Genomic DNA, 57,671 nt, shown 5'->3' with positions numbered 1-57,671 from the left:
ACTGGTAAAAGAATTAAGCCTAATAAGAAATTAAAAGCTGAATTGACGGCAATTTCTAACACTGTGACAACGCAGCTTTCTTTATCAGATCGTGTAATTAACGGTAATTTATTACGGTTTTATCGTCCTAAGTGGTTTACTAAGGTTAAGCCAAAAGACTACGATTATAATAAGGAACCATCGTTAAAACGTTTATTTAATGATCCAAGTAAAACGTCTCTATGGTATCAAAATCATAAAAAGACGACGCAAAAAGATTTTAAAACTGATGCGCCTGAGTTGAAAAAATAACTGCAAGAATTGACAATATGTGATAAAATTGATTAGTAAATCGTATGTGTGTATTGGAGGCAGCGCATTGTATAATTTAGTTATGACGCTACTAATCATTGTTTCAATCTTAATTATTATTGCAACAATGATGCAGCCACAAAAACAACAAGATGCATTAAACGCCTTATCTGGCGGTGCCGTTTTTAGTGCTCAAACCAAAAAACGTGGTTTTGAAGCATTTATGGAAAAAGTAACCTCAGTTTTATTGGTTCTCTTTTTTGCCTTTGCTATTATCTTAGCTTATATGTCTTCAAAATAAATTTTGTACCTCCCGATCAAATATGATGGGGAGGTTTTTTTATATTATTTAAAGATCGGAGATTAATTACATGGCACAAAACGAAAAAATTTTGGCCGGTGTTTTAGAAATTTTTCGCCATAATCCACAAAAACAATATCGTGTAGATCAAATTGAACGTGAAGCACGTCGTGAAAGATTAGGTAATTTCACAGAATTGATTAAAGCTCTTTCTTTTTTAGAGCATGAAAAAAAGATTATTACTGATGGAAAAGGACAATATCAATTAGCAAAAGAAAACACTATCGTTGAAGGAATTTTTAAGGCTAATGATAAAGGGTTCGGCTTTGTTAAATTAGATGATGAAGAAGCAGATGATGTTTTTGTAGCAGCTGATTATACAAAGTATGCTATTGATGGTGACCGCGTAAAAGTCAAGATTACTGCGGGCGGTAATCCATGGAATGGAAAAGGACCAGAAGGCCAAGTTGAAGAAATTCTAGAACGTGGAATTGATAGTTTAGTCGGAGAATTCCATCCATTAACTGATGAACAGAAAAAAGTTAGTCATTTCATTGGTTATGCATTGAGTAACAACAAAAAATTACATAAATATCGTGTATACCTTTCAGAAAATGGTTTGATCCCTCAAATGGGCGATATGGTTAAGGTATCAATTAAGGATTATCCAGAAGAAGATTATCCTGAATCAATGACCGGTGCAGTTATTAATATCATTGGTAATAAGAATGATCCTGGCGTAGATATTATGTCTATTGTTTCAGCTCATGATGTTAGAACTGAATGGCCAGAAGATGCTATGAAACAAGCTAATGCAATTCCTGACCATGTTACTGAAGGTGATAAAAAAGGTCGAGTAGATATTACGGATCAACCAGCAGTTACTATTGATGGGGATGATTCTAAAGACTTTGATGACGCAGTGGTTGTATGGAAATTGCCTAATGGTAACTATCATTTAGGTGTTCATATTGCGGATGTTTCTCATTATGTAACAGAAAATACACCTTTGAATGATGAGGCTTTTGCACGTGGAAATAGTACATACTTAGTAGATCGCGTTATTCCAATGCTCCCATTCAGACTTTCAAATGGTATTTGTTCATTAAATGAGGGAGTAGAACGTCTTGTTTTATCTTGTGATATGGAAATTACCCCAGAAGGTAAAAGAGTAGGCTACAAGATTTATCCATCTGTTATGCGCTCACATGGCCGTATGACATATAATAAAGTTAACCAAACACTTAAGGGTGATATGGATGGCTTAGAAGATAAATATGTAAAATTGCGACCAATGCTTGAAGATATGGCAGATTTACATACTGCTTTGTATAAACAACGCCATAAGCGTGGTGCAATTGACTTTGAAGAGCCAGAAGCAAAGATAGTTGTTGATGATCAAGGCAAACCAACAGATATTGTGTTGCATGAACGCGGTACTGCTGAAAAGATGATTGAATCATTCATGTTAATGGCTAATGAGACGGTAGCAGAAGATTTCTATAAGAAGCAGGTTCCATTTTTATACCGTGTTCACGAAACGCCTGATGCTGAAAGAATTAAGACTTTCTTTGAATTTTGTAGTGCGTTTGGTTTGAATGTTCATGCAGATCCCAATGATATTAAGCCACTTGATTTGCAAAAAGTAGTCTCTAAGACAACTGGTACTCCAGAAGAAGCCGTTGTCCAAATGATGATGCTTCGTAGTTTAAAGCAAGCTCGTTATTCAGAAGATGCATTGGGCCACTTTGGTTTGGCAGCAGAGTATTATACTCACTTTACCTCCCCAATTAGACGTTACTCAGATTTAATGGTTCACAGAATGATTCATGCATATCAAGAAAAAGGGATGAGTGAAGAAACTCAAAAGCACTTTGAAAGTTACTTACCAGATGTTGCAGAGCAAACCTCAACTCAAGAAAGACGTTCAATTGATACGGAACGTGAAGTAAATGATTTGAAGATGACTGAATATATGGCAGATCAAGTGGGTCAACATTTTGATGCTGTTGTTGCTTCAGTCACTAGTTTTGGTATGTTCATTCAATTGCCAAATACTGTTGAAGGTTTAATTCATATTTCTAATTTAACTGACGATTTCTATAGTTTTAATGAGAAATCAATGACTTTAACGGGTCGGGGAACTCATAAACAATACAAGGTAGGGATGCCAATTAAGGTTACCCTAATTAATGCTAATGTTGAACAGCATCAACTTGATTTCGAAGTTTATGATCCGAATGCTCCTAAGAAAAAGCATAATGATCGTGGAATGAATAATCGTAAACGAGGTAATCGAGGATTTCATAATGATCATGGTCACCGTGGTGGTGGAAATTATAATAGCCGTGGCAATCGTCGTGGACATGAACATGTTACTAGTAAAAACAGAAAAGGTCATAGAAGTTTTAAACATTAGGGATTAGTCTAATGAAAGAAAAAGAAGAGAATTTAATCGCGCAAAATAAGAAAGCGCGGCATGATTATTTCATAAAAGAAACTTTAGAGGCTGGAATTGCTTTAACTGGAACCGAAATTAAATCTGTTCGTGCCAGAAGAATAAATTTACGTGATGGGTATGTGCAGATTATTAATGGGTCAGCTTACTTGGAGAATGTTCATATAAGTGAGTATAAGCAAGGAAATCGTTATAATCATGATCCTCTAAGAAGTAGAAGACTCCTTTTACATAAAAAAGAAATTAATCGTTTGGCAAAAGTCCAAGCAGAACGAGGAATAGCTATAATTCCGTTGAAAGTTTATTTAAAGCACGGTTTTGCCAAAGTATTGATTGGTGTTGGTCAAGGTAAGAAAGAATATGACAAACGTCAAACAATCAAGGAACGAGACCAAAAGCGTGAAATTAGACGCAAATATGGTATTTAAAAAAGGTATTGTAATTGAAAGATTACAATACCTTTTTTATCTTTTTGAATAAAAAAAGCAAATTTTTACAAAAAAAATCTAGGCAAAAAAAGGCAAAAAAGGGGCAAATCACGAACGAGTAAAAAGCAGAAAGAACAGAATGTAAAGAATATAGTTAACAAAAAGAGAAGAGAGGAGAAGAAACAATTACAACTAAACCAAGCGTTTCATAAATGAAGCGAACGAAAACAAAGATTTGCCAAAAGGAAGAAAATAAGGTAAATTAATAAAGTCGCTTCGAGAGAAGAGACGAAGACAGCAGAATAAAAAGCCAAGCAAAGAAAAAATAAAAAAGTACTTGCAAAGCGAAAGAAAAGCTGGTAACATATTTAAATGTCGTCAAGCGAAAGCGAAAGCGACAAAAAACAAATTCGAAAAAGTTCTTGACAAGAGCTTGAGGGTTTGATAAAATATAAAAGCTGTCTGGTTTAACCGGACAGAGGTAGTACTTTGAAAACTGAACAAAGTTTCGCTAAAAGTGTGCGGGTGTAAAAACCCAAACAAGAAGCGAAGTCAATTCGCAAGCAATAAATTTGAGACAAAGATCTTAAATAATCGAATGAGCAATCATTCAAACTTTTTAAAAACGAGAGTTTGATCCTGGCTCAGGACGAACGCTGGCGGCGTGCCTAATACATGCAAGTCGAGCGAGCTGAACCAACAGATTCACTTCGGTGATGACGTTGGGAACGCGAGCGGCGGATGGGTGAGTAACACGTGGGGAACCTGCCCCATAGTCTGGGATACCACTTGGAAACAGGTGCTAATACCGGATAAGAAAGCAGATCGCATGATCAGCTTATAAAAGGCGGCGTAAGCTGTCGCTATGGGATGGCCCCGCGGTGCATTAGCTAGTTGGTAGGGTAACGGCCTACCAAGGCAATGATGCATAGCCGAGTTGAGAGACTGATCGGCCACATTGGGACTGAGACACGGCCCAAACTCCTACGGGAGGCAGCAGTAGGGAATCTTCCACAATGGACGAAAGTCTGATGGAGCAACGCCGCGTGAGTGAAGAAGGTTTTCGGATCGTAAAGCTCTGTTGTTGGTGAAGAAGGATAGAGGTAGTAACTGGCCTTTATTTGACGGTAATCAACCAGAAAGTCACGGCTAACTACGTGCCAGCAGCCGCGGTAATACGTAGGTGGCAAGCGTTGTCCGGATTTATTGGGCGTAAAGCGAGCGCAGGCGGAAGAATAAGTCTGATGTGAAAGCCCTCGGCTTAACCGAGGAACTGCATCGGAAACTGTTTTTCTTGAGTGCAGAAGAGGAGAGTGGAACTCCATGTGTAGCGGTGGAATGCGTAGATATATGGAAGAACACCAGTGGCGAAGGCGGCTCTCTGGTCTGCAACTGACGCTGAGGCTCGAAAGCATGGGTAGCGAACAGGATTAGATACCCTGGTAGTCCATGCCGTAAACGATGAGTGCTAAGTGTTGGGAGGTTTCCGCCTCTCAGTGCTGCAGCTAACGCATTAAGCACTCCGCCTGGGGAGTACGACCGCAAGGTTGAAACTCAAAGGAATTGACGGGGGCCCGCACAAGCGGTGGAGCATGTGGTTTAATTCGAAGCAACGCGAAGAACCTTACCAGGTCTTGACATCTAGTGCAATCCGTAGAGATACGGAGTTCCCTTCGGGGACACTAAGACAGGTGGTGCATGGCTGTCGTCAGCTCGTGTCGTGAGATGTTGGGTTAAGTCCCGCAACGAGCGCAACCCTTGTCATTAGTTGCCAGCATTAAGTTGGGCACTCTAATGAGACTGCCGGTGACAAACCGGAGGAAGGTGGGGATGACGTCAAGTCATCATGCCCCTTATGACCTGGGCTACACACGTGCTACAATGGACAGTACAACGAGGAGCAAGCCTGCGAAGGCAAGCGAATCTCTTAAAGCTGTTCTCAGTTCGGACTGCAGTCTGCAACTCGACTGCACGAAGCTGGAATCGCTAGTAATCGCGGATCAGCACGCCGCGGTGAATACGTTCCCGGGCCTTGTACACACCGCCCGTCACACCATGGGAGTCTGCAATGCCCAAAGCCGGTGGCCTAACCTTCGGGAAGGAGCCGTCTAAGGCAGGGCAGATGACTGGGGTGAAGTCGTAACAAGGTAGCCGTAGGAGAACCTGCGGCTGGATCACCTCCTTTCTAAGGAAGCGAAGGATATGGAGAGTAGAAATACTAAGAGAAGTATCCAGAGCAAGCGGAAGCACACTAAGAAACTTTGTTTAGTTTTGAGGGTAGTACCTCAAAAGAGTTAGTACATTGAAAACTGAATATAATCCAAGCAAAAAACCGAGACAATCAAAGAGAACAGATTGTAGAGCGACCGAGAAGAGAATTCTTGGGTAAGGTCAAGTAGAAAAGGGCGCACGGTGAATGCCTAGGCACTAACAGCCGATGAAGGACGTGACGAACTACGAAAAGCTTCGGGGAGCGGTAAGTACGCAGTGATCCGGAGATGTCCGAATGGGGGAACCCAATGCAGCGATGCATTATTGGTTGATGAATAGATAGTCAATCAAAGGAAGACGCAGTGAACTGAAACATCTAAGTAGCTGCAGGAAGAGAAAGAAAAATCGATTTCCTTAGTAGCGGCGAGCGAAGAGGAAAGAGCCCAAACCAAGTGATTTATCATTTGGGGTTGTAGGACTGCAAAGTGGTAGCGTAAGCGATAGTTGAATTATCTGGGAAGGTAAGCCAGAGAGGGTGAGAGCCCCGTAAGCGAAATTGCGAGCGCGCCTAGCAGAATCCTGAGTAGGCCGGGACACGAGGAATCCCGGTTGAAGCCGCGAGGACCATCTCGCAAGGCTAAATACTAGTTAGTGACCGATAGTGAACCAGTACCGTGAGGGAAAGGTGAAAAGAACCCCGGAAGGGGAGTGAAAGAGAACCTGAAACCGTGTGTCTACAAGTAGTCAAAGCACATTAAAGTGCGATGGCGTGCCTTTTGTAGAATGAACCGGCGAGTTACGTTATCTAGCGAGGTTAAGTCAGAAAAGACGGAGCCGGAGCGAAAGCGAGTCTGAATAGGGCGAAGAGTTAGGTGACGTAGACCCGAAACCAAGTGACCTACCCATGGCCAGGCTGAAGGTGTGGTAAAACGCACTGGAGGGCCGAACCCACGTAAGTTAAAAATTGCGGGGATGAGCTGTGGGTAGCGGTGAAATTCCAAACGAACTTGGAGATAGCTGGTTCTCTCCGAAATAGCTTTAGGGCTAGCCTCGTGGAGAGGATAATGGAGGTAGAGCTCTGTTTGGACTAGGGGCCCGTCAGGGGTTACTGAATCCAGATAAACTGCGAATTCCATATATCCATACACGGGAGTCAGACTGCGAGTGATAAGATCCGTAGTCGAAAGGGAAACAGCCCAGATCACCAGTTAAGGTCCCCAAATCTATGCTAAGTGGAAAAGGATGTGGAGTTGCGTAGACAACTAGGACGTTGGCTCAGAAGCAGCCATCATTCAAAGAGTGCGTAATAGCTCACTAGTCGAGTGGCGCTGCGCCGAAAATTTACCGGGGCTAAGCATAGTACCGAAACTGTGGATGCATCGAAAGATGCGTGGTAGGAGAGCGTTCTAAGTGCGGCGAAGGTTAACCGAGAGGATAATTGGAGCGCTTAGAAGTGAGAATGCCGGTATGAGTAGCGAAAGACAGGTGAGAATCCTGTCCGCCGAAAGACTAAGGTTTCCTGGGGCAGGCTCGTCCGCCCAGGGTAAGTCGGGACCTAAGGCAAGGCCGAGAGGCGTAGTCGATGGATAACAGGTAGAAATTCCTGTACTGTGTTTAATCGTTATGAGCGATGGAGGGACGCAGGAGGTGAAACACGCATCGAGCTGGATCGATGTTCAAGCAACAAGTGCGGTTAAGAGTCAAATGCTTCTAACCAGCAACACGAGTTGTGATGAGTAGCGAAGTAATAGTAGCGAAGGTGATGTAATCACACTGCCAAGAAAAGCTTCTAGCCAGAGAGGACACACCCGTACCGCAAACCGACACAGGTAGTCGAGTGGAGAACACTAAGGTGAGCGAGAGAACTCTCGTTAAGGAACTCGGCAAAATGACCCCGTAACTTCGGAAGAAGGGGTGCTGGCCACGAGAGTGGTTAGCCGCAGTGAATAGGCCCAAACAACTGTTTATCAAAAACACAGGTCTCTGCAAAATCGTAAGATGACGTATAGAGGCTGACACCTGCCCGGTGCTGGAAGGTTAAGAGGAGAGCTTAGCGAAAGCGAAGGTTCGAATTGAAGCCCCAGTAAACGGCGGCCGTAACTATAACGGTCCTAAGGTAGCGAAATTCCTTGTCGGGTAAGTTCCGACCTGCACGAAAGGTGTAATGATTTGGGCACTGTCTCAACGAGAGACTCGGTGAAATTATAATACCCGTGAAGATGCGGGTTACCCGCGACAGGACGGAAAGACCCCATGGAGCTTCACTGTAGCTTGATATTGAGTATCTTTTAAACATGTACAGGATAGGTAGGAGCCAAGGAAGGCAGGACGCTAGTTTTGCTGGAGGCAATGTTGGGATACTACCCTTGTTTGAAGGATGCTCTAACCTCGACCTGTAAGCCAGGTCAGGGACAGTGTCAGGTGGGCAGTTTGACTGGGGCGGTCGCCTCCTAAAGTGTAACGGAGGCGCTCAAAGGTTCCCTCAGAATGGTTGGAAATCATTCGCAGAGTGTAAAGGTATAAGGGAGCTTGACTGCGAGAGAAACAGCTCGAGCAGGGACGAAAGTCGGACTTAGTGATCTGGTGGTACCGTATGGAAGGGCCATCACTCAACGGATAAAAGCTACCCTGGGGATAACAGGCTTATCTCCCCCAAGAGTTCACATCGACGGGGAGGTTTGGCACCTCGATGTCGGCTCGTCGCATCCTGGGGCTGAAGTCGGTCCCAAGGGTTGGGCTGTTCGCCCATTAAAGCGGCACGCGAGCTGGGTTCAGAACGTCGTGAGACAGTTCGGTCCCTATCCGTCGTGGGCGTAGGAAATTTGAGAGGAGCTGTCCTTAGTACGAGAGGACCGGGATGGACGCACCGCTGGTGTACCAGTTGTTCCGCCAGGAGCATCGCTGGGTAGCTATGTGCGGAAGGGATAAGCGCTGAAAGCATCTAAGTGCGAAGCCCCCCTCAAGATGAGATTTCCTTTGCAATAGCAGTAAGACACCTCAAAGACGATGAGGTAGATAGGCTGGGAGTGGAAGTTCTGTGAAGAATGGAGCGGACCAGTACTAATCAGTCGAGGACTTGACCAAAAGCGAAGCAAACTGTAAGGTTTTTTGCGAGAGATTATGTTTAGTTTTGAGCGTAGTAGCTCAAAAGAGTACGGTGGCGAAAGCAAGAAGGATACACCTGTTCCCATGCCGAACACAGAAGTTAAGCTTCTTAACGCCGAAAGTAGTTGGTGGGCAACTGCCTGCGAGGATAGGAAGCTGCCGTGCTCTTTTTTAATATTCCGGCTTAGCTCAGTTGGTAGAGCGCTTGACTGTTAATCAAGATGTCGTCAGTTCGAGTCTGACAGCCGGAGTAAAGCAGAGGAGAAGGCAATGCCCTTCTCCTTTTTTTGGTTAATTTAGTACTACTTTGTCTTTAACGTCTTACAATATAATAAGGAAGCCTAATATAAAAAAATCCCTTTTTATGACAAAATAAAAGGGATTTTTTTATTAGACTAATTTGAGCATTTGGCTTGAACCGCAAGGCTTTTCGTCTTATTTGAAATTTATTTATATTGTATGAAATTATTTCCAAAAAGTACTTTGTAAAAGTGTGTATTTATCGTATAATAAAAGCGGATTCATTTTTTTGATCTAGAGGAGGAAATTACATGGTAGGAATTGTTTTAGCCAGCCATGGTGGCTTCGCTGATGGGATTGCGCAATCTGCACAAATGCTTTTCGGTGAACAGGATAATTTTGCACATGTTATCTTAAAGCCTAATGAAGGTCCAGATGATATTCGTGGCAAAATGGAAAAAGCAATTGCTTCATTTGATAACCAAGATGAAGTTTTATTCTTGGTAGACTTATGGGGTGGTACACCTTTCAACCAGGCAAATGGTCTTGCTGAAAAACATGATAAATGGGCAATTGTAGCCGGTATGAATTTACCAATGGTTGTACAAGCATTAACTGAAAGAATGATGAATGCTAATGCAACTGCACATGAAATTGCTACTGCAGTTGTTGAACCTGGTAAAGATGGTATCAAGACAAAGCCAGCAGATTTGATGCCTAAATCAGCTGCTGCACCAGCAGCTAAGGACGCTGGCGAAGCTAAGGGTAATAAGAAGACTATTCCAGAAGGCACTGTTATTGGTGATGGCCATATTAAATATGTTTTAGCAAGAATTGATTCACGTTTACTTCATGGTCAAGTTGCTACTGGATGGATTCCAGCAATGAAACCAGATCGCGTTATCGTTGTTTCTGATAGCGTAGCTAAGGATGATTTGCGTAAGAGTATGATTCGTGAAGCTGCACCTGCAGGCGTAAAGGCTCATACTGTTCCGCTTAAGAAGATGGCAGAAATTGCTAAAGATCCAAGATTTGGTGATACTCATGCACTTCTTTTATTCGAAAATCCAGAAGACGTTTTAAGAGCTATCAAAGATGGTATTGATATTAAAGAAGTTAACGTTGGTTCAATGTCATACAAGGAAGGCGATGTTAACGCCAATAATGTATTATCAATGGACCAAAAGGATGTTGATACATTCCGTGAACTTGAAAAGATGGGTGTTAAGTTTGACGTTCGAAAAGTTCCTTCAGACGCACCAGGCAATATGGATGCTATCTTAAATAAAGCTCAGCACTTACTTGATGAACAAAAGAAATAAATTAATAGGAGTAAATAAATGAACGCTATACAAATGATTTTGGTAGTGGCCGTTGCCTTTCTTGCAGGTACAGAAGGTATCTTGGATGAATGGCAATTCCACCAACCATTAGTTGCATGTACATTAATTGGTTTAGTAACAGGCCATTTGGACTTAGGTGTTATCTTAGGTGGTCAATTACAAATGATCGCTTTAGGTTGGGCAAATATTGGTGCCGCTGTTGCACCAGATGCCGCTTTAGCATCAGTTGCTTCAGCTATTATCTTGGTTGAAGGTGGTCAAGGTGTTAAGGGTATCGGTACTGCTACTGGTATTGCTATTCCTTTAGCTGTTGCTGGTTTGTTCTTAACTATGATTGTACGTACTATTTCAACTGCTATCGTTCACGTTATGGACGCAGAAGCTAAGAAGGGTAACTGGCGTATGATCAACTTGTGGCAATGGATTGCTGTATGTTTGCAAGGTTTGAGAATCGCTATCCCAGCTGCTCTTCTTTTGGCAATTCCTTCAGAAACTGTTAAAGGTTGGCTTGCAATGATGCCACAATGGTTATCAGAAGGTATGACCATCGGTGGTGGTATGGTTGTTGCTGTAGGTTATGCTATGGTTATTAACATGATGGCAAGTAAAGAAGTATGGCCATTCTTCGCAATCGGTTTTGCTTTAGCTGCTATCAAGGACTTAACTTTGATCGCTCTTGGTGCTATCGGTCTTTCAATGGCTTTGATGTACTTAGCTCTTGAATCAAAAGGTGGCAACGGCGGTTCAAACAACTCTGGTTCTGCTGGTACCGGCGATCCACTCGGCGATATCATTGATGATTATTAAAATGAACGCGTAGAGGAGGATTTATAAAATGGCTGATAAAAAGAAAATTGAATTAACCAAGCGTGACCGTTTTAACGTTATGTGGCACTCACAATTCCTTCAGGGTTCATGGAACTATGAAAGAATGCAGAATGGTGGTTTCGCTTACTCAATGATTCCTGCTTTGAGAAAGTTATACCCAGACAAGAAAGATTTGTCTGCTGCTATGCAAAGACACTTAGTATTCTTTAACACCCACCCATACTTGGCATCTCCTGTACTTGGTGTTACTTTGGCTTTGGAACAAGATAAAGCTAACGGTACACCAGTTACTGATGATGCTATCCAAGATGTTAAGGTTGGTATGATGGGACCTTTGGCTGGTGTTGGTGACCCTGTATTCTGGTACACTGTTCGTCCGATTGTTGGTGCTTTAGGTGCATCAATGGCCATCGCAGGTAACGTTATGGGACCTATCTTATTCTTCGTTATCTGGAATGTAATCAGACTTGCATTCTTATGGTATACACAAGAATTTGGTTACAAGGCTGGTTCAGCTATCACTAACGACATGTCCGGTGGTATGCTTCAAAAAGTTACCCGTGGTGCTTCAATGATGGGTATGTTCGTCTTGGGTGCCTTGATTGAACGTTGGGTAAACATTAAGTTTACACCAATAGTTTCACAAACACCTATCCAAAAAGGTGGATATATTGAATGGGACAAGCTTCCATCAGGTGCTAAAGGTATTCAATCTGCCCTTGAACAATGGAACATGGGTAATGGTAAGGCTTTAACTAGTACTAAGGTTACTACTTTACAAGACAACTTGGATCAATTGATTCCTGGTATTGCTGGTCTTCTTTTAACATTCTTCTGTATGTGGTTGTTAAAGAAGAAGGTTTCACCAATCTGGATTATTATTGGTATCTTCGTTGTTGGTGTATTGTTCCACGTATGGCACATTCTTTAATAAAAAATGGCTAAATCAATTAATACGAAAGTCGATCTGACAGTAGATGGTACCTGGTTTAGAGGTATTGCATCTTACGGAAAAATCATGATCGGTGATAAAGCTTTTGAATTTTATAACGAAAGAAATGTTGAAGATTATGTTCAAATTCCGTGGGAAGAGGTAACTTATGTAGTTGCTGACGTTCATTTCCATGGACGTTATATTCCTCGGTTTGAAATTAGAACGAAATTTAATGGTAAATTTATTTTTGCTGCTCGTGATCCCAAGAAAGTATTACGTGCAATTAGAAAATATGTACCGGCTGATCATATGCGAAAAGCATTGAGTATATGGCAACAAATTAAGCAACGTTTTACTCGTACAAAGAAATAAAAAGTTAAAGCAAAAAAACTAGGTCGTTTTGACCTAGTTTTTTTGTTATTCATCAGAAATCGAAGCCTGAAGACGATTCAAAAACAGTTCTGCTACAGGTGACATATTTGTTTCATTTTTCCAAATGACTGTAATTGGTTCCTTCATGGCTGGAGTTATTGGTTTAAAGATTAAACCAAATTCATCAGAAGTGTTGGCAATTTTATCTAGTGTCAACATTAACGCTGCTTTATTTTTTACCAAAAGCGTACCGTTAAAACTTAAATTTACCGTACCAATAAAGTTAATTTGATCTTTGTAGTTACCAAACCAATTATCAAAATAATGCATAGTATCGGCTTGTTGTGAATTCAGAATAGTTCTTCCTATCAAATCTTCAGGCGTAATTGTATCTTTTTTAGCCAATGGATCATCTTTAGTCATTAATAAACCCCATACGTCTTTTTCTGGCATTTGAATAGAGGCATAGTTAGAAAGATTTAAATTACCAATAATTACTGCAAAATCTACCGTACCAATATTTAATTTCTTTTCCGCAAATTCGTAATCACCACTTAAAATATGAATTTTAACTGTAGGATAATCTTGAACAATATTACTAATAATATTCATGATTCGTTGCATAGCAATGCTCTCACCAGCCGCAATAGTTAAATCCCCACTAATTACAGCTGAAGATTGTAGATTGCTTTTTGTTTTAGTAGTTAAAGCCAAGATCTCTTTAGCTTGTTCGAACAAATATTGTCCAGCAGGAGTAAGTGATAGATGTCGCGGCTGTCGATTGAACAGTTTAACTCCTAATTCGTCTTCTAAGTCAGCAATTTGTCGTGATAAAGCAGGTTGCGAAACTAATAGTTTTTGAGCTGCTCTAGTCATATTTAATTCTTGTGCAGTAGCTACAAAATAATTTAAAACTCGTAATTCCATAATCTTTTTACCATAAAAAATAGTTATCATATTTAATACTTAATAAGTTTTTTACATTGCATAGCTTACCTTTTAAACTGTAATTGATCAAGAGAAAAAGGAACAGGTGATAAAAAATGAATGCAGAAGATCAATAACTTATTAAGAAAATTATTTCTCAAAACCAACGACTTTTACAAAATTTGAATACACAACGTCATTGCAAATGTGAAATTAATCAATTGGTTAGTGAAATTACTGGGGAAAAAATACCAGCAAGTACACAAATAAGATTACCATTTTATTCAGATTATGGACATAATATCAAAATTGGTGAACGAGTTTTTATCAATGCAAATGTAATGATGGTAGATCTAGGTGGGATTACTATTGAAGATGATGCCCTAATTGGTCCAGGCGTATATTTGATTTCAGTAAATTATTATTTAGATCCTAAAAAAAGAAGAAAATTGGAATTAAAACCAGTTTTAATTAGGAAAAATGCCTGGATAGGGGCTAAAGCAACAATTTTGCCAGGTGTAATAATAGGAGAGAACGCCGTTGTTGCAGCAGGAGCAGTCGTTACAAGCGATGTACCTAAAAATTCTGTTGTAGCAGGTGTACCAGCAAAAGTTATCAAAAAAATTGAGCACTAAAAAACCGCGAATTTTTCGCGGCTTTTTTTAAACTGTTTTTTCGTTGCTCCAGATTTTAGAAATTATATATAAAATAATAAAAGTCACAATTGCCGCAATCATAGGGATACGGTAGCTTGGTAGAATCAAAAGCAAAATAATCATTAATCCAAAGAACAAAAGGATTAAGTAATCTACATAAGGGAAACCAGGCATCTTAAAGTCACTGTATACACTTTCTGGTGTTTTCTTTCGGAATGAAATATGGGTTAAAACCATTAAGCACCAAATGATCAAAAACATACTAGTTGAGGTAGAAGAAATAAAATTAAAAGCTTGGTCACCAATAACCATAGTAATTAACGGTGCACAGGCCATTAATAAAGCAGATAGTATGAGTGAATTTTGTGGAAGTTGTCGTTTAGAAAGATGACCAAAGGTTTGATTCCATTTACCTTTACCGTTATAAGTAACTGAGAATAATAAACGTCCAGCACTATATAAGAAACTGTTTGTTGAAGAAACAGCGGCTGATATAACGACAAAGTTAATAATAGAGCTGGCATTTCTAATACCGGTTGCTCCAAGAGCTTGAACAAATGGACTGGAATTTGTTGATACTTTTGACCAAGGAATAACTAATAAAATCCCTAAAATTGCCATAACATAGAATAAAATAATTCTTACTGGCAATTGATTGATTGCACGTTTTAAAGTAACTTTAGGATTTTGAGCTTCAGCAGCGGTTAAGCCAATCAATTCAACTCCGATAAAACTGAAGATAACCATTTGGAATCCTTGCAAGAATCCTTTAGTTCCACGTGCAAAGAAACCACCATGATCGTCTAGGTTTTCAAAGCTAACAGGACCAAAGGTGGTTTTACCACCTGTAATTAATAAATAGAAGATTAATATTACAAAGGCCACAATTGTTACAATTTTAATAATTGCAAAACTGAATTCCAAATTACCGAAAACTCTGGCTGAAATTAAGTTAATTAATAAAAGCAAAACGATCGTAATAATACCAGGAATCCAAGGCTTTAATGTGGGAAACCAATACTTGAAGTAAATTCCTAAAGCAGTAGTTTCAGCCATACCTAAAGTAATCCAACTGATCCAATATAAATATCCAGTGATAAAACCAATATTTTTACCAAGATATTGTTCAATAAAATCAATATAAGTATGTTTATTTAAATCGGACATGATCATCTCGCCGAGTGCCCGCATCAATAAAAACAGAAATACACCTACAATAATGTAAATCAAAATAACGCTGGGTCCGGCACGGTGAATACTATCACCTACACCAAGAAAAAGGCCGGTTCCGATAGTCCCACCCAAAGCAATTAATTGAATATGAGCATTGCTTAGAGTTCGCTTATAACCGGAATTATTTTGTGACTGTTTGTCATTCATAATATTCCCCCTATATTTTCATATATACTTAATATTTTATCATTGTTGTGTTTAAGCACCAGTGCGTAAAAAATAAATTTAGAAAATTTATAAAAAAACACAAAAGTTTGTTAAGTTACAAACAAATAATTAAGCAAGCGCTTCCATATGTGTGCGAGTAAAAATAAGCTCATATTCAATAATTTACTCAGTTATAATATCATAAATTCTAGCATTTACTTTTAAGTCTATTGTGTTATAGTTGACATTGTAAATTAGTTCACAAGAATAGTAGATCTTAGAGGTATATATAATGGCTAAGGCACAACAAAAAGAAACTCCTACTGAGGAAGAAAAGAAAAAGCAAATCTACGACATGGTAGATAATTTAGTAAAAAGATCACATGTTGCATTAGATGAAATGGCTAACTTCACACAAGAACAAGTTGATAAGATCTGTGAAGCAGTTGCTACTGCAGGTGAACAAAACGCTTACCCACTAGCTAAAATGGCTGTTGAAGAAACTAAGCGTGGTGTAGTAGAAGATAAGACTACTAAAAACATGTACGCTAGTGAAAATATTTGGAACAGTTTACGCCACGAAAAAACTGTTGGTGTAATTGAAGAAGATAAGGAACTAGGATTAACTAAGATTGCTGAACCTAAGGGTGTTATTGCCGGTGTTACTCCAGTAACTAACCCAACTTCAACTGTTATTTTCAAAGCAATGCTTGCTCTAAAGACGAGAAATACTATTATTTTTGGTTTCCACCCACAAGCTCAAAAATGTTGTGTAGAAACTGGTAAAATTATCCAAGCGGCTGCTGTTGCTGCAGGTGCACCTAAAGATGCAATTTTATGGATTGAAGAGCCAAGTTTGGATGCAACCACTGATTTAATGAATAATCCAGGTGTTCAAACTATTTTGGCCACTGGTGGTCCAGGTATGGTTAAGGCTGCATATTCATCAGGTAAACCAGCTATCGGTGTTGGTCCTGGTAATGGTCCTTCATACATTGAAAAATCAGCTAATATCGGTCGTGCTGTTTATGATATTGTTTTATCAAAGAACTTCGATAACGGTATGGTTTGTGCTTCTGAAAACTCAGTCGTTGTAGATGACGCAATTTATGACAAGGCTGTAGAAGAATTTAAGAAGTGGGGTTGTTACTTCTTAAATAAAGAAGAAATTAAGAAATTTGAAGAACACTTTATTGATCCAAGACGTGGTACTGTTGCAGGTCCTGTAGCTGGTAAATCAGCTTATGAAATTGCTAAACTTTGTGGTGTTGATGTACCAAAGACTACTAAAGTAATTGTTGCTGAATACAAAGGTGTTGGTAGAAAGTTCCCACTTTCAGCTGAAAAACTTTCTCCTGTCTTTACTTTATATCGCGCTAAGAATCATGACGATGCATTTAAGATTTGTTCTGAACTTCTTGATTATGGTGGTCGTGGTCATACCGCGGGAATTCACTCAAGCGATCAAAATATAATTGATGAATTTGCAATGAAGATGGATGCTTGTCGTATTCTAGTTAATTCACCAGCTGCACTTGGTGGTATTGGTGATCTTTACAACAATATGTTGCCTTCACTTACATTAGGTACAGGTTCATACGGTGCTAACACATTTTCACACAATATTGGTGCCAGAGATTTACTTAATATTAAAACGGTTGCGAAACGTCGCGACAATATGCAATGGGTAAAAGTTCCATCAAAGACTTACTTTGAACATAATGCTGCTAATTATTTGCGTCACATGCCAAATGTTAACCGTTTCTTCATTGTTACTGATGAAGGCGTAGCTGACCAAGGCTTTGCTGACGAAATCACTGATATTATTTCTAAGCGTCGTGGTCAAAAAGAATATGAAGTATTTAAGGCTGTAACGCTTGATCCTGATACTGATGTAATTAAAGACGGTGTTCACAGAATGAACATCTTTAAGCCTGACGTAATTATTGCTATTGGTGGTGGCTCAGTAATGGATGCTGCTAAAGTAATGCGCTTATTCTACGAAAATCCAGAAATGAGCTTTGAAGAAGCTTACCAAAAGTTTTTGGATATCAGAAAAAGAGTAGTCCGCTTCCCTAAGATTAATGGTGTTCAACTTGTATGTATTCCAACAACTTCTGGTACTGGTTCAGAAGTTTCCCCAATTGCAGTTATTAGCGATACTAAAACAGGTATGAAACACACTCTTTGTGATTATGCTTTAACTCCAGATGTTTCAATTGTTGATGATCAATTTGTTCAAAATATGCCTAAACGCTTAATTGCTTGGTCAGGTTTTGAAGCATTAGGTCATGCTATTGAAAGCTATGTTTCAACTATGGCCACTGATTTCACTCGTGGTTGGTCACTTGAAGCTATTAAAGCGATCTTTGCAAACTTGAAGAAGTCATACGATGGTGATCTTGATGCAAGAAAGCAAATGCATGATGCTGCAACTATTGCAGGTATGGCATATTCAAATGCATTCCTTGGTCTTGAACACTCAATTGCTCATACTGTTGGCTCAACCTTTGATATTCCAAGCGGAGTAAGTGATGCGATTGCTTTACCGCAAGTTATTCGCTTTAATGCCAAACGTCCTGAAAAGCTCGCTATGTGGCCTCACTACTCAGTATATCGTGCTGAAAGTGACTATGCTGATATTGCAAGAGCTATCGGTTTGACTGGTTCAAGTGATGCTGAATTAGTTGAAAAACTGGTTCAAAAGATTATTGAATTGGCTCATTCTGTTGGTATTAAGATGGCTTATAAGGATTATGGCGTTGACAAGACTGAATTTGATAAGAAAGTTGATCAAATGGCAGTTGAAGCTTATGGTGATCAAAATACTGTAACTAATCCATCAGCACCACTTATTACACAAATTGTTGTCTTAATGAAAGATTGCTACGAAGGCAAAGGTATTTCAGACAATGATAAATAATTAAGCAAAATAACTCCCGGTTTTTAAACTAACTGGGAGTTATTTTTTACCATAAAATATTATACCAATTATGAATAATATTACTTGACCACTTTCAATAAAAATAATATCATTGCAGATGTAACAATAAAAATAAACTAGTCCATTAATTAAATATTGAACTAGACCAAAGGAGAAAAATATGTGTGGAATTGTAGGAGTTGTAGGTAAGCCTGCAAAAGATATTATTTTAAGTGGATTAACTAATTTGGAATACCGCGGCTACGATTCAGCCGGTATTTACTTAAATGACTTAAATGGAAATGAATATTTGACTAAAGCTGTTGGTCGTATTTCCAACTTAAAAGAAAAGTTAACTCCTGATGAAGAAGGGCTAGTTGGTATTGGACATACTCGTTGGGCAACTCATGGTATGCCAACTGTTGATAACGCTCACCCACATTTTGATGAAACTAAGCGTTTTTACTTAGTTCACAATGGTGTTATCGAAAACTATACCGAATTAAAAGAAAAATACTTACAAGGAGTTAAATTCCATTCAGATACTGATACTGAAGTAGTCGTACAATTAATCAGCAAAATTGCTCGTGACAAGAATTTGGATGCATTTTCCGCATTTAAGGAAACCTTAAAGTTGGTTAAGGGCTCATATGCATTCTTACTTGTTGACAATACTGAACCAGATCACGTATTTATTGCCAAAAACAAATCACCAATGATGCTTGGCTTAGGTGATGGTTTTAATATTATTGCTTCAGATGCTATTTCAGTTCTTGATCAAACTAAGACCTTCGTTGACTTACAAGATGGTGATGTTGGTGATATTACTAAGGATTCTTATACTATTGAAACTGTTGATGGTAAGAAAGTTGACCGTGAGCCACATATTTTGAACATTGATCCCAATGCAGCTTCAAAGGGCGCTTATGAATTCTACATGTTAAAGGAAATCGATGAACAACCTGGTGTTATGCGCCACATGTCACAAAATTACTTGGACGAAAATGGTGAACCAAAGGTAGATGCAGAAATTGTTGATGCCATTTCAAAGGCTGACCGTCTTTACATTTTCGCTGCAGGTACTAGTTACCACGCTGGACTTGTTGGTAAGACAATTTTTGAACATTACACAGGTATTCCTACTGAAGTAGGTTATGCTTCAGAAGCTGGTTATCACTTCCCAATGATGAGTAAACATCCATTCTTTATTTTCTTAACTCAATCAGGTGAAACAGCTGATTCACGTGTTGTCTTGAAGGAAACTAATAAGCGTGGAATTCCAAGCTTAACTATGACTAATGTTGAAGGATCAACTCTTTCTCGTGAAGCAACTTATACTATGCTTTTAGGTGCAGGTCCTGAAATTGCCGTTGCATCAACTAAAGCTTACACTGCTCAAGTAGCTTTACAAGCAGTTTTGGCTAAAGCATTGGGTGAAAAGCTAGGAGTTCAAGAAGCTAAGGATTGGGATTTAAAGCATGATTTAGCAATTGCTGCCGAAGGTATCCAACAAATTGTTGATGGTAAAGAGAAACTTGAAAAACTTGCTAAGGAATACTTAGTACCATCAAGAAATGCTTTCTATATTGGTCGTGGTATTGATCACGCGGTTGCTCTTGAAGCTGCTTTAAAATTGAAGGAAGTTTCATACATTCAAACTGAAGGTTTTGCCGCAGCTGAACTTAAGCATGGTACTATTTCATTAATTGAAGATGGTACTCCGGTAATTGCCTTAATTAACGATCCAGTAACTGCTGACCTTACTCGTGGTAACATTCAAGAAGTTGTTTCTCGTGGAGCAAGCGTAATTACTATTGTGGGCAAGAAATTTGCTAATAATAGTGATGATATTGTATTACCAGACATTAATTATTACATGTCAGCGTTGTTAACTGTTGTTCCAACCCAACTTCTTGCATACTACGCTTCAAAGGACAAGGGCTTAGATGTAGATAAGCCACGTAATTTGGCTAAGAGCGTTACTGTTGAATAAATAGAATATATTAATTAAAAAATGAGTTTAATTTCGATATCTGTCGAGATTAAACTTTTTTATTACTTTTTTTGTTATAAAGTGAGCAAAATACAATAATTTTATAAAAATTTATCAAAAAATATAGTAATATTTACAATTTTTAAACTAATTATTAAATTAATTTTTCTTTCATTGACTAAGTTTAAGTTTATTGATATATCAATATTTCTAGCTGCCTAAAATGAAAACTATTTTCAGAAAACTATTTTCATTTTAGGCATAACGCGCTATACTATTAGATGAAAATTCACTTGTGAAATATATAACTAATAAATTGGAGGGTCTTAACTTAATGAAAAAAGTTCTAGCAATAAATTCGGGTAGTTCATCTTTTAAATTTAAATTATTTTCTTTACCTGATGAAAAGGTAATTGCCCAAGGTATGGCAGACCGAGTAGGGCTTAAAGGATCTTCATTTAGTGTTTTACTTGATGATGGTACTGAGCATGTTACTAATATTGATATTCCAGATCAAGAAGCTGCAGTAAGCTTTTTGATTAATGCTTTAAAGAAATATCATGCAGTTGAAAGTTTAGATGAAATTATTGGTGTAGGTCACCGAGTAGTTAATGGTGGTGAACACTTTAAGGATTCAACTATTATTGATCGACAAAATTTACAAAAAATATATGATTTGTCTGATTTTGCTCCATTGCATAATCCAGCTGAAGCACGCGGAATTGAAGCATTCATGCATGTATTACCAAAAGTGCCTCAAGTTGCAGTATTTGATACCTCATTCCACCAAACTCTTGATCCAGTACATTACTTATATTCAATTCCGTACGAATATTATGAAAAATATCGTGCTCGTAAATATGGTGCACATGGTACTTCAGTTCACTATGTAACTCTTGAAGCCGCCAAAATGATGAATAAAAAGCCAAGCGACTTAAAGTTAATCATCTGTCATTTAGGATCCGGTTCATCAATTACTGCGGTCAAAAATGGCAAGTCATATGATACTTCAATGGGTTTTAGTCCTTTGTCTGGTGTTACAATGGGTACACGTTCAGGTGATATTGATCCATCACTTTTACAGCATTTGATGCATAAGACTGGTGCTTCAATCGATGAAATGATTAATATTTTAAACAAGGATTCAGGTTTGTTAGGAATTTCAGGTATTTCATCAGATATGCGTGACTTGGAATTTAATAAAGATCAGCGCGCTGTATTAGCTCGTAAAATCTTCGTTAATCGCGTAGTACGTTACATTGGTTCTTATATTGCTGAAATGGGCGGAGCAGATGCTATTGTATTTACTGCCGGTGTTGGTGAAAAGGATCCAGGTGTACGTAAAGATGTAATGGATGCTTTCAAGTATATGGGAGTTATTCCGGATTATGAAGCTAATAAGAAAAAAGGTAGACACTTTATTACTAAGCCTGAGTCTAAGGTGCATGTCATGGTAGTACCAACAGATGAAGAATTGATGATTGCTCAAGATGTTATGCGTTTGACTAGAGATGCTGTTTTAGCATAAGAGAAAGTTATCTTTAGAAATAAACTATTTGTATTTTTCTTTCTTGAAAAAACGTATTTAAATAAGTATTAAAAAGATGCGTTTTAGAAAGGAAAATATTATGTCTATTAAAAAGAGTGCACAAAATGCACATGCAACCTTATTAGAAAAAACTGATCCAGAAGCCTTAGAGCGAATTAATCATTTTGCATTTGATGAAGTTCAAAGAGATGTTGATTTACCTGATAGAACTAAAATGCTTTCTACACTTGCTTATCTTTTAGGAATGCAAGGTATTGATGAATATAAAATTATGCTTCCGGTAGCACTTGATAATGGCGTTACACCAGTAGAAGCTAAAGAAGTTTTGTATCAATCAGTTGATTACTTAGGCTTAGGTAGAGTTTTCCCATTCTTCAAAGCAACTAATGATGTATTACTTGCTCGTGGAGTAGAATTACCCCTTGAAGGACAAGCTACTACTACCATGGAAGACCGCCTCGAAAAAGGTGAAGAAACTCAAATTCGTTTGTTTGGACTACAAATGAAAGATTTTGCTAAAAAGGGTATTATTAATAAATGGTTGGTTGATAATTGCTTTGGCGATTATTACACTAGAAAAGGTTTAAGCGATAATGATCGTGAAATGATTACTTTTTGCTACCTTGCTGCTCAAGGTGGATGTGAACCACAATTATTGTCACATGCACAAGCTAATATTAAACTGGGTAATGATAAAGACTTTTTGATGAAGGTCATTGAGCAAAATGTGCCATTTATCGGTTATCCCAGAAGTTTAAATGCAGTGAGAATTGTTAACGAAGCTGATCAAAAAGTGAACGGTAAAGATTAATCTACTAAAAATAAAAGGAATTTGAGCATTATTGTTCAAATTCCTTTTTACTTGACCTTTATTCATTGATATTCAATAATCATAAATAAAGGTTAGGTGACCAAAATGATGATGGAATATTCTGCAGGAGCCGTTATTTATAGAAAACGCAATGATGAGTTAGAGTATTTAATTATCCAGAGTATCATAAATCGCAATTGGGGTTTTCCTAAAGGACATTTGGAAAATAATGAAACAACTGAGCAAGCGGCACGAAGAGAAGTTTTTGAAGAAGTAGGGCTGAAGCCGACTTTTGATTTTAACTTTATAGAAAAGACAGTGTATGCTTTAACAGAGCGAAAATCGAAAACTGTTACTTACTACTTAGCTAAATTTGTCAAAGGACAAAAAGTAATTGTTCAAGAAGAAGAGGTTCTAGCCAATAAATGGGTAACACTAAAAGAAGCTAAGAAATATCTAACGGAGCACGATAAGATGAGAGTGTTAACAGCTGCTCAAAATTATCTTATCCAATAAAAAATAGCGAGAGTAATTTTTTTACTCTCGCTATTTAAATCATTAAGAAATTATATATGGTATACTTTATATTTTTTAATTAACTTAATTCTTTAATAATAGCTTCCAAAGTCTTCTTAGCTTCATCTTGAATAGGAGTTTCTGGATGTTCTTTATCGTAATTTTCGAGCCAATCTAAACGATCTTGCATTCTGTTCTTTAAAGTCTTTTGGTATTCTGGATCATCAAGGTGAACTTCATAACCATCAATTGGCAAGTAACTTACACCCTTGAAGTTACCAAATGGTTTGAAGTCACTGTCCTTAATATTACCGTTAGCCAAATCTTCAATTAATTTCTTAGTAACTTCCTTAGGAATATCCTTGCCCATAAATGCATCAGTATTTAAGCTGTAACAGCTGGCACCACGCTTGGTAAATAATTCCTTGAAGTCTTTGTAATCACCTGAAACTGGGTAAGCTCTGAATGGGTCTGCGAATGGTTCAATAACTAAGGTGTTCATGTCAAAGCCTTCAGGTAAGTTTTCAGCACTAGTTCTCTTAGTTGCTAAAGTACAACCCATAGTAGTTGCGAGTACTGGATCATCAATCTTGATAATTGGAGGTAATGAACCGTCTTTCATAATCCAGAACAAAGCAGTGATTGGTGATTTTTCAAAGTCTACACGATGTGGACTAGTGTAACGGGTCTTGATAACACGACCGTTGTTGTTGCGTAAATCTTCAGTAACAATAACTTTCTTGCCATCTTCATCTTGAGTTACATCACAGTTCATAATGGTAGTGTAGTATTTAGTTTCATGATGACCTGCTGGATAGTCATGGGTCTTATCAAAGTAAGAAGGCTCAAGTGCAACTGATGAACCATCTTCACGAGAAATAATGAAGGCATCATCGTGCAACACAGTAATATCGTATTTACCATCGTACATTTCATGAGTCAAAGTTGACTTACCTGAACCTGATAAGCCGTAAAATGCGAATGTCTTATCGTCTTTATCATCGAAGTGGAATGACTTTTCACCACCGTGACAAGCAGTGCAACCATTACGGTGAGCAATAGCCCAAGCTAAGGTTAAAGTACCCTTCTTAAGTTCACCGAAGTAACGAAGTCCAAATACGGCAGCACAATTATGTGGAGCATCAAATACGCCAAAGCCCTTTGGATAATCGTCATCATTAATGTTTGGATCAAAGTAGAAGTAAATATCAGGTTCATTGTAGAACTTAGATTTCTTATACATTTTTTCTGCTTCATCATCAAAGAATTGGAAGTTTAAAATGTATGAAAGTAAGTTGAAGGCTTGATCTTCTGGCATCATGATGTGAGCCTTAACAGTGTATGATGGATCAAGTCCAACTAAAACAGTGGCTTTTAAGTACTTTTGCTTATGCCCCTTGTAAATATCTTCACGTAAATTAGCATCCAACGCTTCAGCATCTTCATTAGGGTTATCAATGAAGTGGCGAGCACTTGCTGTTCTACCTAAAATCTTGCCGTGATTGTAAACTAATTGAGTTGCATCATGTGGCAAACCTAATTCCTTAGTATGGAGAATTGGTAAATCGGTAACAATAACGCCTGATTGTTTTTTAGCTAAGTTATATGCTTCGGCCACACTAGTTACTTCATGCACATTATTGCCATAAAATGCACTTTCGATAGTTGCACGAGTGCGACTAAACATTGGATTTGCTTTTCTAAGTTCATCTTGAGAATAACGTTCTTTTGTACTCATATTAAGATTTGTCCTCTCTAGGAAGCTATTAAAACGCTTTCATTACTTACATTATCTATAGTAACATACTTATTTGTTCATAACCACACAAATATAAAAATATAAGCTTTACAAAATATAAAAATATACACTTTATAACGATAGTCTTGAGGAAGACATAAAAATAAATAGATGATACAATAGAACATACGTACGAAAGGAAAGAGAATGGATCCAAATCAACTTTTTAAATATGTTTATGCTAAATATGGTTTAAAATTTGAACCAGTTCTTCCTGGATCAACAGATGTGTATGTATTAATGTCACCAATTGATGGGAGTTACTTTGCAATGCTTTCTCGCTTTAAAGAGCGAAGGATAGATATTCTTGACTTAAAATGTGGTGATTTTGCATCAATGATTCGAGATCTACCGGGTTTTGAAGATCCAGTACGAGTTAAGGATGATGGCTGGGTAGGTGCAATTTTAGATAGACAAAATGAAACGGCAATCAAAAAAGCATTTGATTATGCATTTAAGTTAGCAATGAATGGTGAAACGAATAATATTGCGCAAGATCAATATTTATATATTCCACCTGATGATAGCGAACCCGAATATAAGTCTCAACCAATTAAACTGCGAAATAATAATTTTAAGAAAAAGCCTTTAGCTACTGATCGAATCCATCAGATGCAAGAATTATATGATTATAGTGTTTTGCCAAGTGTGGGTAGATATAAGAATTTCTATAATCAAGGAAAATTCATGGCAGATTATGAAGATGATTATTCCGATTATGCAGCCTTTAGAAGATTCTATCCGACTTATCATGATATGAAGATTGAACAACTACGTAGCTACTTTGCTTGGCGTACGCAACTGCGTAAGGGAAATTATCAGAAAGTAAGTACGTCATATGCCTATGTTTATATTTATGAATTACTAAATAATATTGGTGTAAAATCAGCGCAAGACGGATATCAGAAATTGATAGATTTTAAGGAAAATTATGTTGAAAAATTTGATCTGTCGATTGAGCCATATTTAAACGATTGGCTAAAAGATTATGTCTTGTTCTATGAACTAGATCAAAAATTAATCGAAGAGAATTTTGAAGATGAAATTGCGCAGGACCATGATTATATAGTCTTGCATGATCCAGAGAGTTTCTCAGCTAAAGAGTTGGCCGAGGTCTTTGCTAGAAAAACTTCTTATTGGAATACTTCTAAAACAATAAAAAATAATTCAGAAGTGTTTGCCAAAGTGCTCAGATGTGTTTGGCAAGAATTATTGTTATCTAAAAAATATGGCATAGCTTATTACAGCGCCTTTGTTGCTAAACCTGAAACCGTAAAAAGAAAAGTGTTTTTAGCCAGCATTTTTTATAGCAAACCAAAAAAGCTACCAGTTCAATTGATAGATTCACTTAGAAAGTATCGTTACAACAATGGTTATTGGCAAATTAGAAAATACACAGAAGCCAAAAAACAAAAAATTCATTTAAACACATTTTTACATGAGTTAGATCGTATAGTACGCGCAAAGCTACATCTGGGTCGACCAATTAAGCCTCGCTTTATCGACCAAGCAGTCTTAAAAGCAATTGATCAAGGAATCATTAACTATCAAATACAGGAAAAGAAGTCCCGGATTGATCGAATCCAAATTAATTTGTCAAATTTGGAAACGATTCGTAATAATGCTTCAAAGACAAGAGATAGTTTACTAACTGATGAAGAAAAAGCATTGGAAAAAGAAGAACAAAAGCAAGAAGAAAGTAAAATTGAGTCTAAAGTTGAAATAACTGATAATGATTATGATTTGAATAAAGATGAAATTTTTTTACTGTTGGCTCTTCTGCAAGATCAACCATGGCAGGAATACATAAAAGTGCACCATTTAATGGATTCAATCTTAGTAGATAGTATTAATGAAAAATTGTTTGATGAGTTTGGCGATTCTGTGATTGAATTTGATGAAAAAGATCAGCCAAGAATTATTGAAGATTACCAAACTGATTTGGAAGAAATGTTTTTGAAGGGATGAAAATATGCCACAAAAAAGAAAAGTGCCTAAAAGAATAGCTCAAACTGTGTTGAATTCCTTAAAGGGTGGGGTTGTACCCAGAATTGGTCTGCCATATATTACAGTTGGCCGTAAAGCAGAAATTGAGGCACTGCTTCATGATGTAGATGTAATTCAAGAAGGCGGGGCTAGTTTCCGCTTTATCGTGGGCCGTTATGGTTCTGGTAAAAGTTTCTTATTGCAGACAATTCGTAATTATGTCATGGATAAAAATTTTGTTGTAGTAGACGGTGATTTATCTCCAGAAAGACGTCTTCAAGGCTCAAAAGGTCAGGGCCTTGCAACGTACCGCGAATTAATTCAAAATCTTTCTACTAAGACTAGACCTGAAGGCGGAGCCTTAATGCTAATCTTGGATCGCTGGATTAATACGATTCAAACACAGGTCGCAACTGAAACTGACTTAAACAATGATGATCCTAAATTTGAACAAAAAGTTGATAAAAAGATTTATGATGTAATTTCATCATTAAATGAATTAGTACACGGCTTTGATTTTGCTAAATTGCTTAACATGTATTATCACGCTTATATGAGCGGCGATGATGAGACGAAAGCTAAAGTAGTTAAGTGGTTTAGAGGAGAATATAGCCATAAAACTGAAGCTAAAAAAGATTTAGGTGTTGATATTATCATCTCCGATAGTGACTGGTATGAATATTTAAAACTGTTTGCGACCTTCTTTAGACAAGCTGGGTATGCTGGTTTAATGATCATGATCGATGAACTTGTTAATATCTATAAAATTCCTAATGCAATTAGTCGTCAGTATAATTATGAAAAGATTTTGACTATGTATAACGATACTTTGCAGGGCAAGGCTAAGTACTTAGGTATTATCATGTGCGGTACACCTCAGGCAATTGAGGATCGCCGCCGCGGCGTTTATTCATATGAAGCATTAAGAAGTAGATTAGCCTCAGGTAAATTTACTCAAGTAGGAGCACGCGATATGTATGCGCCAGTAATTAAGCTTGAACCATTGACCGCAGAAGAGATGATGGTTTTGACAGAAAAATTGGCCGATATGCATGCTAATTTGTATGGCTACGAAAGAACTATTACCGATGATGATTTGATGCAATTTATTAAAATTGAATATGCGCGAGTAGGTGCAGATACTAATATTACCCCTCGTGAGATAATTCGTGACTTTATAGAAATTCTAGATATTATTTGGCAAAATCCTGATACTAAGATTGCTGATTTACTTAATTCAGATCAATTTAGCTATGCTAAATCTGAAGCTGTTTCAGATAATAAAGAAAAGGATTATACCGAATTTAAGTTATAAGGATATAAAATATGGATGTTTTTTCACATTATGCACCATTTATCCAAGATTATATTTATGAACATGGCTGGCAGAATTTACGACCGATACAGGTAGCTGCAGCAGAAGAGATATTTAATACTGATCATAATGTCTTATTGTCTGCTTCTACTGCATCGGGGAAAACAGAAGCAGCCTTTTTTCCTATCCTTTCGGATATCTATGAAGAAAAACAAGACTCTGTTAAGGTGCTATATATTGCGCCACTTAAGGCTTTAATCAACGATCAATATGAACGACTAACTGAATTATGCCAAGATGTAGACATTCCAATTTGGCGCTGGCATGGGGATGTATCACAGAGTCAAAAGAGAAAGATGTTGAAGCATCCCTCAGGCGTTTTACAAATAACTCCAGAATCATTGGAAAGTTTCATGATTAATAAGCATATGGATGTTCCGCATCTTTTTAGTGGTTTGAAATATATTGTTATTGATGAACTGCACTCCTTTTTAAGAAGTGATCGTGGTGGTCAGACTTTTTGTTTAATCGAGCGCTTATCTAAATTGGCTAATGTTAATCCAAGAAGAATTGGTTTATCTGCTACAATTGGAAACTTAGAAGTGGCTGGTAAATTTTTAGGAGCAGGCTCAAATAGAAAGACGGATGCTCCTAAGGTGCAAAATGCGCCCCAGATTTGGCATTTATCTATGGAGCATTTTTATAAAACCGATCCGCAAGCTAGCAGTGACGATTTTGATCCTAATTACGTTGAACCTAAGACAGATAAAGCGCCTGAATTAGCCGATCCTGGTATGGGGTATATTTTTGAGCATACACGCGGTAAAAAGTGTCTAGTTTTTACCAATAGTCGTGAAGAATGTGAAGCCGTTTGCCAGGAATTAAGAGGCTATTGCTCCTATAACCACGAACCTGATCGTTTTATGATTCACCATGGTAATCTTTCTACATTTTTAAGAGAAACCGCTGAGGCTGCAATGAAAGATGAAGATGTTTATATGACGACCTGCGCTACAGCGACACTAGAATTAGGCATTGATATTGGTAAATTAGAGTCTGCTTTTCAAATTGATGCACCATTCACTGTGTCGGGCTTTTTACAGAGAATGGGGCGAACAGGACGGCGTGGCAATCCGCCTGAGATGCATTTTGTAATGAGAGAAGAACACCCTGAATCAAGAGCAATGCTGCCAGAATTGATGCCATGGTCATTGTTACAAGGAATAGCGCTAGTTCAGCTTTATGCAGAGCAAAAATGGGTTGAACCTCCTGAACCCAACCGTTTGCCTTATAGTTTGCTCTATCATCAAACTATGAGTACGTTGGCTTCAAGCGGTGAGATGACCCCAGCAGAGCTGGCTTCACGGGTATTAACTTTGTCATATTTTCATAATGTAAGCCAAGAAGATTACCGTATTTTGCTTAAGTATTTACTAAAGACGGGGCATATTGAATGGACGGAAAATGGTGGTCTAATCGTCGGCTTAGCTGGTGAGAGAGTAGTTAATAATTTTAAATTTTATGCTGTTTTTCAAGAAAATGAGGAATTCAGCGTGCATGCTGGTAGTGAAGAACTAGGAACGATCGTTAAGCCGCCACCTGTTGGCGATAAGATAGCAATTGCTGGACGAGTATGGGTAGTTGAGGATATTGATATTAAGCGTCATCAGGTCTATTGTCACGAAGTAGATGGTAGAATTCCTGCATATTTTGGTGATGTGCCGGGAGACATTCAACCTGAAATTTTGCAAAGAATGAAAAAGGTATTGAATGAAAAGATGATGTATCCATATTTGATGCAAAATGCTAAGGCGCGTTTGACTCAAACGCGAGATACTGCTTCTGCAGCAAACTTGTTAAAGAAGAATTTGATTAATCTTGGTGGAAATATGTGGTGCTTGTTTCCTTGGACAGGTACCTATGCTTTTTTGGCATTAGAGCGTTTAATTAGAATTAAGTGTGGTAAAAAATTAAATATTCGCAGTTTTAATTCATCCAGACCATACTTTATGTATTTTTCAATGGATGCAAGTGAAGAAGAGTTTTGGCGAATTTTAGATGAAGAAGCTGCTAAGGATTTTGAACCACTGGATTTGGTATACTCTAATGAAGTTCCAGGAATTGATAAATATGATCAGTATTTACCGAAGGAATTACTAAGAAAAGAATTTGCTTATAGCATATTAGATGTTAATGAAATGAAACATTGCGTAAAAGAAATGGTAAATAACTATTTGTTATAATAAAAAATGATCAAAATAGAAAAGAGAAGATTAATGTCACTTAAAATAAATCAAACTGTGTCTAAAGATGCACAAGCTAGAACCCTGTTAAAGGACCTTTTAAAAGTTCACCAAATTCATCAAGCATACCAAGTACGTGATTTAACAGATGCAGATGAACAAATTTTAGAAAAATCGTTTAATACTACGCGTAAAATGATGCCCCAAATTTCAGCTAAAAAAATTAAGTTTGAAGATAAAAAGTGGGACTCATTATTCAACTTTTTAATGGCAGAGCAAATTGCATTTGCACGTGTTCTTACAGATGGTGATGATAACTTAAATGACTATGTTCAAGCGAAGAACCAAGCTCAACAAGCTTATGCTTTAGTTGAAGCAGGAATTAATAAAATCGAAAACGAAAATAAATAGCATGTAAAGACTTAAGGAAGACATACATCCCTAAGTCTTTATTTTTTTATAAAAAAATGATGACAGAAATAAAAATGAGTGTATAATTAAATAAAAATTAATCAAACCAATATTATATGAATTTGAAATAATGCTTTATGTATAGACAATAATAGAACTATACCAATTATTTCAAAGGCTGATATTTTAGAAATCGTTTCACATTCGGAGGGAAAAAGATGATTAACCAAACGAACACTCTATTTGTTTTTGTTGCCAGTGTTTTAGTTTTCTTCATGACACCTGGACTTGCCTTTTTCTATGGTGGCATGGTTTCAAAGAAGAATGCTGTTAACACAATGATTTCAGTTTTCATGATTACAGGTGTCGCAATTGTTTTGTTTATTGCATTTGGCTATAACCTAGCTTTTGGTAAAGATGTTGGCGGAATCTTTGGCTTTAGTAAGAGTTTTTTCTTAAATGGCTTTGATTTAAAATCTCTTTATTCTAAAGATTCAGGAATTACGATTTTAACGTATTTAATGTTTCAGATGATGTTTTCAATTATTACTCCAGCTTTATTTGTTGGAGCAATAGTAGGAAGAATGAAATTTAAATTTTTAGTAGCTTTTGTAGTTATTTGGTCAATTTTAATTTACTATCCAATGGTTCATATGGTTTGGACACCAAGTGGAATTTTAGCTAAAACAGGAATGTTAGATTTTGCAGGTGGGACTGTAGTTCATATTAATGCCGGTATTACCGCATTGCTGTTATCAATTTTTGTTGGTCCACGATTAGGCTTTGATCCGGATGGCGAAGTAAGACACTACAACTTACCTTGGGTTTTGATGGGAACCAGTATTTTATGGATTGGTTGGTATGGATTTAACGTTGGCTCTGCCTTAACTGTAAGTGACGTTGCTACTCAAGCATTTCTAACTACAACCGTTGCAACCGGTACTTCATTTGTAGTTTGGATGTTCTTAGATATGTTTCTTAAAGATAAAACTAATATGATTGGACTTTGTACGGGTGCATTATGTGGCTTAGTTGGCATAACTCCTGCTGCTGGGTATGTTACTGTAGCAGGCGCATTTGCAATTGGATTCATCTGTACATTAGCTAGTTATGGGTTTATTCATGTAGTTAAACCAAAATTAGAAGTAGATGATCCTCTCGATGCATTTGGGTGTCACGGAATTTCAGGAATTGCAGGCTCAATTTTGACAGGTGCATTCGCCACTAAGATTGTTAACCCACAAATTGAAAATGGATTATTTTATGGTGGTGGTTTACATTTAATTTCTGCTCAAGTATTGGGAACCGTGTTTACCATTGTATTTGTTGGTGTGATGACTACAGCAATTGTTTTACCACTTAAGAAATTTATTCCTATTAGAGTTTCAAGAGAAGAAGAATTAATGGGGCTTGATTTAGCAGAACATGGTGAACAAGCAGACTATGGAATTGAATTTGAAGAAAAATAATGGTGATTATCTGCTATAATATACTTACTAATTATTAGTAAGAAGGATAAACATGATACATAATAAAACTATTGATGCACAATTAAATCACCGTTCAATTCGTAAATTTAAAGATATAACTTTAAATAAAGAACAATTAGAAACTTTATATTCAGTTTTTGCACAAACTCCAACTAGTATGTTTATGCAAAATGCTAGCTTGGTACATATTATTGATCCTGAGCAGAAGAAAAAGATTAGAGAATTATGTAATCAAAAATATGTCGGTGCAGAAGGTGATTTATTCATCTTTGTAGTTGATTTATATCGTAATCAACAAATTAGAAAGCAACTTGGTAAAGATGATGGACGAGTTCACACCATCGATATCTTTTTCCAAGCGATGGAAGATACCTTGCTCGCTTACCAAAATGTTGCTAATGCCGTAGAAAGTATGGATTTGGGTTACGTACCACTTGGAACAGTTAATGATCATCCGCTTGAAATGCTTAAGACGCTTGATTTGCCTGAATTGACTTTTCCAGTATTAGGGATGCAAGTGGGTGTGCCTGATCAAAAACCACAATTGAAGCCACGTTTACCCTTAAAGTTCATCTGTTTTGAAGGTAAATATGATAAGGACTTCAATGTGAAAGATTTGAAAGATTATGATCAAGTAGTTACTACTTATTATGATTTGCGTGATTCTAATCGTCGGATTGATTCATTTACTAAGCAAATCACCGGTGCTAAGCTTGATAATCATGAAACTGATCGTGATGAATTACCAGAAGAACTTCATAAGCAAGGTTTGTGCTTAGACTGGAAGTAAGATGATTTTAATTACTCTCATAGCAACGAGGTTATGAGAGTTTTTTGATGAAATTGCATCCCTTAAATAGTTTTGGTATAATTCTAGTGTTATATGGCTTGCTGAATTAGCTCAGTTGGTAGAGCATCTCCCTCGTAAAGAGAAGGTCGCCAGTTCGACTCTGGCATTCAGCATTGAGAAGATTAACTAAGCTTGATTATCCTTTATTTATCAATGTTTTACGAAGATAAGTAAAGGATAATTTTGTTTAATAAAGGATATTTTGACACACGGTTTGACACAGAAAAAATTAATGTGTCAAAGAAATGCAAGAAGGTACAAATAAAGACTATCACGACGGGCGTTAAGCCCGTTTTTTTGTGTGTCAAGAGGTGTTATGAAAATAAATTACTTGTATAATGAATTTATTAGATTTCATTTTTAGGAATATATATATGAGTATGAAAAGTAATTTTGAATTTTTAAACAAAAACGAATTAACACAGCAATATTTTGTTAGATCAAATCAAGCAGAACAAAGTTATGCGATTGGAATATATCCTAGTGTCTTAATTATGGTTAGAACCATCGCTGAAAATATTGCAAAAGATGTTGCTGATCAAAATTTCATGGACGTTGAGCATTCTACCTTTAATGATATTCTCAATAGATTAAAAACTGGAGCATACATTGATAAATTTGCTGTGGATCTTTTCTATGCAATTAAAGGACCAGGAAATGTTGCAGCACATACTTTAGATGGTGCTTCTAAAGAAGAAGCGTTAAATTCACTAAAGAATTTATATTCATTGTTTGTTTGGTTTGTCGGTTCATATTATGATGAAAAAATAGATATAACTGCTTTTACTGAACCTAAAAAGGAAGATAATTTATATCAAACAACAAGTTATTCAAGTAATGCTGAAAAGAATTTAATTTATATTCAAACAGCAGATAATTCTAAAGGTCAATTTCCAGCGTATATCGGCAGTCAGAAAGTTGGTAAAACCGGTGTTGGTGACTTAGCAGAAGATAATTCAGATAATAGTCTTTATTTACGAGATTGGGCTACTAAACGTATCAATCAATACATGAATACTTCAGGAGTCCCATTTAAATTAGAATGGGCGGAACTTGCTTATCGTAAATCTGATGGTTGGTGGTTTTCTGACCATGATGTTCATCGTGTTCTTGAAAGATCAGGAATAAAACATAGTGATAATTTAACTGGAGATGAATGGTTTAAGACTGATTTAGAAACCACTAAAAGAGCAATTAAAGCAGTTAAAGAAAATAAAGATAGCATTTCTATAACTGATAAAGATAAAGCAGATAACCAAATCGTTTTAAGACCAGAGCAACAAGCGGCAGTTGATAAGACTAAAGCTGGTTTTAAAACAAGTAAGAAGATGCTTTGGAATGCTAAGATGCGGTTTGGAAAAACTTTGACTGCCTTAAAGTTGATTAAAGAAGAAAAGTATCAAAAAGTTCTTATTATGACTCATCGTCCTGTTGTCAATGATGGGTGGTTTGATGATTTTAACAAAATAGGAATGCCTGATGCAGGATACATTTACGGATCTAAGACTAAGGGATATAAGAGTGTAAAATCACTTGAAAAAGAAGATAAATCATATATTTATTTCGCTAGTATCCAGGATTTAGCTGGTTCAGAAATAGCAGGTGGTAAAGTCTCTGATAAAAATAGAGACTTATTTGGCATTGATTGGGATTTAGTAATCGTAGATGAAGCTCATGAAGGTACGCAGACTGAATTAACTCAAAATGTCTTAGATTTAGTTCTTAAGAAGAATACTAAAGAACTTGATTTATCAGGAACTCCGTTTAATATTCTTTTTGACTTTGATGAAGATCATGTTTATACCTGGGACTACACCATGGAGCAAGAAGCTAAGCAGAATTGGTATGAGGAACATCCAGGTGTGAAGAACCCTTATGAAAGTCTACCTAAGGTTTCAATGTTTACTTTTGAAATGAATAAAAACTTTAGTGATCCCCGATTTAATGATATTAACTTAGGTAAACCGACTTTTAATTTCAAAGAGTTCTTTAGAACAGACAAGGATGGAAAGTTCGTTTACGAAAGTGATGTTAACCGATTTTTAGATAATATTTCTAATCCTGGGAAGAATAACTATCCATTCTCGACTAGACAATTTAGACGTAATTTACGTCATACATTGTGGATTATGCCAGGTATTAAAGAAGCAAATGCGCTAGAAGATTTATTAAATCAGCATCCCGTATTCGGAAAAGAATATAGAATTTTAAATGTTGTCAGAGGAGATAAGTCCGATGAACTTCTTGGAACTGACAATGATGCTGAAGCAGAAAATAAACAAATTGCAAAAGCTGATAAAGAAGGATTAAACACAATTACTCTAACTGTTAGAAAATTAACTACAGGTGCTACCATTCCTGAATGGACTGGAGTATTATTCTTATCAAACATTAGTAGTGCCATGCAATACTTGCAAGCAGCTTTTAGAGCTCAAACACCATATAGTTCACCAGAATTTGGTAAGAAGGAAAACTGTTATATCTTTGATTTTGCACCAGATCGTGCTTTAAATATTATGGCTGAGTCAACTAGTTTAGCTACTGGTGTAGGTAAGATTCAGACTAAAGAACAACGAGAAAGAATGGCTAAATTGATGAACTTCTTGCCTATCTTAGGTGAAGCAAATCAAGGGATGAAACCATTTAAAGTTGATACCTTGCTTAGTCATATTAAGCGTGCATATGCTGAAAGAGCAGTTAGAACCGGCTTTGATGATGATTCAATTTATAGTGATCAATTATTGCTAATTAAGGAAGATGACTTAGAGCAATTTAATAATTTAAAAGGAATCATTGGTACTACCAAGAAAGAAAAAGCTCCATCTAAATTTGATGTTAATCATCAAGGGTTAGATGAAGGAGAATATGATACTGCGGAAAAGGCTCGTAAGAAAAAGAAGCGCGAAAGAACTCAAGCAGAACAAGATGCGATTGATAAAGTTAACGAATTGAAGAAACAACGTCGCACTATGATTTCAATTCTTAGGGGAATCTCTATTAGAATTCCATTGATGATTTATGGAATGGATATCAAGTTTGATGAAGAGGTATCTATCAATAAGTTTGTTAATAATATTGATGATGTTTCTTGGAAAGAATTCATGCCTAAGGGTATTACTAAGGAATTGTTCAAGCAGTTTATTAAGTACTATGATGCAGATGTCTTTATTGAAGCTGGTAAAATAATTCGTCAGCGCGTTAAAGATTTAGATAAAGTTGATCCACTAGATAGAGTAGATAAACTAGCAGAGATTTTCGCTACTTTTAGGAATCCAGATAAGGAAACTGTATTAACTCCTTGGCGTGTTGTTAATATGCACTTAGGCAAGACTATTGGTGGTTTATCATTTTATGATGCAGATTTTAAATCATCTTATGAAGATGGAAAAGCCGTTAGAAGATGGATTGATACTGAATACACGAATAAGGTATTAAATCGCGATGCTCATATTTTAGAAATTAATGCCAAGACTGGGCTTTATCCTTTGTATGCGGCAACTTCAATCTATTGGTGTGAATTCCAAAAGATGAATGAAGAAACAGCGGGAAAGTTCAACTTTGAAGATGAGATATTGCTTTGGCAAAAAATTTTAAGAGAGAATATCTTTGTGGTTGCAAAAACACCAATGGCTAAAGAAATTACAATTAGAACATTAACTGGATATCATTCTGATTGGATTAGTGATGTGAGCGCGGTCTATGTAGAAAATATTGTTGAAGATTCGAAGGCTAGTGTAAGTAAAGAAGCTGATAAGATTGAAGGGATGTTTGGAAATATGAAGTTTGATGTAGTCATTGGTAATCCACCTTATCAAGAACCAACTAATAAAAAGACGGTTTCTGGTCAACAACCTGTTCAAAATATTTTTCAGTATTTCCAAGAATTGGCTGATAATATGGGGGTAAAATATTCTTCACTTATTTATCCTGGTAAAAGATGGATACATCAATCCGGAAAAGGATTAAGAAAATTTGGATACGATTTAATTAATGATCCTCATTTAGCAAGACTTATTTTGTTTGAAGATTCTAATCAAGTATTTAGTGATGTAAGCATTCCAGACGGTATTAGTATAGTTTTTAAAGATTATCAAAAGGATACCACATCTTTTGACTATGATTATATTTCTAAGGATGGCAGTGTATTTAGAGAGATATCTGTAAAAGCTCCAGGGAAGAAATTATTAATAGTAGATCCTCGAGATATGAAAATAGCTAATCAAATAGATTCTTTTGTTTTTAAAAATAATTTAGACTACATTAATAATAGTTCGGTGCTTAATAGATCGTTGTTTAAAATTGAAAGTAATTTTGTAGAAAATAATCCTTCATTGGTGAGACCTTTAAGTAAGGATAGTAAAATTGATCATTCTACAGAAATCAAGCTGTTTACTAACGACAAATCAGGAAAAAGTGGTCGTGCCAAGTGGTTTATCACAAAACGTTCTGTAATATCATCTCATCAAGAGTTAATTGATGAATATCAGGTGGTAGTATCTAGTGCAAACGCTGGTGGACAAAAACGTGATAACCAAATTCAAATTATTGATAATAACTCTGCTTTTGGGCGTTCTAGGGTAGCTCTTAAATCTTTTAAGACAGAAAAAGAAGCAAGCAACTTTATAAAATATGCTAATAGTTATTTTATAAAGTTTGCATTTTTATTAACTGATGAATCTTTAACATCATTAGGGAAAGAAGTTCCAGATTTGTTGGATTATTCTGATGATAACAAATTTGTTGATTATTCTAATTCTATAGATAATCAATTATTTAAACTGTTTAATTTTAATGCTAATCAAATTAACTATGTGATAAATCGAGTGAATAGTGTAAGGAGATAAAAATGTGGATAAAGGACTTAAATATAAAAGATTATCGTGCATTTCAAAAGGAGACTAATATTGAATTAAGCAAACACTTAACTGCTATAGCTGGTATGAACGGTGTGGGAAAATCAACAATTTTAGCAATTTTAACTAATGTAGGTGAATTGCCCAAAAAATATAAAACAATTGGTGGATCATTATTTCGTGGTGAATTTAGTGATGTAATTATGTATGATGCTGGTTATGATAAACCAGGAGATAAAGTGATAATACATTTTTGTGGATTACCTGAAAATAAAAATAAATATAATGTTACTAATAAAATTGGATTTCGAGCATCTATACATAAATCTAAACGTAAGAAGAATACGTATACAAAAATAAAAGATAAAAACGAAACTTATAAAAAGAAAACAAGAGATATTACTTACTATAGATATAGACTAATACCTAAAAAAAGTGAAGAGCATAATAACGAGAAAAAAGTAATTTGGCCATCTCTATATTTAGGTTTATCTAGATTAGCTCCGTTAGGTGAGTATGATACTGCAGTGGCAAAAAAGGTTCCAGAAAGTATTATTAAGAAGATGACTAAAATACATGCAGAAATTTTATCTGAAAAATATGATCCTAATATAGATTTTGTTAATTTAGACGTTGGTTCACAACACCTAAAGGCAGATATTAAAACTGAATTGTACGGTTTCAAGTCAAATTCTAGTGGTCAAGATAACGTTGGGCAGATAATTGAAGCAATAATATCCTTTGAGTTATTAAAGAAAGAGTTAGAAAATGAATATCAAGGTGGAATTTTAGCCATAGACGAAATAGATGCGACATTGCATCCAGCTGCTCAATATAAATTAATGGATTGGCTTTTAGAACAATCAAAAAAATTAGATTTACAAATAGTTTTTACTACACATAGTTTAAATTTGTTAAATCATTTAAATAGATTACAAAAACATAACCCCAATGATGTGTTAACTAATTATCTATATACTTCTGTCGAAACACCTGGAAATATTAAATTAAGAATAAATCCTAGTAAGGAATTCTTAGAAAATAATTTGCAGGAAACGTATTCAAAATTGCAAATAGAAAAGAAGAAGATAAAGGTTTTAAGTGGGGATAAAGTTGCTATTTGGCTATTAAAAAAGCTGATTAATGTTTATGAGGAGCAAAGTTCTGTATTAAAAACGTCTCTTGAATTTATTGATATAAATTTTTCATGGACACAATTAATTCAATTACGTGATCAGGATTCTGGTAATTTTAAAAATTACATCTTTATGTTAGATCCAGATATGAATCCTCAAAATACACCTGATGATAATTTAGCCCAGTATATTCGTGATAATAATGTTAGTTTTAGTGTAAATACTAGTACGGATAATGTTTTTACTTTACCAGGAAATTATGCAATTGAAAAAGAATTGTGGTTATTTTTGAATAAAATTGATCCAAATGATTCACTTTTTTGATGATGATAGCTTAAGTAATCGTGGGATAACCGGAAAAGAAAAGATTTATCAGATGAATACGTTTACTGTCGGTGATATTACTGGTAATACAGGTAAAAATGAAGAAATAAAAGTAGACGAAAATAGTGAAATTAGGAAATTTAAAAAGTGGTATAAATATATATCTATAAATGGATATAGAGATAGATTCACTGAATATTGGATGAAGGAGAACATAGAGAGTATCAAAGAATTTCTGGGTAAATTACGACAAAAGTGTGAAGCTATACTAAGTGAGGATTGATAATATGCCAATGACTAAATCACCATTGAGATATCCAGGAGGAAAGAGTCAGTTAAGTAGCTATGTAGAACACTTGTTAAAAATAAATGATATCAATAACACATATATCGAACCATTTGCTGGTGGTTTTGGTGTAGGACTAGAATTACTATATAGCAATTCAATTAATAATGTAGTATTAAATGACCTGGATCCTAGTATATATTCTATATGGAATTACATTCTTAATGATACTACTCATTTTTTAGATTTGATCAAGGCAACGCCTGTAACTATAGAAGAATGGAGTAGGCAGAAAGCTATAAAAAATGATAATTCAGTGAATGAATATTCAATAGAAAAGGCATTTGCTTCATTCTTTTTGAATCGTACAAATATAAGTGGAATTATTAATGGTGGTCCTATTGGAGGAAAAAATCAAAATAGCAAATATAAAATAGATTGTAGATTTAATAAAGAAAAGCTAATTAAAAAAATCAAAAAAATATCTTCATATAATTCACGTATTAAATTAACAAATTTAGATGCAAATGATTTTATTCTTCGTGAAATTCCAAAATATGATGAAAAATCTACATTTATTTTTTTGATCCGCCATATTATAAACAAGGAAAAAATTTGTATCTATCATTTGTTCATGCTGATGAACATGAAAGGCTTGCTAACAATATAATAGACCTAAAAGATTACAAATGGATTACTACTTATGATGTAGAAGAGAAAATTTTAGAATTGTACAAGCCGTATGTTCAATCTTTTACTTACAGATTAAGATACTCAGCAAATAAGAAAAAAGTGCAAAAGAATATATATTTGCAAACAGAAATACTAAATTAGAATCTTTTGAAAAAGTAACACTTACTAAAATTTAATTAAATAAAAAATTGATTTTTACCTTCTTTTAGATTACATGTTTTCAATATATATTTTTTATATGAACCTTTTTTTAGAAAGAGGATGAACTAGTAATTAAATGCCAGAAAAAATTATAAAATCCGCTGATCGTGTAAAAGACATTGGTGAGGTATTTACACCTAAAAAGATCGTAGATTTTATGCTTGATCAGCCTGAAATACAAGAGAAAGTTAATTCTTTGACGGCTACTTTTTTAGAGCCTTCAGCAGGCGAAGGAGCGTTCTTAGTTGAATTACTTAAGCGTAAATTATCCTTTGTTACAGAGCAGAGTAAGGATATGAAAAAAATGCAAATTAATTTTTTGCGAGCTCTATCCACTCTATATGGTATTGAACTCATGCAAGATAATGTTGAAATGCTAGTTATAAACATGGTAAATACCTTCAGGGATGTTTATTTCAATACTTTTAGTCATGAAGATCAAGATCAAAAAGTTTTAAAAAGTGCAAATGTAATTATCTCTGCAAATATGGCGCAAGGAAATGCTTTGACTCGTAAAACCAATACTGGAGAGCCAATCATTTTTAGTGAATGGAAGCCACTTCCTAAAGGTAAAGTTCAAAGAACTGAGTACACTTTTGATTCAATTGTTGAAGGCGGAAATGCGACAGGAACTGTCCAATCTGAATTTGAACAACTAGATTTGTTTGCTGAACCAGATAATAATGATCCTGAAGATGATGAAAACAAAAGTTATGTTCCATGTTTGTGGGAAGATATTTATAAGAAGAAAATAGAATAATTCAAAAAGCCTATCATGAAATGTAAACTGATAGGCTTTTTCATGTAACTAAATAATGATTTCAAATTCAGAATTATGCCAAAGTATGGTCAAGACTGTGTGTAACAATGGCTTGATGTATTTGTTTAATCTAATTTGACTGGGAAGGCCATTGCTATTAACTTGGGTAGTTAGTTTATGGAAAGTTTTTAGCAAATGCTGTGAAGCATCAGGTGTAGATAAATGATTAACTACTAATTGAATCAATGTTTGTAGGTCAGGATCCAAGTCATAGATATCTAAACAATTATTATTGCAGGCATATTTTAATAGTGACCAATGATATATTGCCTGCGTTAAAGTTAATCTACTTGCTTTGATATTCACTCCTTTGGCAATGGTTTTTGGTGATTTTGCATCCAAAAGAAAAGTGTTATCACTAGCAATTTTTACAAAATATTCCTTAATAGTTGTGGTAATTAAAGAAATAAGTTCTTCTTTGGTAAAGATTAATTCATCAAAATTTGATTTTTTAAAGTAAATTCTACATGCCTCTCTGAACATTAATGTAGAAGGAATAGCATTCTTGTCCCGCCAATCTCTTACCATTCTAGGAGTAACGATTGTTATTGGGTCATTATCAGTGGGCTTCAAATCTTTGAATCTAATAATGTCATTTAGCTTTCTAGTAATATCAGACATATTATCAGTTGAAGACCTTAGTAAAGTGCTTAACACTGTCTTCTTATCGTAAATAATTGTTGATGACATGTTGTTGTCAACAAGCCGGCTTATTGTTCCTCATTTCTTCATAATTTAGAGCTCAAATCAAATAATATCTGATATTTTAAATTGGGGGTGTTTTGCTTAAAAAACGTTAAAATTCAAACTCAAAAAAGAAAAAGTACTAAATAATTAGGCTGAGTTGTTCGCCATTTAGCATTTAAAATACATTAGCATATAAGGTGTAAAGGCTAATTCAAGTCTTTAAAAAATGAATTTTAAATGGAGGATAACAACATGTTTAAACCAAACATTTCACCAGAAGCATTACTTTCAAGTTACACAGTAAAGGTTGCTGAAGTAACTGCAAGAAAGGTGAACACCGATTATCACAACTCAACGGACGTATCTGAGTACCCATCACTAGTTAAGTTTGTGATTGTTAACGACAATAAGAATGTTAACGATGGTCAAACATTCTACATTAAGCTAAAGAAGACTGATGGGCTAACACCAGGAGACAAATTTGATTTTAGTAAAGCTAAAATTGTTAATGGCAAGGTGCATTTTTGGGCGCGAAAGAACTACGTTAATGTGTCAATCAAGGGAGATACAGTGACTCGAGTTCAATAAACATAAAAAATCTTGTTACTCTTGGTTGATTTATCCTTGATGTAACAGGATTTTTGCGTTTTTTGTTATTTTTAAATTTTTTCCAAGTGACATTTGGAGGTATTGGGTTCGATTCTATCGATAGAATTGATAGTTAGACTTATAAAATATTAGTAAGGAAATTATTATGATTGGACAAAATACCTCACTTTGTGATTATATTGCTCGCGTTGTAGATGCGAGACTTTCTTTCATTTACTCTGATCAAAGCAGCATAAGTAACTCATATACTTTTTTAGAAGAGATAAATGGAAATGGATTACTTTTCATTTTGCGGTATCCATCAGGAATGCAATTAGATGCGTCAACATACTTTCAACTCTACGACATAATTGCTCCTGCAATTTCTAGTGTAAAAACAATGATCAGACCTTTAACTTTTCAATTAGTTCAGATTGATGATGAACCGCTAGAAATGAGTCAAGGTTTTTTCTTTCCGTGGAGAGATGGCCGAGCAAGAAGATTGATTGGAAACATTGATGATGTAATTTATGGGTATGATCTTCAAAAAGAAATACCAATAATGGAGGGAATGACTGCTTCAAGAAAAGTCTCTAGTTATCTAATAACTGGAAATACAGGAAGTGGAAAAACTGAAGCATTCAAATACTTTACTCAAGTTTTTGCTAAAACCATGAATAAGAGTAGAACTCAAAATGCAAAAGTAATTATCTTTGATAGTAAAAAAGGTGCAGGTTCAAGGTGGGCTAAAAGGAATGATCCTGATATTGAATTAATTGTTCCTAATAAAAATGATCGTCCCGAAGATTTCATTCCCAAGATCAATAATAAGCTTTCAGAAATAATTAACATTATGAATCAAAGACAGGATGCTCTATTCAATAGTTCTAGTAAGATTACTACGGATGCTAATGAATTAGATGTTCCGCCTATTTGGATAATGTTTGAGGAGTTTGAGGGAGTTACGCTAGGACTTAGTTCACGTTCTTCACAGATTCAAGACTTATACCGTTTGTTAACTCAAATTGCCCTTATGGGGCGTGAAAGTTTAGTTGGATTGTGTATTACTTCGCAAATAGCACGAAACGATGTAATTCCCATCCCGATTCGTAACCAAATGATGGTGAAGATTTTACTAGGGGTTATTAACTCAAGTTCAACATCTTACTTATTTGGAGATTTATCAGATTCTTTACCACTACCAATGGGTTCAGTTGGGACAGGAATTATTTCTATTGATGATGGTTTGCATTATGGTATTGAACCTGTTGAGATGCCAACTATATATGAATAAAAATTGAGAAAAAGTCCACCAAAACAGGGTGGACTTTTTCGATTTACGATGTAGTGATTCAAGTTAAAGTAGTGATACTAAGTTACATAAAGTAATTAGTAGTTAATATTAAATCAAAGGAGAGATCAGTATGATCCGTATTTTATTCATAATTATTACTGTTTATTTAATTACTAAAACTGTACTTTGGTATTCAGATTGTGAACCTGAATCCAGTAGAGAACTACGCAAGGCATTACGTTATAGCGATTACAACCTTAGTTATATTGATAAAGTTGCTAATGTAATTGCATTGGGTGCGAAGGTCGTAGTCACGGATACTAAGACACAGATTGTTGTTCCAACTAAAGGGTTCTGGCAATTATCTACTAATGCACAAGTTAGAGCTTGTCTTAAACATCGAATGGATAATGACCAGTTTAGAAACTTTATGCTGATTAATTTCGATAAAAACTTAATTTTTTCAAATTTAGAAATTAATCAAAATAATCTAGTTAAAACTGGAATGAAACCTTTATATAGAAGTCGACGCCACCGGCCCTAAGCCGATTTGGCAGGCGACTAAGTTCATACAGGGTTAATATAAGTGCATATAGACTAAATTTCTTAATACAGTAAGATCGGTGGGCTTGTTATACCGATCGTTAAAAATGTGCAATGTGTGTAATAAATTTTAGGAAAAAGAGAATGAAAGAAAAAGGTAAAAAGATAGTTAGAGCTAGACAATTCACGTATGTTCAAGATACAGATCATTTGAAAGTTGAACCTAAACAATTTCAAGATTTTTTAAGTAAATCTGGTGCTGTAGAATGGGCATATATTTTACATGATAAAGATGCTGATCAAAACAACAAGATTAGAGATCATTATCATGTAGTTCTCAAGTATGCCAATCCGCAGACAATTTCTAAGATTGCAAATATTTTCAAAGATAAGGAACAATACGTGCAGATTTGGAATGGTCGGATAGATAATGCATACAGCTACTTAATTCATGAAACTTCTGATGCGCAAAACAAATATCGATATTCACCTAAAGAGGTTGTAGCTTCTTTTAATTTTGAAAAAAGAATTGAAAAGATACGAACTTCTATAAAACGCAAGTCAAGCTTTAAAAATGATATTGAAGAAAAGCTGAAAGATTATGCTGAAAATATTATTAGTTTATATGAGCTCAGAAAAAGTATTGGTGATTATGCTTTTACTACACCAAGCATTCAACGGCATATCAAAGAAATAAAGAAACTGCATGATGAAGACAACCATCAGAAATGGCTTAGATCGTTTGATGGTAAGAAAATGAAAGTGATTTGGCTTTATGGTGAAGGCGGGACAGGTAAAACTAGGTGTGCCAGGGCAATGACTAAAGATGATGATGTCGTTGTATTGGGTTCATCAAATGATTATTTTCAAGCTTATGACGGTCAACGGGTAATTATTATTAATGATTTACGGCCGTCAGATTTTAAATTTGGTGATTTGCTAAAACTATTGGATCCATATGAGCATAGTAAAGAAGCACCAAGAAGGTATAGAAATGTCAAATTGAATTTAGAAAAGATAATTATTACAACACCATATTCACCAATATCTTTTTACAATCATTGTTATATAGAAGATAAGAAGATTGATAAGATTGAACAATTAACTAGAAGAATTACCCAAACTATTGAAGTTACAAATGAGTTCACCAAAAAATTCTTAAAGGAGCACGAAAGAGATGAAAAATCAGATTCTTAATGGTAAACAACTTCGGGAAGAATTAAACATTAGTACTACAGTGTTTTATAAATGGAGAAAAGCTGGGATGCCAGGTCATTCTATAGAAGGTAGTAGAACTTTCTATAGACTAAATGAAGTATTAGTTTGGCTTGAAACAGCTGGCTACAGAGAACAAGAAACCTGGACAAAGTCATAGAGAATCGAAGTAGAAGAAGGTATAATATAAGTGTCTTTATTTTTACCTTCTTTTTTTATTAAAAAGAGAAGGAGATTAGAATTACAATGATCAAGCAATTAAAGACGGGGAGACATAAAGGAGAATATTCCATTAGAATTCAACCACGTGATAAACAAACAGGAAAACAGATTAGTTTTCCTGTTAAGTATGCTACAACTAAAAAAGAAGCTCTTAAAATTGAACGTAAGATGTGGGCTGACTTTGAAGATGGTATGAATCCAGAAGATGGAAGAAAGATTTTTAGTAAAATGTTTCGCCAATATGTAGAAGAACGTAAAAAATCTATTTCTCCCGTAACCTATAAAGCATGGAACGATTCCGCCAAAATTTTTGATAAATATTTCCAAAATAAGGAAATTCAAAATATTACTGTTAATGAAATAAGTAAATTTGCGCATGATTATGCTAATGATCACAATATAAGGATCAGTCCTAATTGTGTTTTAACAACACGATTATTTCATATGAAGCATTTTTTTAACACATTAGTTGGCACTAGTTTAAAGAAGAATCCAGTTCCAGAAAGACCATTACGATTCTTTTTTAGAAAAAGTAATTTTTCGGTAACTCAAAGTCAATATTTATTTTCTGATGAAGATCTAGATAAAATAAAGCAGGAAATAAAACAAGAATTAAAAACTTCTAGTGTCGTTAACTCAACAACTAAACTTGCGATTTGGATTGAAGTTGAAACGGGAATGAGACCCGCAGAAGTGCAAGCTTTAAAGTTTAGTAATTTAGTTAAAGAGGAAGAGTATTGGACTTTCAAGATCAATGATAGTTGGTCTGATTATGTTAGTGGCTTTAATGGGGCGCTAAATGCTAGACCTCATGGTTATTCAAGATTTGTCTTGCCCATAACAGATGATCTGGCTCAAAATGTTCAAGCTTTCAAAAAGCAACAATCAGAATTTTTAAAAAAGCATGATCTTAAAAATAAAGAAAATATGATTTTGTTAAATCTTAGGAATTATAAAAAAATTGCCGAAGGTAAACCAGTAACTCAAAAAGGTATGAATTATATGTTGAAAGAGATTTGCAAAAAATTGGATATTGAGCCAGGTGATTCCAAATTGTCTCTTTATAGTTTTAGACATACCATTTGTACCAAGTTGGCTAATAAACCCGGGATTTCATATCCATGGGCTGCTGAGCGTATGGGGCATACATTAACAACATTCATGAAGACTTATGTTGGTGTAGATAAAGACCTTGACAAAGAAATGATTAAAACTTGGTTATCGTAAATTGACACCGAGTTTGACACAAAGTATAGAATCATAGTCTGTAAACATTGATTTAATAAGCTTAAGAATTAAACTTCTGTGCTGGCATTCAGCACTCAGAGTACTAACAAAAAGACCTGTAACGAAGCCCAATCGCAAAGATTGAGTATTCGTGCAGGTCTTTTTTTGTTAGCATTGTCTATTAATGCCCATTTGTACATTTTTATTGGCCTTAAGTAGTGCAGCACCATTGCCGATATCTACGCTGCCATCAAGCAACCCTTCATCAGAGCTTAAACTTAAACTGCCAGCATTATAATCCATTACCATATTAGGTCCAAGCATTGTTTTATCAAAATCTGAAGTATAAATCTTCACATTTTGTTCATTAGCAATTTTTACTGGATAGTCAGGATCAACCTTATCTAACCAAATAATTGAAAAATGTGCTCCCATACTGCAGCTGCCACCTTGAATAGAATACTTGCCGCCGCCATCATCAGTGATTAAAATAAGTATTTTATCTAGGATTTCTCTTCGTTTCAGATAATCAACTGCGTTGTCGGTAAATTTTATGTTAAGCATATCCTCAGCTTCTTTCTTAATCTTTACCTAATTATACAAAAAACCATCTCTTAAATAATTGATCTAGATCAAGAAATTTGAAATGATTATAATTTATCAGCCCAAATAATAATTATTTCTTGCCATTCACCGCTTTGGCCGATGTTACGAAATTGTAGACTAAAAATTTTGGCATTCATATGTTTTTCTTGCCATGATTCGTAGATTTCGTTGGGCATATCTTCAGTTGATTGATACTTAAAAGCATCTACATGTAAGTTAGAAGCATCAATTGCATTTTCTGGGTTAAACATAATAGTCACTTCTTTTCCTACATTTATTATATACAGTTTGATAAAGCATTGTTCAAATTATGATTATAATAGAGATAAGCGAATAACATTAGGATAAAAGGGAGCGATAAAAATGTCACTTTGTCAATTGTTTATTAACAAAGATCAAAGTAAATTTATGTTAATTAAAATGCCTGACGAGATAACCCCAGATTATTACCAAGAATGGATTGGTAAAAAAGAACAAGAAAATGATATCCAATCGTTTGGCTTTTCTCAACAAATGCTTGATCGAATTGCCTTAAAATATTTGGATGACAGTAAGGAAAATCCATATGAAGCAAAGTATGTTTTGTTAAAAGCTCCAGATGAAGAAGAATTATTTGTATCTAGTCTAGAACTTAGCTGTAATGAAGACGAAAAGATGGATATTGTCAGAAGTGGTTTATTAATTGTTTTTGACGAAGAAGAAATAAAGCACTTCACCCAAATTTTACAAGATGTGTGGAATCAAGGCTAAATACAATAAAGCACTTATATTGAAGAAAAATAAAGAAGGGTAAAAATGACCCAGAAAATTATTAATAATACGTTAGTAGACAATCGGACAAAAGACAATTATATTTTCATTTCTGATATTCATGGCAACCTTGAAACACTGGATTTAATCAGACAAGCAAAGCGTGATTTTCCAGCTGCTCAATTGGTTACTGGTGGAGATTATATTGATGGTCGCGACCATGTAAAAGAAGTCCTTGATTTTTTAATTGAACAAAAAAGTGAAGGGGCAATAATTTTATTAGGCAATCATGAACTAATGATGCTTAATTATGCTAATGAATGTGAACATCAAGATGGAATTTGGTTTTACAATGGTGGACGAAAAAGTTTAGAACAAATGGTAGGCCAGGATGCTTCATCAAAAGAATTACGTATGAGTAAGTATTATCGTTTTTTAAAAACTTGCCTAATTATGTATGAAACACCTAAATTAGTTTTTGTTCATGGCGGTGTCAGACCAGATGAAAGATATAATGATCCTACTAGTTATAATAGCGTTGATCATGGATTTACAATTGACTATGACTTTTATCGATTATGGGCTAGAGAAAGTTACTGGTACTCTGATACGTTAAATAAGACAATTGCTCATAATAAAACGAATAAGACAATTATTACGGGGCATACGCCGACTTATGCACTAGAAGGTATTTATGATGACGGAAGAATAATGAAAAAGACAGCTCCAGATGATTGTATAGTAAGAAAAATGCAGTATCCTGGCGAGGCAGCAAGAATTTTTACAGATGGTGGGTCACATTCTGATCCATTAATTTATCCGCACAATGATGGTAATGTTGTGGTTTTAAGTGGCAATGGTGATATTGTAAAAATCTATAACTGGAAGAATCAACAAGGAACAGATTTTCAATAAAAAAGATCGAAATTCTCGTTAATAAGAATTTCGATCTTTTTATTATCTAAAATTATAGATAATTCGATTTAGAGATCTAGAATTATAATTAATCTTCGACTTTTTTAGCTTCGTTCATAGCCTTCATGATTGAAGGATTCTTTGAATGACAATCTTTGATCATTTGTAAATCTTCTTCGTTTAATTCAACAACATATTTACTCATGTTACTTTCCTCACTTTTATTAAAAAATACAATTTAACTATAGCACTTAAGCTATATACTGCAAAGATATAGTATTCATTTTTCGTTTTCTTATTGTTATTCATTAGTTTGAAGAAATAAAGTAAAAAACATTTTAAATCAACTGGCATTTTAACCGCTTTCATTGTATTATAATGTCATAGAGGTATATACCGAATTTGTAAAAGCTAAGTTTTAGTAGATCGAAGAGGAATATATTATGGCAAACAAAAAAACAAGTGGAGGTTTAAATGCGTTCGTTAATGAGCATATTATGCCAGTGGCCGCTAAAATAGGTAACTTCAAACCCTTAATTGCTGTTCGTGATGGTATTGCAATGGCAATGCCTTTGATCATTGTGGGATCGTTATTCATGATCATTAACTCCTTCCCAGTTCCAGGCTGGTCTGACTGGCTAGCTAAAACAGCAGTGCATGGTGTGAGTTTATCCCAAATTATGGCTAAAATTACCAATGGATCATTTGGGATTATGGGGCTGATTGCTGCCTTTGGTATTGCATGGAGTTATGCTAACCAACATAAAACCGACGGTGTATCAGCTGGCATTATTTCAGCATCAGTATTCTTTATTCTTACACCAAGTATTATGAGTGGAGACAAAGTTCCTGTAGAAGGATTCCCTTATACTTATTTAGGTAGTAGAGGTCTATTTGTAGCTATTATTTTTGGTCTTTTGAGTGCATGGATTTTCCAATGGTTCATTAACCATAACATCCAAATTAAGATGCCAGAAACTGTACCACCTGCTGTAGCTAAGAGTTTTTCAGCTTTAATTCCAGGTGCTGTAGTAATTGCAATTGCCGGTTGCGTTTACTGGCTATTTGCTTGGACTGGCTGGGGTAATATTCATGATGTAATTATGAATATTTTGGCTAAGCCGTTAGGTGCCTTGGGTAATACTTTGATTGGTACTTTAGTATCTATTATATTGGTAAGTTTATTCTGGTTTGTTGGTATCCATGGCGGTAATGTTGTTAACACAGCTATGCAACCAATCTGGTTAATGCAAACTGATGCTAATCGTGTATTAAATCAAGCGGGTCATCTAGATTTGGCACACGGTGGTCACATTATTACTCAACCATTTATTGATAACTTTGTATACATGGGTGGTGGTGGTGCCACTATCGGTTTAGTACTTTGCATTGGTTACTTAGTATGGCGTAAACGTGCAAGTAAGCAAAATGAAGTTTTGGCACCATTAACAATTGTTCCTGGCTTATTTAATATTAATGAACCAACAATGTTTGGTTTGCCAGTTGTTTTAAACTTAAGTCTAATAATTCCATTTATTCTTGCGCCAATGGTTAATGCAATTACTACTTATATCGCTATGAATTTAGGCTTAGTTCCATTATGTAACGGTAGTGTTGTTCCTTGGACTATGCCACCAATTATTTCTGGATTTTTAGCAACCGGTAGTATTGCAGGATCAATTTTGCAATTAATCAATATTGTTTTAGACATCTTAATTTACTTGCCATTCATGGCAGCATTAAATAAACGTCAGATTGTAGAAGAAAATGAGGCAAAATAATGGTTACAAGATTAATTAGTGCAAATTCAAGCGATTTATTGAAGATGAATGGTGAAGAATTGAAGCAAAGTATTAAAGCTAGTGAAGGTCGAACCGTTCTTAGTGAAAATGTAGTAGTACAGCCTGCAATTGATGGGTTAACCATGTCTGAAATTGCGGCTGCGTTTGGGGCAGATTTGATTTTACTTAATTTATTCGATGTCTTTGAACCAAAAGTCAGCGGCTTGGAAGATCAAAAAGATGTTGTTAAAAAGTTGAAAGAATTAACTGGCCGCCCAATTGGGGTGAATTTAGAGCCCGTTGATCCTGATGCGAAGATGGAATCAACTAAATTTGACTTATCCAAAGGTAGAATTGCGACGGCCGAATCAATGCGCCGAGCAGAAGAATTAGGGTTTAATTTTGTTTGCTTTACTGGTAATCCAGGAAGCGGCGTAACAAATAAAATGATTGTTGAAGCTGTTAAAACAGCAAAGGATAATTTTTCAGGCATGATCATTGCAGGAAAAATGCATGGTGCAGGTGTAGATGAACCTGTAGCTGATGAAGAATCTGTTAAGGCAATGATTGATGCAGGAGCAGACGTGATTTTGACTCCAGCAGTAGGTACTGTGCCTGGCTTTACTAGCGATGAGCTGATTAAGATCGTAAAAATTGTACATAAACATAATGGTTTAGTAATGAGTACAATTGGTACAAGCCAAGAAAGTTCAGGTAAGGATGTTATTCGAGAAATCGCCTTAACCAATAAGACCTGCGGAGTTGATATCCAGCATATCGGGGATGCCGCTTGGGGTGTTGTTCCACCAACAGAAACTATCTTTGAATTAAGCAAGACTATTCGGGGCTTGAATCACACAATCTCAAGAATGGCGCGCTCTATTAACAGATAATACATAAAGAAAGACGTTAGTCTTTCTTTTTTTATTTTGCAATTGTATTGCAAATTATTAAAAGCGAACATCCTTTTGCACATAGCAAATAAAAATTTGAAAATGCTATAAACCTTGATATAACAACATTTTGTATCATCAAAAATAATTTACATAAATATTACAAATGTTACAAAAATGACACATTTGGTAATAGTTTCTTAATAAGCGAGTGATATTCCTGTTATGGTTCTGAAACGTAAGGCTTGTAATATATACCATGTCAATTGAATGAGACAGACGAATACGTGAAAATTCGTTACTTATAATTTTTATAACTTTTAAGGAGAGAATTTTTTTGAAAATCAAATCTATCTTAGTTAAGTCAATTGCAGTAGCTGCTATGTCAGTTACAGGTGTAGTAGCAGCAAATAACGTAACTTCAAACAATGCACAAGCTGCTACTGTTCAAAATGATGCTAGCGTAGTTACAGTAAACTACGTTGCAAACAACTCAATCAACGTATACAACAATTACGAAAACCCAGTAGCAACAGGTCAAATTTTAGCAAGTAATACTTCATGGAAAGTTATTAAGACTGCTTACGACTCAAAGGGTAACAAATGGTACGACTTAGGCAAGAACCAATGGGTTCGTGCTAGTCAAGTAACCGCTGGATACACTGCTTCAGCAACAACTACTGCACAAACACAACAATCAACTACTACTCAAGTAGCTAATACTCAACAATCATCACAAGTAGCAACTCAATCACAAACTGCAGCTGCTTCAACTACTAGTGCTTCATCATATACTTCAAGTGCATCTGGTTCAGAAGCTAGTGCTAAGGCTTGGATTGCTGGTAAGGAATCAGGTGGCTCATACTCAGCTACTAATGGTCAATACATCGGTAAGTACCAACTTTCAGCATCATACTTGAATGGTGACTACTCAGCAGCTAACCAAGAAAGAGTAGCTGATAATTACGTACAAAGTCGTTACGGTTCATGGACTGCTGCTAAGGCATTCTGGCAAGCAAACGGCTGGTACTAAAAATAATTCTAAAATTGAATAACAATTTAATATTTGATAAATAAAAAGGGGTGTTCTTCTTCTAGGGAAGAGTACCCTTTTTTTGTAACTAGTTGATTACGGTATAATAAATGTATAATTATAAGAATAAAAAAGGAAAGGAGTAAGATCATGTCTAAGAAAATTTTTACTAAATTACTGACCAGTATTTGTTTAATGGGCCCAATTAGCACCACTATTCAAATAACACCACAAGTAGTTCAAGCAGCCAGTAATAAGGTACAAGTCAAAGGAAGTAAAAAGATCCGCCTTTATAATTCAAAAGGTAAAAAGACCAAATATTATGCTTATCCAGGTAAAAGATATGCTTATTCTACTAAAAAGAAATTAAAGATTGGCAAGAAAACATATTTGGCTTATAAATTAAATGCTAATTCATATTGGCTACTTGCTAAAAATGCTAAAGTTGTAAAAAATACTACCTCAACTGTTCCTACTTCTTATTCTCAAGCTACGATTAAATTACCAAGCGGATATACTTTATCCGGCTTGCTTGAGGCTTATAAGGGAGCGCCAAGTGAAAGCTTTATTGATGCTTCAATGAAGGGAATGGAGATTAATAACTTTTCACGTGTTGCTAAAGGGGAAAGCAGTAGTGATAAAAGGGTAATTAATCCTAGCAAATTGACAGCTAGCGATCAAAAAGAATTGACTGAATTTGCACTTAAAATAATTAATAGTGCTCGTGAGCAACTTGGTTTGCATCCTTGGATTTATAGCTCAGGAACACAACAATTAGCCAATGATATTGCAAAAGAATATCAAGATAATGGTCGCAGTATTAGTGATGGAGACCATTACATTTCAGGAATTGTCAGAGCATGCAAAAAGAACGGCTTGGACTTGGATGACAATTACGTAGAGGATATGGCCGGTTTCTCAATTAAAAAGACAACTATGCCTATGGGTGAAATGAAAAAGGATATTTACTTCGGTTTAAAGCAAATGATATTTGGTTTTACCGGTTCAGGTGAAAGCACTAGGAATAATAAGTCATTGTATCGTGAATGGGAACATGCGGGGGACCTATTTAATACACAGGATTCAGTTCACGATGGAGACTATAACTATTATGGCTTCAGTATTTCAAAAACAGGAAATACGTATTCAATGCATTTTATTAGTGTTCCAAATTTTGTGGTTGAAAGTAGTAAATATAATGTTGGTTTTAAACCATAAAGAAATAATTTTACGGAGAATAATATGACAAAAACTATATATTTAGTTAGACATGGACAAACGTATTTTAATTACTATCATAAGGTGCAAGGGAGATGTGATTCACCGCTAAATGAAAAGGGGATTCGTCAGGTAGAATTAGCACGTGATTATTTTAAAAATAATAATATTAAATTTGATAAGGCATATTCATCAACTCAGGAAAGAGCCAGTGATACACTGGAAATTATTACTGATCATGAAATGCCTTATGTACGTTTAAAGGATTTACGTGAAAAGTGTTATGGTATTTTTGAAGGAAGAGATGAATTTTTGCTTCCTTGGAATTACAATAATACTAATATTGATCCTACAATGGAAAAAGATGAAGACGTAATAGCTAGAATGCGTCGTGCTGTTGTTCAAATTATAGATGGGCTAGATGACGGTCAAACTGCGCTGGTTGTAGGACATGGGGATATTTTAGCTAAGTACGTAAGGGATGCAACTGAAAATGTGAACTTTTCTGGTTTTGGAAATGCATCAATTGTTAGGTTAACAGTTGATGGTGAAGACGTTCATTTTGATAGTTATGTATGGCCCGCAGAGGATTTGAAACAGCTTTAAATGACAATTAATTTATATTTAGTTAGACACGGACAAACTTTATTTAATCAACAACATCGTATGCAAGGTAGTAGTGATTCTGCTTTGACTCAATTGGGGATTAAGCAGGTTGAAACTTTGCGTGATTATTTTGAAAAAAATAATATAGTTTTTGATAAGGCATATTGTTCAACTCAAGAAAGAGCTAGTGATACGTTAGAGATTATTACTGGGCCAGAGATGGAATATACCAGGTTGAAAGATCTAAAAGAAAAAAATTATGGCACCTTTGAAGGAAAGAAGACACCTTTTTGGTTATTTAGACGCTTTACTTCTGGATCAGTTGAGGACAATCATGAGGTGGTTGAGCGGATGGAACGCGGAATTAATCTGATCTTGAGGGATGCCAAAGATGGTGAAAATATTCTGGTTGTAGGGCATGGCGATAGTATGACGCGGTATATTCGTGAAAAAGCCTCTGGTCATAAATTCCGCGGCTTTCATAATGGGGAGTATGCATTACTAGAGAGTAATGGGCATGAGGTTAAATATGTAAAAAGTGGCTGGCCTGCTAAAAATATCCATGTAGATTAATTAACTGGTAAATAATACATCCTATTTTTACACATTAGCTTATAATAATGTATGTGTAAAAATTTATGATACGAGGCAAAGAAAAATGGATGAAACACCAATTTTTAAAATTAAAAAATTAACTATTGCAGAAAATGACCGTAGTGAATATATTCGTTACGCAGAAAAAAATATGCATGATTCGATTCCTGCTGAAGAAGGTACTTTACTCATTGGAAGCGGCCATGATGATGCACATGGTGAAGATAATTATGAAATTGAAGTTTTCCGTAACAAGGGAGCTGAAGATTTACACATTGCTGGATCACATGCAGATGATTTTGTAGAAACTGTAAATAAGATTGCTACTAAGCAAAAAGTTATTGATCTTCACCCAGAAGTAATCACAACCAAGGCTCAAAGAGCGTTGAATAGTTACGCTGATAATTTCGTAATGCGTTTGATTAAGGTGGAAGTTAAAGATGCTGATGCTGAAAAGTTCTCACATGCAGTTAAGAAGGAAATGACTACTAGCATGGCTTCAGAACCAGGTATGGAAATTATGATGTCAGGTACTAATATTGATAACCCTAATGAATGGTACTTCATTGAGGTTTATGCAAATGATGAAGCTTACGATATTCACGTTAAGACACCACATTACAAGGAATATATTGAAGAAACTGATGGCATGGTAAAAAGTAGAGATGTTAAGACTCTTGTAAGAGATACTTTAGCAACTCAAGGTGCAATCGTTTTGGATTAATTTAGATTATGCCACCATTAGGTGGCATTTTTTTGTTGGAAAATATGGAGACAATAATTTTTGCTCATCGAGGAATACCGGTTAAATTTGCGGAAAATTCTTTAGAGGGCTTTCGCTATGCGGTAGAACATGGCACTGAAGGCGTGGAATTTGATGTGCATTTGACTAAGGATAAAGTACCAATAGTCATGCATGATGAAAAAATTGATCGTACAACGGATGGCAGCGGCTATATTAAGGACTACACATTAAGTGAGATTAGACGGTTTCATTTGGATAATGGTGAGCCGGTGCCGATGCTTAGTTAATTGCTGGAAATTTTACAAAATAGGGATGTTTACATCAATCTGGAATTTAAGACTAATAAAATTCACAATATAGGAATTGAAAGCATTGTTTTAGCTTTGGTGAAGAATTATCATTTTGTTCATCCGATTATCTTTTCTTCGTTTAATTATTGGACTTTGAAAAACTGTCAGCGGATTGATAAAAAGCAGCAGTATTGTTTTTTGATGAAAGTGCCAGTACTTTTTCCTGAGTATTTTGTAAAGAAAAATCATTTTGCAGCGATTCATCCCCATTTTTATTTGCCAAGTAAGGTAACGCAGCGGATTTGGACGGTGGATAATCCTAAATTGGCTAGAAGATATTTTAAGCTAGGTGTAGCAGGAATTTTTACTAATAACTTTGAATTGATGAATAAGGTGAAGAAAGAAATTAGATGATTCAGTGGCTTTTTTAACTCTATTTTCTTCTCTAGAAGTATAATAAAATGATAGTTATGAAAGGAAATAAAAATATGGCAACAATGAAAGACGTTGCTCAAAGAGCAGGAGTTGGTGTCGGTACAGTCTCTAGAGTAATTAACCATGTACCAGGGGTTAAGAAAAGTACTTTAGTGAAAGTTAAAGAGGCAATTAAGGAATTAAATTATATTCCTGATGAGTATGCCAGGGGATTAAAAACAAAATCTTCTAGAACAATTGCACTTATTTTGCCATCTATCTGGCATCCATTCTTTTCTGAATTTGCATATTATGTAGAAAAGAGATTATACAAGGAAGATTACAAGCTCTTATTATGTAATTCAAACAGAGATCCAA

At 35.4% G+C, this 57,671-nt stretch carries 47 protein-coding genes, 2 tRNA genes, 3 rRNA genes and 1 pseudogene (2 of these 53 running past the window's edge); 47 read left to right on the top strand and 6 right to left on the bottom strand.

Going from position 1 to position 57,671, the window contains the following annotated elements; genetic code table 11:
- The 12 genes from SO785_RS06400 to SO785_RS06345 form a co-directional block, all read left to right on the top strand.
- Positions 1-291 carry the end of an LTA synthase family protein gene (locus SO785_RS06400; protein WP_011254156.1) on the top strand. Its footprint begins 1,770 nt before the window's first position, so only the last 291 of its 2,061 coding nucleotides appear in the window; the start codon falls outside the window, past its left edge; its stop codon occupies positions 289-291.
- Positions 292-358: 67 nt separating this feature from the next.
- The gene (gene secG / locus SO785_RS06395) at positions 359-592 is read left to right on the top strand and encodes a preprotein translocase subunit SecG (RefSeq protein WP_011254157.1); all 234 of its coding nucleotides are present in this window, start codon (positions 359-361) and stop codon (positions 590-592) included.
- Positions 593-662: 70 nt separating this feature from the next.
- Positions 663-3,011, top strand: a complete 2,349-nt coding sequence (gene rnr / locus SO785_RS06390) for a ribonuclease R (RefSeq protein WP_003550136.1) — start codon at positions 663-665, stop codon at positions 3,009-3,011.
- An 11-nt stretch (positions 3,012-3,022) separates the two neighbouring features.
- Positions 3,023-3,478, top strand: coding sequence for an SsrA-binding protein SmpB (gene smpB, locus SO785_RS06385; protein ID WP_003550138.1), 456 nt, complete (start codon positions 3,023-3,025; stop codon positions 3,476-3,478).
- Between the two features lie 621 nt (positions 3,479-4,099).
- A 16S ribosomal RNA gene (locus SO785_RS06380) occupies positions 4,100-5,663 on the top strand.
- 204 nt (positions 5,664-5,867) lie between these two features.
- Positions 5,868-8,773, top strand: a 23S ribosomal RNA gene (locus tag SO785_RS06375).
- Positions 8,774-8,842: 69 nt separating this feature from the next.
- A 5S ribosomal RNA gene (gene rrf / locus SO785_RS06370) occupies positions 8,843-8,959 on the top strand.
- The 16S, 23S and 5S rRNA genes sit together here with 1 tRNA gene alongside, the layout of an rRNA operon.
- Positions 8,960-8,972: 13 nt before the next feature.
- Positions 8,973-9,045: transfer RNA gene (locus tag SO785_RS06365), tRNA-Asn, on the top strand.
- Positions 9,046-9,345: 300 nt separating this feature from the next.
- Positions 9,346-10,356 (top strand): mannose/fructose/sorbose PTS transporter subunit IIA, encoded by a 1,011-nt coding sequence (locus tag SO785_RS06360; RefSeq protein WP_003546107.1) that lies wholly within the window; start codon positions 9,346-9,348, stop codon positions 10,354-10,356.
- A gap of 18 nt (positions 10,357-10,374) precedes the next feature.
- Complete coding sequence (locus tag SO785_RS06355) at positions 10,375-11,184, top strand: PTS mannose/fructose/sorbose transporter subunit IIC (protein WP_011254158.1); 810 nt, start codon at positions 10,375-10,377, stop codon at positions 11,182-11,184.
- A 28-nt stretch (positions 11,185-11,212) separates the two neighbouring features.
- Complete coding sequence (locus SO785_RS06350) at positions 11,213-12,136, top strand: PTS system mannose/fructose/sorbose family transporter subunit IID (RefSeq protein WP_021874030.1); 924 nt, start codon at positions 11,213-11,215, stop codon at positions 12,134-12,136.
- Positions 12,137-12,142: 6 nt separating this feature from the next.
- Positions 12,143-12,511, top strand: coding sequence for a DUF956 family protein (locus SO785_RS06345; protein WP_003546115.1), 369 nt, complete (start codon positions 12,143-12,145; stop codon positions 12,509-12,511).
- 45 nt (positions 12,512-12,556) lie between these two features.
- Here SO785_RS06345 and SO785_RS06340 read toward each other — a convergent pair whose 3' ends face one another.
- Positions 12,557-13,438: a LysR family transcriptional regulator gene (locus SO785_RS06340; RefSeq protein WP_011254160.1), complete on the bottom strand. Its 882-nt coding sequence runs from the start codon at positions 13,436-13,438 to the stop codon at positions 12,557-12,559.
- Between the two features lie 140 nt (positions 13,439-13,578).
- Here SO785_RS06340 and SO785_RS06335 point away from each other — a divergent pair, with 140 nt between their 5' ends.
- Positions 13,579-14,073, top strand: a complete 495-nt coding sequence (locus SO785_RS06335; RefSeq protein WP_029779761.1) for a DapH/DapD/GlmU-related protein — start codon at positions 13,579-13,581, stop codon at positions 14,071-14,073.
- Positions 14,074-14,100: 27 nt separating this feature from the next.
- On the opposite strand, the gene SO785_RS06330 is transcribed toward SO785_RS06335, so the two are convergent.
- On the bottom strand, positions 14,101-15,474 hold the full coding sequence (locus SO785_RS06330; protein WP_003546123.1) for an amino acid permease: 1,374 nt from the start codon (positions 15,472-15,474) through the stop codon (positions 14,101-14,103).
- A gap of 292 nt (positions 15,475-15,766) precedes the next feature.
- On the opposite strand from SO785_RS06330, the gene adhE reads away from it, so the two are divergent.
- The 5 genes from adhE (at position 15,767) to SO785_RS06305 (ending at position 23,266) form a co-directional block, all read left to right on the top strand.
- Positions 15,767-18,397: a bifunctional acetaldehyde-CoA/alcohol dehydrogenase gene (adhE, locus tag SO785_RS06325; RefSeq protein WP_003546132.1), complete on the top strand. Its 2,631-nt coding sequence runs from the start codon at positions 15,767-15,769 to the stop codon at positions 18,395-18,397.
- Positions 18,398-18,578: 181 nt separating this feature from the next.
- A complete protein-coding gene (gene glmS / locus SO785_RS06320; protein ID WP_003546133.1) occupies positions 18,579-20,390 on the top strand; it encodes a glutamine--fructose-6-phosphate transaminase (isomerizing) in 1,812 nt (603 codons plus the stop codon).
- A 334-nt stretch (positions 20,391-20,724) separates the two neighbouring features.
- Entirely contained in the window at positions 20,725-21,918 is a 1,194-nt protein-coding gene (locus SO785_RS06315; protein ID WP_011254162.1) for an acetate/propionate family kinase, read from the top strand.
- A gap of 100 nt (positions 21,919-22,018) precedes the next feature.
- Entirely contained in the window at positions 22,019-22,750 is a 732-nt protein-coding gene (locus SO785_RS06310) for a carboxymuconolactone decarboxylase family protein (RefSeq protein WP_011254163.1), read from the top strand.
- Between the two features lie 105 nt (positions 22,751-22,855).
- On the top strand, positions 22,856-23,266 hold the full coding sequence (locus tag SO785_RS06305; protein ID WP_003546138.1) for a bis(5'-nucleosyl)-tetraphosphatase: 411 nt from the start codon (positions 22,856-22,858) through the stop codon (positions 23,264-23,266).
- A 79-nt stretch (positions 23,267-23,345) separates the two neighbouring features.
- On the opposite strand, the gene SO785_RS06300 is transcribed toward SO785_RS06305, so the two are convergent.
- Positions 23,346-25,004 (bottom strand): phosphoenolpyruvate carboxykinase (ATP), encoded by a 1,659-nt coding sequence (locus tag SO785_RS06300; protein ID WP_021874031.1) that lies wholly within the window; start codon positions 25,002-25,004, stop codon positions 23,346-23,348.
- Positions 25,005-25,211: 207 nt separating this feature from the next.
- Here SO785_RS06300 and SO785_RS06295 point away from each other — a divergent pair, with 207 nt between their 5' ends.
- The 12 genes from SO785_RS06295 to SO785_RS06240 all read left to right on the top strand — a co-directional run bounded on the left by SO785_RS06295 (position 25,212) and on the right by SO785_RS06240 (position 41,612).
- On the top strand, positions 25,212-27,032 hold the full coding sequence (locus SO785_RS06295; RefSeq protein ID WP_003546145.1) for a TerB N- and C- terminal domain-containing protein: 1,821 nt from the start codon (positions 25,212-25,214) through the stop codon (positions 27,030-27,032).
- 4 nt (positions 27,033-27,036) lie between these two features.
- Entirely contained in the window at positions 27,037-28,365 is a 1,329-nt protein-coding gene (locus SO785_RS06290) for an ATP-binding protein (RefSeq protein ID WP_003546148.1), read from the top strand.
- Positions 28,366-28,376: 11 nt separating this feature from the next.
- Positions 28,377-30,608 (top strand): DEAD/DEAH box helicase, encoded by a 2,232-nt coding sequence (locus tag SO785_RS06285; protein WP_003546149.1) that lies wholly within the window; start codon positions 28,377-28,379, stop codon positions 30,606-30,608.
- Between the two features lie 33 nt (positions 30,609-30,641).
- Positions 30,642-31,019, top strand: a complete 378-nt coding sequence (locus SO785_RS06280; protein ID WP_015613312.1) for a hypothetical protein — start codon at positions 30,642-30,644, stop codon at positions 31,017-31,019.
- Positions 31,020-31,237: 218 nt separating this feature from the next.
- Positions 31,238-32,488 (top strand): ammonium transporter, encoded by a 1,251-nt coding sequence (locus SO785_RS06275; RefSeq protein WP_011254164.1) that lies wholly within the window; start codon positions 31,238-31,240, stop codon positions 32,486-32,488.
- A 52-nt stretch (positions 32,489-32,540) separates the two neighbouring features.
- Positions 32,541-33,299: an NADPH-dependent oxidoreductase gene (locus SO785_RS06270; protein WP_003546159.1), complete on the top strand. Its 759-nt coding sequence runs from the start codon at positions 32,541-32,543 to the stop codon at positions 33,297-33,299.
- Between the two features lie 100 nt (positions 33,300-33,399).
- Positions 33,400-33,472, top strand: a tRNA-Thr gene (locus SO785_RS06265).
- A gap of 267 nt (positions 33,473-33,739) precedes the next feature.
- Complete coding sequence (locus tag SO785_RS06260; RefSeq protein WP_025079793.1) at positions 33,740-38,203, top strand: Eco57I restriction-modification methylase domain-containing protein; 4,464 nt, start codon at positions 33,740-33,742, stop codon at positions 38,201-38,203.
- A 2-nt stretch (positions 38,204-38,205) separates the two neighbouring features.
- Positions 38,206-39,672 (top strand): AAA family ATPase, encoded by a 1,467-nt coding sequence (locus tag SO785_RS06255; RefSeq protein ID WP_021874032.1) that lies wholly within the window; start codon positions 38,206-38,208, stop codon positions 39,670-39,672.
- The gene (locus SO785_RS06250) at positions 39,656-39,955 is read left to right on the top strand and encodes a hypothetical protein (RefSeq protein ID WP_021874033.1); all 300 of its coding nucleotides are present in this window, start codon (positions 39,656-39,658) and stop codon (positions 39,953-39,955) included. Before SO785_RS06255 ends, SO785_RS06250 begins: the two co-directional genes overlap by 17 nt.
- 4 nt (positions 39,956-39,959) lie before the next feature.
- Complete coding sequence (locus tag SO785_RS06245; protein ID WP_021874034.1) at positions 39,960-40,628, top strand: DNA adenine methylase; 669 nt, start codon at positions 39,960-39,962, stop codon at positions 40,626-40,628.
- Between the two features lie 300 nt (positions 40,629-40,928).
- Positions 40,929-41,612, top strand: a complete 684-nt coding sequence (locus SO785_RS06240) for an N-6 DNA methylase (protein ID WP_003546169.1) — start codon at positions 40,929-40,931, stop codon at positions 41,610-41,612.
- Between the two features lie 48 nt (positions 41,613-41,660).
- Here SO785_RS06240 and SO785_RS06235 read toward each other — a convergent pair whose 3' ends face one another.
- Entirely contained in the window at positions 41,661-42,362 is a 702-nt protein-coding gene (locus SO785_RS06235) for a hypothetical protein (protein ID WP_003546171.1), read from the bottom strand.
- A 249-nt stretch (positions 42,363-42,611) separates the two neighbouring features.
- Between SO785_RS06235 and SO785_RS06230 the strand changes: the two genes are divergently transcribed.
- From SO785_RS06230 to SO785_RS06205, 6 genes are all read left to right on the top strand, one after another.
- Positions 42,612-42,947, top strand: a complete 336-nt coding sequence (locus SO785_RS06230; protein ID WP_015613314.1) for a hypothetical protein — start codon at positions 42,612-42,614, stop codon at positions 42,945-42,947.
- A 166-nt stretch (positions 42,948-43,113) separates the two neighbouring features.
- The gene (locus SO785_RS06225) at positions 43,114-44,241 is read left to right on the top strand and encodes a cell division protein FtsK (protein ID WP_003546175.1); all 1,128 of its coding nucleotides are present in this window, start codon (positions 43,114-43,116) and stop codon (positions 44,239-44,241) included.
- A 130-nt stretch (positions 44,242-44,371) separates the two neighbouring features.
- Entirely contained in the window at positions 44,372-44,785 is a 414-nt protein-coding gene (locus tag SO785_RS06220; RefSeq protein WP_003546177.1) for a hypothetical protein, read from the top strand.
- Positions 44,786-44,928: 143 nt separating this feature from the next.
- Positions 44,929-45,981: a Rep family protein gene (locus SO785_RS06215; protein WP_003546178.1), complete on the top strand. Its 1,053-nt coding sequence runs from the start codon at positions 44,929-44,931 to the stop codon at positions 45,979-45,981.
- A complete protein-coding gene (locus SO785_RS06210) occupies positions 45,962-46,159 on the top strand; it encodes a hypothetical protein (RefSeq protein ID WP_003546180.1) in 198 nt (65 codons plus the stop codon). The genes SO785_RS06215 and SO785_RS06210 overlap by 20 nt, the downstream gene beginning before the upstream one ends.
- Before the next feature lie 86 nt (positions 46,160-46,245).
- Entirely contained in the window at positions 46,246-47,448 is a 1,203-nt protein-coding gene (locus SO785_RS06205; RefSeq protein WP_021874036.1) for a tyrosine-type recombinase/integrase, read from the top strand.
- Between the two features lie 168 nt (positions 47,449-47,616).
- On the opposite strand, the gene SO785_RS06200 is transcribed toward SO785_RS06205, so the two are convergent.
- Together SO785_RS06200 and SO785_RS06195 are read right to left on the bottom strand one after the other, a co-directional pair.
- Complete coding sequence (locus tag SO785_RS06200; protein ID WP_003546185.1) at positions 47,617-48,012, bottom strand: iron-sulfur cluster biosynthesis family protein; 396 nt, start codon at positions 48,010-48,012, stop codon at positions 47,617-47,619.
- An 86-nt stretch (positions 48,013-48,098) separates the two neighbouring features.
- Complete coding sequence (locus SO785_RS06195; RefSeq protein ID WP_021721275.1) at positions 48,099-48,305, bottom strand: hypothetical protein; 207 nt, start codon at positions 48,303-48,305, stop codon at positions 48,099-48,101.
- Between the two features lie 112 nt (positions 48,306-48,417).
- Between SO785_RS06195 and SO785_RS06190 the strand changes: the two genes are divergently transcribed.
- From SO785_RS06190 to SO785_RS06140, 11 genes and pseudogenes are all read left to right on the top strand, one after another.
- A complete protein-coding gene (locus tag SO785_RS06190; protein WP_003546189.1) occupies positions 48,418-48,804 on the top strand; it encodes a hypothetical protein in 387 nt (128 codons plus the stop codon).
- Between the two features lie 45 nt (positions 48,805-48,849).
- A complete protein-coding gene (locus SO785_RS06185) occupies positions 48,850-49,719 on the top strand; it encodes a metallophosphoesterase family protein (RefSeq protein WP_003546191.1) in 870 nt (289 codons plus the stop codon).
- Between the two features lie 443 nt (positions 49,720-50,162).
- Positions 50,163-51,500: a PTS sugar transporter subunit IIC gene (locus SO785_RS06180; protein ID WP_003546197.1), complete on the top strand. Its 1,338-nt coding sequence runs from the start codon at positions 50,163-50,165 to the stop codon at positions 51,498-51,500.
- On the top strand, positions 51,500-52,393 hold the full coding sequence (locus SO785_RS06175; protein ID WP_003546199.1) for a DUF7916 family protein: 894 nt from the start codon (positions 51,500-51,502) through the stop codon (positions 52,391-52,393). Before SO785_RS06180 ends, SO785_RS06175 begins: the two co-directional genes overlap by 1 nt.
- Positions 52,394-52,730: 337 nt before the next feature.
- Entirely contained in the window at positions 52,731-53,426 is a 696-nt protein-coding gene (gene apf, locus SO785_RS06170) for an aggregation-promoting factor (RefSeq protein ID WP_003546204.1), read from the top strand.
- A 150-nt stretch (positions 53,427-53,576) separates the two neighbouring features.
- Positions 53,577-54,644 carry an SEC10/PgrA surface exclusion domain-containing protein gene (locus SO785_RS06165; protein ID WP_003546206.1) on the top strand — a complete coding sequence of 356 codons (1,068 nt, stop codon included), beginning with the start codon at positions 53,577-53,579 and terminating at the stop codon, positions 54,642-54,644.
- A gap of 24 nt (positions 54,645-54,668) precedes the next feature.
- Positions 54,669-55,250: a histidine phosphatase family protein gene (locus SO785_RS06160; protein ID WP_003546208.1), complete on the top strand. Its 582-nt coding sequence runs from the start codon at positions 54,669-54,671 to the stop codon at positions 55,248-55,250.
- On the top strand, positions 55,251-55,823 hold the full coding sequence (locus SO785_RS06155; RefSeq protein WP_003546210.1) for a histidine phosphatase family protein: 573 nt from the start codon (positions 55,251-55,253) through the stop codon (positions 55,821-55,823).
- Between the two features lie 85 nt (positions 55,824-55,908).
- Entirely contained in the window at positions 55,909-56,568 is a 660-nt protein-coding gene (locus SO785_RS06150; RefSeq protein WP_011254170.1) for a putative quinol monooxygenase, read from the top strand.
- A gap of 44 nt (positions 56,569-56,612) precedes the next feature.
- Positions 56,613-57,293: pseudogene (locus tag SO785_RS06145) on the top strand (glycerophosphodiester phosphodiesterase).
- Between the two features lie 74 nt (positions 57,294-57,367).
- On the top strand, positions 57,368-57,671 hold the beginning of the coding sequence (locus SO785_RS06140) for a LacI family DNA-binding transcriptional regulator (RefSeq protein ID WP_015613318.1). Its footprint extends 674 nt past the window's final position; 304 of the gene's 978 nt are visible here — the first part of the coding sequence; it begins with the start codon at positions 57,368-57,370; the stop codon falls past the right edge of the window.

This window comes from Lactobacillus acidophilus (assembly GCF_034298135.1).
GTDB lineage: Bacteria > Bacillota > Bacilli > Lactobacillales > Lactobacillaceae > Lactobacillus > Lactobacillus acidophilus.
The sequence above is the reverse complement of the archived record's forward strand: the minus strand, read 5'-3'. Positions and strand labels throughout refer to the sequence as shown.

Bases quoted from the DNA above. Each gene is read 5' to 3' on its own strand.
- SO785_RS06185 (WP_003546191.1), top strand. From the start codon at position 48,850: ATGACCCAGAAAATTATTAATAATACGTTAGTAGACAATCGGACAAAA.
- SO785_RS06155 (WP_003546210.1), top strand. From the start codon at position 55,251: ATGACAATTAATTTATATTTAGTTAGACACGGACAAACTTTATTTAAT.
- SO785_RS06295 (WP_003546145.1), top strand. From the start codon at position 25,212: ATGGATCCAAATCAACTTTTTAAATATGTTTATGCTAAATATGGTTTA.
- SO785_RS06270 (WP_003546159.1), top strand. From the start codon at position 32,541: ATGATACATAATAAAACTATTGATGCACAATTAAATCACCGTTCAATT.
- SO785_RS06340 (WP_011254160.1), bottom strand. From the start codon at position 13,438: ATGGAATTACGAGTTTTAAATTATTTTGTAGCTACTGCACAAGAATTA.
- SO785_RS06350 (WP_021874030.1), top strand. From the start codon at position 11,213: ATGGCTGATAAAAAGAAAATTGAATTAACCAAGCGTGACCGTTTTAAC.
- SO785_RS06285 (WP_003546149.1), top strand. From the start codon at position 28,377: ATGGATGTTTTTTCACATTATGCACCATTTATCCAAGATTATATTTAT.
- SO785_RS06305 (WP_003546138.1), top strand. From the start codon at position 22,856: ATGATGATGGAATATTCTGCAGGAGCCGTTATTTATAGAAAACGCAAT.
- SO785_RS06345 (WP_003546115.1), top strand. From the start codon at position 12,143: ATGGCTAAATCAATTAATACGAAAGTCGATCTGACAGTAGATGGTACC.
- SO785_RS06360 (WP_003546107.1), top strand. From the start codon at position 9,346: ATGGTAGGAATTGTTTTAGCCAGCCATGGTGGCTTCGCTGATGGGATT.
- SO785_RS06235 (WP_003546171.1), bottom strand. From the start codon at position 42,362: ATGTCATCAACAATTATTTACGATAAGAAGACAGTGTTAAGCACTTTA.
- glmS (WP_003546133.1), top strand. From the start codon at position 18,579: ATGTGTGGAATTGTAGGAGTTGTAGGTAAGCCTGCAAAAGATATTATT.
- SO785_RS06150 (WP_011254170.1), top strand. From the start codon at position 55,909: ATGGATGAAACACCAATTTTTAAAATTAAAAAATTAACTATTGCAGAA.
- SO785_RS06275 (WP_011254164.1), top strand. From the start codon at position 31,238: ATGATTAACCAAACGAACACTCTATTTGTTTTTGTTGCCAGTGTTTTA.
- SO785_RS06260 (WP_025079793.1), top strand. From the start codon at position 33,740: ATGAAAAGTAATTTTGAATTTTTAAACAAAAACGAATTAACACAGCAA.
- SO785_RS06255 (WP_021874032.1), top strand. From the start codon at position 38,206: ATGTGGATAAAGGACTTAAATATAAAAGATTATCGTGCATTTCAAAAG.
- SO785_RS06190 (WP_003546189.1), top strand. From the start codon at position 48,418: ATGTCACTTTGTCAATTGTTTATTAACAAAGATCAAAGTAAATTTATG.
- SO785_RS06355 (WP_011254158.1), top strand. From the start codon at position 10,375: ATGAACGCTATACAAATGATTTTGGTAGTGGCCGTTGCCTTTCTTGCA.
- SO785_RS06245 (WP_021874034.1), top strand. From the start codon at position 39,960: ATGCCAATGACTAAATCACCATTGAGATATCCAGGAGGAAAGAGTCAG.
- SO785_RS06240 (WP_003546169.1), top strand. From the start codon at position 40,929: ATGCCAGAAAAAATTATAAAATCCGCTGATCGTGTAAAAGACATTGGT.
- SO785_RS06160 (WP_003546208.1), top strand. From the start codon at position 54,669: ATGACAAAAACTATATATTTAGTTAGACATGGACAAACGTATTTTAAT.
- SO785_RS06210 (WP_003546180.1), top strand. From the start codon at position 45,962: ATGAAAAATCAGATTCTTAATGGTAAACAACTTCGGGAAGAATTAAAC.
- SO785_RS06175 (WP_003546199.1), top strand. From the start codon at position 51,500: ATGGTTACAAGATTAATTAGTGCAAATTCAAGCGATTTATTGAAGATG.
- SO785_RS06280 (WP_015613312.1), top strand. From the start codon at position 30,642: ATGTCACTTAAAATAAATCAAACTGTGTCTAAAGATGCACAAGCTAGA.
- SO785_RS06225 (WP_003546175.1), top strand. From the start codon at position 43,114: ATGATTGGACAAAATACCTCACTTTGTGATTATATTGCTCGCGTTGTA.
- SO785_RS06180 (WP_003546197.1), top strand. From the start codon at position 50,163: ATGGCAAACAAAAAAACAAGTGGAGGTTTAAATGCGTTCGTTAATGAG.
- SO785_RS06250 (WP_021874033.1), top strand. From the start codon at position 39,656: ATGATTCACTTTTTTGATGATGATAGCTTAAGTAATCGTGGGATAACC.
- adhE (WP_003546132.1), top strand. From the start codon at position 15,767: ATGGCTAAGGCACAACAAAAAGAAACTCCTACTGAGGAAGAAAAGAAA.
- SO785_RS06215 (WP_003546178.1), top strand. From the start codon at position 44,929: ATGAAAGAAAAAGGTAAAAAGATAGTTAGAGCTAGACAATTCACGTAT.
- SO785_RS06195 (WP_021721275.1), bottom strand. From the start codon at position 48,305: ATGTTTAACCCAGAAAATGCAATTGATGCTTCTAACTTACATGTAGAT.
- SO785_RS06230 (WP_015613314.1), top strand. From the start codon at position 42,612: ATGTTTAAACCAAACATTTCACCAGAAGCATTACTTTCAAGTTACACA.
- SO785_RS06200 (WP_003546185.1), bottom strand. From the start codon at position 48,012: ATGCTTAACATAAAATTTACCGACAACGCAGTTGATTATCTGAAACGA.
- SO785_RS06300 (WP_021874031.1), bottom strand. From the start codon at position 25,004: ATGAGTACAAAAGAACGTTATTCTCAAGATGAACTTAGAAAAGCAAAT.
- SO785_RS06310 (WP_011254163.1), top strand. From the start codon at position 22,019: ATGTCTATTAAAAAGAGTGCACAAAATGCACATGCAACCTTATTAGAA.
- rnr (WP_003550136.1), top strand. From the start codon at position 663: ATGGCACAAAACGAAAAAATTTTGGCCGGTGTTTTAGAAATTTTTCGC.
- SO785_RS06205 (WP_021874036.1), top strand. From the start codon at position 46,246: ATGATCAAGCAATTAAAGACGGGGAGACATAAAGGAGAATATTCCATT.
- SO785_RS06315 (WP_011254162.1), top strand. From the start codon at position 20,725: ATGAAAAAAGTTCTAGCAATAAATTCGGGTAGTTCATCTTTTAAATTT.
- SO785_RS06330 (WP_003546123.1), bottom strand. From the start codon at position 15,474: ATGAATGACAAACAGTCACAAAATAATTCCGGTTATAAGCGAACTCTA.
- SO785_RS06290 (WP_003546148.1), top strand. From the start codon at position 27,037: ATGCCACAAAAAAGAAAAGTGCCTAAAAGAATAGCTCAAACTGTGTTG.
- SO785_RS06165 (WP_003546206.1), top strand. From the start codon at position 53,577: ATGTCTAAGAAAATTTTTACTAAATTACTGACCAGTATTTGTTTAATG.
- SO785_RS06220 (WP_003546177.1), top strand. From the start codon at position 44,372: ATGATCCGTATTTTATTCATAATTATTACTGTTTATTTAATTACTAAA.
- smpB (WP_003550138.1), top strand. From the start codon at position 3,023: ATGAAAGAAAAAGAAGAGAATTTAATCGCGCAAAATAAGAAAGCGCGG.